Below are 57,671 nucleotides of genomic sequence, written 5' to 3' on the forward strand. Positions count from 1 at the left end.
TCGACAACATCAACGACTCCGCGCTGGCCTCGGTGAGCCGGGTCATTACGCCGGTGTTTAAACCGATCGGCGTGCATGAAGATAACTGGCAGGCCACCGTCGGCCTGTTTACCGGCGCGATGGCGAAAGAGGTGGTAGTGGGTACGCTGAACACCCTCTATACCGCCGAAGATATCCAGAATGAGGAATTCAATCCGCAGACCTTCAGTCTCGGCGAAGAACTGCTCGCCGCCGTCGATGAGACATGGCAGGGACTGAAAGACACCTTCAGCCTCAGCGTCCTGGCCAACCCCATCGAAGCCAGCAAAGGCGATGGCGAAATGGCCACCGGCGCCATGGGGGTGATGGGCAGTAAATTTGGCAGCGCGGCGGCGGCATACAGCTACCTGATCTTCGTCCTGCTCTATATTCCCTGCATCTCGGTGATGGGCGCCATCGCCCGCGAATCAAGCCGCGGCTGGATGACCTTCTCCATCCTGTGGGGGCTGAATATCGCCTATTCGCTCTCGACGCTCTATTACCAGACCGTTAGCTTTAGCGATCACCCGCGCTACAGTCTGGTGTGTATCCTGGCGGTAGTGTTGTTCAACGTGGTGCTCTTCGGCCTGTTGCGCCGGGCGCGCAGCCGGGTGGACGTCTCGCTGCTGGCCACGCGAAAAACGCCGGCCTCCTGCTGTTCCAGCCCGGCTGGCGATTGCCACTAAGGAGGGACTGTGGCGTCGTTAATGGAAGTCCGCGATATGCTGGCCCTGCAGGGCCGCATGGAGGCGAAACAGCTCAGTGCTCGCCTGCAGACACCTCAGCCGCTGATTGACGCCATGCTTGAGCGAATGGAAGCCATGGGTAAGGTGGTCCGGATCAGCGAAACGAGCGAGGGCTGCCTCTCCGGCAGCTGTAAAAGTTGCCCTGAAGGGAAAGCGGCGTGCCGGCAGGAGTGGTGGGCGCTGCGATGAAAGGAGTCAGGCCAGGTCGCGCAACGAGGTAAAACGAGTAAGACAGCTATGATAAACGGGCCAGCAGGCCCGTTTTCTTATGACTGGATTATTTATAAACGTCAGCGTTCGCGTGTACGGTTTTTTCGTTTTTCTGCCCGGCAATCACCACAAAGTATTTCCCACCCAGCTCATCGGCTTTTTTCGACAGATCGCGTCGGGCGTCCATCGGCGACGTCGTCCTGGAGGTCGTAATGCTACCGACCTTGGTCAGATTCATCTTCGCCACGTCTTCTTTTTGGATCTCTTTCGCGGCGAATGCGCCGAAAGAGAGGGTGCCTATCACCAGAGATGCAACCATTCCTGTAACAAGTTTCATAGCCTCTACTCTCCATAAGGTTGTTATTGTAGGTCACGGTGGCGGATTGAAATAATCAACCACCGTAACAACCTAAGTATTGCTAGGAATGGCCCTTTTACCATGGCGCGGCAAAAAAAATTACCCCAGCCGCGTCTTCAGCGCCAGCAGCGGCTCGCAGAAGGCCGCGGGATGGGAAACAAACGGCGCATGCGCGGCCTTATCGAAGAGGATTGACTCGCTTTCCGGCCACAGGTCATCCAGCAACGGGACGATCTTGCGCGGCACCAGTCCATCCAGCCGGCCATACAGCCGCAGAAACGGCATCGGCAGCCTGACCAGCGCCTGACGCAGATCGACGGTTCTGAGGATCTCCAGTCCGCCATTCAGCGCCTCGGCGGAAGGCATCGGCAGCGAGAGCACCGCCTGCTTTAACGCCCGCGCATCCTGACGCGCGCTCTCTGTGCCCATGGTTTGCAGGGCGAGGAATCGCTCGACGGTGCGCTGGAAATCGTCGCTCAGCTGCTGCTGAAATCCGGCCAGCACCTCGGGCTTGATGCCGGGCCAGTCGTCACGAGCCGCGAAACAGGGGGAAGAGGCAACCGTCACCAGCGCCTGCACGCGTTCCGGACGCATAATCGCGACCTGGCTGGCCACCAGCCCGCCCAGGCTCCAGCCCAGCCACACCGCCTGTGGAGGGGCCTGCTCCAGCACCCGCTGCGCCATCGCCTCCAGCGACATCGCCCCAAACCCGCCGCTGCGGCCATAGCCCGGCAGATCCACCAAGTGGAGGGTAAAATGCGAAGCCAGCTGCGGCGTGATGCAATCCCATACCTGAGCGTTCAGCCCCCAGCCGTGCAGCAGCACAAGATGACAATCTCCTTCGCCGATTGTTTGCCACCAGATGTCGTTCATCCGTTACCGTTCTCTTTTTACTGGACAGAAGGCCAAATATGCTAACAGCACACAGCTTATGCTGGCTATGCCAAATGCCGCTGGCAGTCGCCCGCTGGGGGATCTGCTCCCGCTGCAGCCGCGCCCTGCTCGCCTGTCCCCCGCTCTGCCCGCAGTGCGGCCTGCCGGCGGCGGCATCCCGTCACCCCTGCGGCCGCTGCCTGCAAAAGCCGCCTCCCTGGCATCGGCTGGTGGCGGTCAATGACTATCGCCCGCCGCTGAGCGGTCTGGTGCAGCAGCTGAAGTTTCACCATCGCCCGGAGCTGGGCCCCGCCCTCGCGCGTCTGCTGCTGCAGCGCCTTCTGCAGCGTGACGATTTGCCGCCAGTAGACGCTCTGGTCGGCGTGCCGCTATGGCATCGCCGTCGCTGGCGCCGGGGTTATAATCAGTGCGACGAACTGTGCCGACCGTTAGCCCGCTGGCGAGGATGCGTCTGGCATCGCGAAGGCCTGACTCGCCAGCGAGCCGGCGCCGTCCAACATTCGCTCAATGCCCGCCAGCGCAGGCAGAACCTGAAAAATGCCTTTCAGCTTGAATTTGCCGTGCAGGGACTCCATATCGCTCTGGTGGATGATGTCGTCACGACCGGCAGCACCGTCGCCGAGATATCCCGCCTGCTTTTGCGAAACGGCGCCGCGACGGTTCAGGTATGGTGTTTGTGCCGTACCTTGTAGACCCCCGCTGATGGGCGTATTATAACCCAGTAAAATAGTCAACTATTAGGCCAACGCTATGATCCGTATTTCCGATGCTGCACAAGCGCACTTTGCCAAACTGCTGGCAAATCAGGAAGAAGGGACGCAAATTCGCGTATTTGTGATTAATCCCGGCACCCCAAACGCTGAGTGCGGCGTATCCTACTGCCCACCGGATGCGGTGGAAGACACCGACACGGCGCTGAAATTTGAACAGCTGACCGCCTATGTCGATGAGCTCAGCGCGCCCTATCTGGAAGACGCTGAAATTGATTTCGTCACTGACCAGCTCGGCTCGCAGCTGACGCTGAAAGCGCCGAACGCCAAAATGCGCAAAGTCTCTGACGATGCCCCGCTGATGGAGCGCGTCGAGTACCTGCTGCAGTCGCAGATTAACCCGCAGCTGGCAGGCCACGGCGGCCGCGTATCGCTGATGGAGATCACCGACGACGGTCTGGCTATCCTGCAGTTCGGCGGCGGATGCAACGGCTGCTCGATGGTCGACGTGACCCTGAAAGAAGGTATTGAAAAACAGCTGCTGAACGAGTTTCCGGAGCTGAAAGGGGTTCGCGATCTGACCGAGCACCAGCGCGGCGAGCACTCCTACTACTAAACCCTTCCTCCGGCGGCAGCCTGCCGCCGGATCGCCGTGATCCATTCTGTGTTACCGCGCAACATCTCCCGCTAAACGACCGGCAAAAACCGGGGAAAGAGTATGACTTAAGTCTCATATTTAACATTTTCCCACGTCAGGTGATTCTCAACCCTCACATGTTACCCGTATCATCCATTTCAGGCGCCACCGGCAAAAAAATAGCCAGCTATCCTTTCTCTGGGTAAGGATAATGCAAGCGTTTACGGCGCCAGACTATTTTGCTCCCTGACGGAGCGGATGCTCTACAGGTTCGAACTTTGACGTTACCCATAACAAATTAAGGCCAGGTAAATCATGCCATTAGTCATCGTTGCTATCGGGGTTGCCCTGTTGTTGCTGTTAATGATCCGTTTCAAAATGAACGGCTTCATTGCGCTGGTTCTGGTGGCGCTCGCCGTCGGATTAATGCAGGGTATGCCACTGGATAAAGTGATCGTCTCCATCAAAAACGGCGTTGGCGGCACCCTTGGCAGCCTCGCGCTGATCATGGGCTTCGGCGCTATGCTCGGTAAGCTGCTGGCAGACTGCGGCGGCGCCCAGCGTATCGCCACCACGCTTATCAATAAGTTCGGTAAGAAGCATATTCAGTGGGCGGTGGTCCTGACCGGCTTCACCGTTGGCTTCGCCCTGTTCTATGAAGTGGGCTTCGTGCTGATGCTGCCGCTGGTGTTCACCATCGCCGCCTCGGCCCGTATTCCGTTGCTGTACGTCGGCGTACCGATGGCAGCCGCGCTCTCCGTCACCCACGGCTTCCTGCCGCCGCATCCGGGTCCGACCGCGATCGCCACCATCTTCCATGCCGATATGGGCAAAACGCTGCTCTACGGCACCATTCTGGCTATCCCGACGGTTATCCTGGCGGGACCGGTGTTTGCGCGCTTCCTGAAAGGGATAGATAAGCCGATCCCGGAAGGCCTGCATAACCCGAAAGTGTTCACTGAAGAAGAGATGCCAGGCTTTGGCGTCAGCGTCTGGACCTCGCTGGTTCCGGTGATCCTGATGGCGATGCGCGCCGTGGCTGAGATGATCCTGCCGAAAGGCCACGCCTTCCTGCCAATTGCCGAGTTCTTCGGCGACCCGGTGATGGCCACCCTAATTGCGGTACTGATTGCCCTGTTCACCTTCGGTTTGAACCGCGGCCGCTCCATGGAGCAGATCAACGATACCCTGACCTCTTCGATCAAAATCATCGCCATGATGCTGTTGATTATCGGCGGCGGCGGCGCCTTCAAGCAGGTGCTGGTGGATAGCGGCATGGATAAATACATCGCCTCTATCATGCACGAATCGAACATGTCTCCGCTGTTTATGGCGTGGTCTATCGCCGCGGTGCTGCGTATCGCGCTGGGTTCGGCGACCGTAGCCGCCATCACCGCGGGCGGGATTGCCGCGCCGCTGATCGCCACCACCGGCGTCAGCCCGGAGCTGATGGTTATCGCCGTTGGCTCCGGCAGCGTTATCTTCTCCCACGTCAACGATCCGGGCTTCTGGCTGTTCAAAGAGTACTTTAACCTGACCATCGGCGAGACCATCAAGTCCTGGTCGGTGCTGGAAACCATTATCTCAGTCTGCGGCCTGGTGGGCTGTCTGCTGCTGGGGATGGTGGTGTAAGGTCACTCCCGCCACAGAAAAAGGCCGGTCCGCGTGAAGCGGGCCGGCCTTTTTTATCGGACATGCTCTTCGCCGCGCAGAGGAGCGCGCGGCAGGAAGTTATCAGGAGGCGGCTTTCTTGCTCGCCGCCTTGCGCCGTTTATCCAGATCCTTAATCAGCTTATTGACCCGTTCATCGGCAAACATCTGCTCCAGGGTGACGGACAGCTTCCGGCGCCAGTTCGGGTACTCGGTGCTGGTGCCCGGAATGTTAACCGGCGTCGCCATCTCCAGCCAGTCTTCCGGCTGCAGGCCCAGCAGGGCGCTGTTGCTGGTCGGCAATATAACGCTGCATCCCCCGGTTGAGGATCCCCGTCATGCTCATCAGCGAGGCCTTATGGCCGGCGCGCTTGGGCAGACAGCCGTACTTATGCAGCGCGTCCAGCAGCCCTTGCTTCGCCAGCTCGCGGTCCTGGTACAGTCCGCGCAGCACCACCTCATCAGGATAGAGGCCCAGCGCTTTACCTAACGTCAGATCGCCGCTTTCCCAGTAGCCGCGGAGAGTGGGCAGGTCGTGCGTCGTCGCCACAGCCATTGATTGCTCCGGGTACAGCGCCGGCGCGCGGAACGTTTTCTCTGCATCACTCTCAAAATAGAGCACCTTATAAGAATAGACGCCGCTGTTGCGTAACTTGCTGACGATCTCCACCGGTACCGTGCCCAGATCTTCACCGATCACCATGCAGCGATGACGCTGGCTTTCCAGCGCCAGAAGCGACAGCAGATCGTCGACCGGATACTGAACGTAAGCGCCATGGTCGGCGGTTTCACCATACGGGATCCACCACAGACGCAGCACAGACATCACGTGATCGATGCGCAACGCGCCGCAGTTCTGCATATTAGCGCGCAGCAGGTCGATAAACGGCTCATAGGCGCGGGCGGCAATGATATGCGGATCCATCGGCGGCAGGCCCCAGTTCTGGCCCAGAGGGCCCAGAATATCCGGCGGCGCGCCTACGGATGCTTTCAGGCAGTACAGTTCACGATCGCACCAGGTTTCCGACCCTCCCTCGGCGACGCCCACCGCCAGGTCGCGGTAGAGGCCGATCGGCATGCCGTCACGCTGGCTGGTTTCCCAGCAGGCGGCAAACTGACTCCAGGCCAGCCACTGCAGCCAAAGATAGAAACTGACGTCATCCTCATGCTCAACGCAGAAGGCTTTCACCTCCGGGCTGTCGATATCCTGAAAGGCCTTCGGCCAGGCCGGCCAGCCCCAGCGCAGCGGGTCCTGTTGTACCTGCCAGGCGTGCAGCGCATCGAAAGCCGCCTGCCAGTAGAGGCTTTCCCCTTCGCGCAGAACAAACTCGCGGAACGCTGTCATCTGCTCATCTTCACGACGAGAGAATTGTTTCCATGCCATACGCAGCGCGGTCATTTTCAGCGTAGTGACGGCGGTATAATCCACATCGTCCGTTTCCCGCGCCGCCTGCAGTGCCTGCTGCGTTGCCGGAGACTGCCACCACGCCTGCGCCTCTTCGCTACGCTGGAAATCTTCAACCGCGTTGACGTCGATATAAATAACGTTCAGCCAGCGACGTGAAGACGGGCTATAGGGGCTGGCGCTCTCCGGGTTCGCCGGATAGAGGGCATGAATCGGGTTAAGGCCAATAAACGACCCGCCGCGGCGGGCGATTTCCGGCAGCATGGCCCGCAGATCGCCAAAATCGCCGATCCCCCAGTTTTTCTCTGAGCGCAGGGTATACAGCTGCACGCAGGTGCCCCACAGCTTTTTCCCCTCTTTCAGCGGCTGCGGCTCATAGCAGCGGGCTGGCGCGACGATAGTCCGGCAGTGCCAGCGCTCCCCCTCCTGGGTGAGGGTCAGGGAGTGGTACCCCTCCGGCAGTTTGGCCGGCAGCGGCAGCGTCTCGCCGCCGCGGGTTTTCCCTTGATACTGCTTACCGTCCTCAGTAGTCAGGATCCACTGATACTCACCGCGTCCTGCCACCGGCAGCGACATTTTTTTGCCGTGAGTGAAAATTTTCACGTTCGGCAGCGGGTTAACCGCCACTTTCGTGGCGGCGGTAGAGCGATGCATCGCATCCAGCAGGCGCTGTTTGGTGACAGCCGCGATAGACTGCGGCTTGCCGTGCGCGTTGATATAGCTGGGGCTGATGCCCGCCGCCAGCGCGGCATTATCGAGGCGTTTACTCTCCATAGGCCTTCCTTTAGCGTTTCGCCTGCCAGATACGTTGCTGATAATCGCGGATCGAGCGGTCGGAGCTGAACATGCCGCAGCGCGCGGTGTTGAGGATAGCCGCGCGGGTCCAGGCCTCCTCGTCGCGATACAGCTCATCTACCCGTTTTTGCGCCGCTACGTAGGCTTCGAAATCGGCCAGCACCAGGTACGGATCGCCGCCCTGCAGCAGGCTGTGCAGCATCTGATCGAAGGCATGCTTGTCGCCGTTGCTGTAGGTGCCGTTCTCCAGCTCCTTAAGCACCGCATCGAGCAGCTTGTCTTTTTTACGCCATTTCAGCGGATCGTAGCCTTTCGCTTTCAGGGCTTTCACCTCTTCAACCGTGTGGCCGAAGATAAAGATGTTCTCCTCGCCCACCTGCTCAGCGATTTCCACGTTAGCGCCATCCAGCGTCCCGACGGTCAGCGCGCCGTTCAGCGCCAGCTTCATGTTGCCGGTGCCAGAGGCTTCTTTACCCGCGGTGGAGATCTGCTCGGAGATATCCGCCGCCGGGATCAGTTTTTCTGCTGCCGATACACAATAGTCCGGCAGGAAGACCACCTTCAGCTTATCGCCGACTTTCGGGTCGTTGTTGATCGCTTCCGCTACCTTATTGATGGCAAAAATAATGTTTTTCGCCAGATAGTAGCCCGGCGCCGCTTTCGCGCCGAACAGGAAGACGCGCGGTACGCGGTCGGACTGCGGGTTTTCGCGGATCTCTTTGTACAGCGCAAGGATATGCAGCAGGTTAAGGTGCTGACGCTTATACTCGTGCAGACGTTTGATCTGGATATCGAAGATCGCCTGCGGGTTGATCTCAATCCCGGTACGCTGCTTCACAAACTCAGCCAGATGAACTTTGTTGGCCTGCTTGATATCGCGATAAGTCTGACGGAACGCCGCATCGTCAGCATATTTTTCCAGGTTGATCAGCTGGTCGAGGTCATTGGCCCACTCTTTTTTCAGCGTCTCATCCAGCAGCGAGGCCAGCGCCGGGTTGCACTGCTTGATCCAGCGGCGCGGCGTGATGCCGTTGGTCACGTTATGGAATTTGTTCGGCCACAGCTGGTTATATTCCGGGAACAGATCTTTTACCACCAGATCCGAGTGCAGCGCCGCCACGCCGTTGACAGCAAAGCCGCCCACCACGCACATGTTGGCCATCCGAACCTGTTTGTCATGCACCACCGCCAGCTTCGCCCAGACCTGCTTATCGCCCGGCCAGGTTTTGTCCACCAGCTGTTTAAAGCGGTCGTTGATCTCTTTAATGATCTGCATATGGCGCGGCAGCAGCGCTTTCACCAGCTTCTCATCCCAGCATTCCAACGCTTCCGGCATCAGGGTGTGGTTGGTGTAAGCAAAGGTTTTGCTGGTGATCGCCCAGGCGTCGTCCCAGCTCAGCTGGTGCTCGTCAATCAGCACGCGCAGCAGCTCCGGGATGGCGATGGTCGGGTGCGTATCGTTCAGCTGGATCACTTCGTAATCCGCCAGCTCGGCCAGCTTGCGGCCTGCCAGATGATGACGGCGCAGGATATCGGCCACTGAGCAGGCGCACTGGAAGTACTGCTGCATCAGGCGCAGTTTTTTACCGGCCTGATGGTTGTCGTTCGGGTACAGCACCTTGGTCAGTTTTTCCGCGTCGATGCCCTGCTGCTCGGCGCGCAGGAAATCGCCATCGTTGAATTTGGTCAGGTTGAACGGATGAGCGTGTTTGGCCTGCCACAGACGCAGCGGCTGGGCGACGTTGTTGCGATAGCCAAGCACCGGCAGGTCCCAGGCTTCGCCGGTAATGACGAACGCCGGCTGCCATTCGCCGTTTTTGCTGACTTTCCCGCCGATACCTACCTGGACATCCAGCGCTTCGTTATGACGGAACCACGGGTAGCTGCTGCGCCCCCAGTCGTCAGGGGCTTCCATCTGCTGGCCATCGTCAAATGACTGGCGGAACAGGCCATACTGGTAGTTGAGACCGTAACCGGTCGCCGACTGCCCCACCGTCGCCATGGAGTCGAGGAAGCAGGCTGCCAGACGTCCCAGGCCACCGTTACCCAGCGCCGGGTCAGTCTCTTCTTCCAGCAGATCGGTGAGGTTGACATCGTAGCCTTTCAGCGCGTCGCTGACGCCCTCGTACCAGCCCAGGTTGAGCAGGTTGTTGCCGGTCAGACGACCAATCAGAAACTCCATTGAGATGTAGTTAACGTGACGCTGTCCTTGCGCCGGCTTCGCTACCGGCTGCGCCGCCAGGAGTTCCGCCAACGCTCCGCTGACTGCGCGCCACCATTGACGCTGTGTCATCTCGGAAGCGGACTGTAAACCAAAATGCTGCCACTGACGCGTCAGTGCAGCCTGAAACTGAGCTTTGTTAAATGTAGTCTGTGACATAATGAGATCCGGGTCCTTTACTAAAACGATGGCGCTAGTGTGCCGACCTCCCGATTCATCGTCCTCATCCTGACGGGGATTAGACAGGGAGGAGTGGCGGGGATGAGCGAAAAGTGTGATCCTGAACACTATAGTGTGGGCGAGAAGGCAAAAATATGCTGTAAAAATCACCGCGATATGACAATTGAGAGGTTACCTCCGGTAGCTAAAAATTTGTTACAGGCCAATACGCGTAAAAAATCTTCCAGTTCCTCGCCACGTTATTAACAAAATAAATAGAGGCCCCTGAAGAAATAAGCACCTTTCATCGCATTGACCCGCAAAAAGATTACTTCTAAGAAATCGCTGACAATAATTTAATAAAAACAAACAACTACTCTTAGCGTAAAATAAATCCACCCACACTCCGCCAGCTACCGCCTGAAAACCGCGGCCGACCAGTCATGCCTGCGATTTTTTCCCATTCTCAGCCAATGTCGAAATTTGTGACATAGAGCAAATTCAAGAGCATAAACTTCGGACATAACTTGCAATAAATTTCATAATCACCGACCTTATTAGATATTAATTACGAAGCGCAAAAAAAATCGCAACCTCTCTCTTGCACAGCGAAATGTAGAACTATGTTGATTCCGTCCAAATTAAGTCGTCCGGTCCGCCTTGAACACACTGTGGTTCGTGAGCGCTTACTGGCGAAACTTTCCGGCGCGAACAATTATCGTCTCGTGCTGATCACCAGTCCTGCCGGGTACGGTAAAACAACGCTCATTTCTCAGTGGGCCGCGGGTAAAAACGATCTTGGGTGGTTTTCGCTGGACGAAGGCGACAACCAGCAGGAGCGTTTTGCCAGCTATCTGATCGCGGCGATTCAGCAGGCTACCGGCAACCACTGCGCGGCCAGTGAAGCGATGGTGCAAAAACGCCAGTACGCCAGTCTCTCCTCTCTTTTTGCGCAGCTGTTTATTGAACTTGCCGACTGGCAGCGCCCGCTGTATCTCGTCATTGATGATTACCATCTGATCAATAATCCGGTGATCCATGATGCGATGCGCTTTTTCCTGCGCCATCAGCCGGAGAATATGACCCTGGTGGTCCTGTCGCGTAACCTGCCGCAGCTGGGCATTGCCAATCTGCGCGTCCGCGATCAGCTTCTGGAGATTGGCAGTCAGCAGCTGGCCTTTACCCACCAGGAGGCGAAACAATTTTTCGACTGTCGTCTGACATCGCCTATCGAAGCCGACGACAGTAGCCGGCTGTGCGACGATGTAGCCGGGTGGGCCACCGCGCTACAACTCATCGCCCTCTCCGCCCGCCAGAATAACTCCTCCGCCCAACACTCCGCCCGCCGCCTCGCCGGGATTAACGCCAGCCATCTGTCGGATTATCTGGTGGATGAAGTGCTGGATAACGTTGACGCCCGCACGCGCAACTTTTTGCTGAAGAGTTCTCTGCTGCGCTCAATGAACGACGCGTTAATCGTGCGCGTCACCGGCGAAGAGAATGGCCAGATGCAGCTGGAGGAGATCGAACGCCAGGGGCTGTTCCTGCAGCGGATGGATGATTCCGGCGAATGGTTCCGCTATCACCCGCTGTTTGGCAGCTTCCTGCGCCAGCGCTGTCAGTGGGAGCTGGCGGTTGAACTACCGGAGATCCACCGCGCCGCGGCGGAAAGCTGGATGGCGCAAGGTTTCCCCAGCGAGGCCATCCACCATGCGCTGGCGGCCGGCGATGCCAAAATGCTGCGCGATATCTTGCTCAATCATGCCTGGGGCATGTTTAACCATAGCGAGCTGGGGCTACTGGAGCAGTCGCTGGCGGCGCTGCCATGGTCCAATCTGCTGGAAAATCCGCGCCTGATCCTGCTCCAGGCCTGGCTGATGCAGAGCCAGCATCGCTACAGCGAAGTCAATACCCTGCTGGCGCGCGCCGAGCAGGAGATGAGTGTGGAAATGGACACCGCGATGCATGGCGACTTCAACGCGCTGCGCGCGCAGGTGGCGATTAACGATGGCGACCAGGACGAGGCGGAACGTCTGTCAATGGTGGCCCTGGAAGAGCTGCCGCTGGCCAACTATTACAGCCGCATCGTCGCCACATCGGTGCATGGCGAAGTTCTCCATTGTAAGGGGAAGCTGACCAAATCCCTCGCCGTGATGCAGCAGACCGAACAGATGGCCCGCCGTCACGACGTATGGCATTACGCCCTGTGGAGCATCATTCAGCAAAGCGAAATCCTCTTCGCCCAGGGCTTCCTGCAGGCCGCCTGGGAGAGCCAGGAGAAAGCCTTCCAGCTGGTACGCGAACAGCATCTTGAGCAGTTGCCGATGCATGAGTTCCTGCTGCGCATCCGTTCTCAGCTGCTGTGGGCATGGGCGCGCCTCGACGAGGCTGAAGCTTGCGCCCGCCAGGGGATGGACGTGCTCTCCACCTATCAGCCGCAGCAGCAGCTGCAGTGCCTGGCGCTGATGGTCCAGTGCTCACTGGCGCGCGGCGATCTGGATAATGCCCGCAGCCACCTGAACCGGCTGGAAAACCTGCTCGGTAACGGTCACTATCACAGCGACTGGGTCTCCAACGCCGATAAGGTGCGAGTGATCTACTGGCAGATGACCGGTGATAAAACCGCGGCGGCCAACTGGCTGCGCCAGACGCCAAAGCCGGAGTTCGCCAACAACCACTTCCTGCAGAGCCAGTGGCGCAACATCGCCCGGGCGCAGATCCTGCTGGGCGATTTCGAACCGGCGGAAATGGTGCTGGAAGAGCTGAACGAAAATGCGCGTTCGCTGCGTTTGATGAGCGATCTCAACCGCAACCTGCTGCTGCTCAATCAGCTGTACTGGCAGTCGGGACGCAAGAGCGAAGCGCAGAAAGCCCTGCTGGAAGCCCTGACGCTCGCCAACCGCACCGGTTTTATCAACCACTTTGTGATTGAAGGCGAGGCGATGGCCCAGCAGCTGCGCCAGCTGATCCAGTTGAACACGTTGCCGGAGCTGGAGCAGCATCGCGCCCAGCGTATTCTGCGCGACATCAACCAGCATCATCGCCACAAATTCGCCCACTTTGACGAAGGGTTCGTCGAGCGACTGCTGAATCATCCGGAGGTGCCGGAGCTTATCCGCACCAGCCCGCTGACCCAGCGCGAGTGGCAGGTGCTTGGCTTAATCTATTCCGGTTACAGCAACGAGCAGATTGCCGGCGAGCTTGACGTGGCGGCCACCACCATCAAGACCCACATTCGCAACCTGTATCAGAAACTGGGCGTCGCCCACCGGCAGGACGCGGTACAGCATGCCCAGCAGTTACTTAAGATGATGGGATACGGCGTCTGACGACGCCGTTGCCGTTTAGCACAGCTCCAGCTGAAGGTTGTTATCAGTGATCACCTTCAGCACGCCGGCCGGCGGCAGCACGTCGGTATAGACCGCATCGACCATACTGATGCTGCCCATGTTGACCATCGCATTGCGGCCAAACTTGGTATGGTCCACCACCAGCATCACGTGGCGTGAATTCTCAATGATCGCCCGCTTGGTGCGCACTTCATGATAATCAAACTCCAGCAGCGAGCCATCGCTGTCTACGCCGCTGATGCCGAGAATGCCGAAGTCGAGGCGGAACTGCGAGATAAAGTCCAGCGTCGCTTCCCCGATGATCCCGCCGTCCCGGCTACGCAGTTCGCCGCCGGCGAGAATAATGCGGAAGTCCTCTTTCACCATCAGCGTGTTGGCGACGTTAAGGTTATTGGTCACAATCCGCAGATCGTTGTGATCGAGCAGGGCGTGCGCCACCGCTTCCGGCGTGGTGCCGATATCAATAAACAGCGTCGCCCCGTCCGGGATCTCGCTGGCCACCCGCCGGGCGATACGCTCTTTCTCCGCCGTCTGGGTCGCTTTGCGATCGTGCCAGGAGGTGTTGACCGAGCTGGAGGGCAGCGCCGCGCCGCCGTGATGGCGGAGGATCATTTTCTGTTCGGCTAAATCGTTCAGGTCGCGGCGGATGGTCTGCGGGCTTACCGCGAACTGCTCAACCAGCTCTTCCGTGCTGACGTAACCCTGTTTTTTTACCAGCTCGATAATGGCGTCATGACGTTGTGTTTGTTTCATGAAATATCCCTGGAAAAATGTCGCCTACCCGACCCCTGTCGGTAAGTCTTTATGCGCGTTTTCGCCCATGTAAGGTATCAACAAACGCCATCGCCAGGCCGGTCGCCAGACCAGCCACGTGCGCGCCGTTGGCGATCGCCATGCCGAAAACATCAAACCAGCCAGCAATTAACCATACTAAAGAGAAGAGTATCAACCCGCGCTGCAGATAAATACCGCTCTGCGGATCGCGCTCGCCCCGCAGCCAGACGTAGCCCATCAGCGCGTAGACCACGCCCGACAAGCCACCAAACCACGGGCCGCTAAACTGGTGCTGCACGAAGCCGCTCAGCAGAGCGCTGATGACGGTGATCACCACCAGCTTGCCGCTGCCGATGCGCTTTTCCACCGCGCCGCCAAGATACCACCACCATAGCAGGTTGAAGAGAATATGCATCAGCGAGAAATGCATGAAAGCATGGCTGAAATAGCGCCAGGCTTCGAACTGCAGCGAAGGATCGTAGGGCCAGGCCAGCCAAATCATCACCGGCTGATCGCCCAGCAGATTTTGCAGGATGAACACCGCGATGCAGATCAGCAGAATCGCCCAGGTGAACGGACCGGCGTTATGCCGCAGCGTGGCAAAGAAAGGAAAGCGCTGATAGCGCAACCCGCTATTGGTCTGTCCGGACTGCCAGCTCGCCGCCAGATAGCGCGGGTCCGCCGGGTTTTCGAGAAAACGCGCCAGCTCAGCCCTGACGCGCCCGGCCTGACTCTCATCAGCCAGCCAGACGTCGCTCTGGGTATGCTGCTGGATGGTCAGGATAATCCCCTGCGTCGCCATATAATCGACAAACGCCTGGGCCACCCGCGGGTTGGCAAAAGAGGTAATCATTAACATGCAGCGAATCGCTTATTCCACACAAAGGGGGATAGTATACCTGCCAGTCGTTAAAACGTCCCGCGCGCCACTTCCGCCGGGAAATGGCGATGCCAGGCGTCGAACCCGCCGTCAACGCTATAGACCTTATCAAACCCCTGCTGCAGCAGATACTGCGCGGCGCCCTTGCTGCTGTTGCCGTGATAGCACATCACCATCACCGCCGTGTCAAAGTCGTTGTCACGCATAAACGCGCCCAGCGTATCGTTGGTCAGATGAAACGCGCCCGGCGTATGACCCATCGCATAGCTTTGCGGATCGCGGATATCGACCAGTACCGCCGTCTGCTGATGCAGTTTCTGGTGCGCTTCTTCAACATTGATGCATTCAAACTGTTCCATGATTCTCTTCTCTTTCTCGTCATGACGGGCGATGGCCGGCCCAATTTTACCCTGTAGTGTACCGTCAGGCGGTAAAGAAACGCCAATATGTTACACCCATCACTTCAAAATGTTTTTTTGATGTTACCAAAAGCGCGTTTGTTTGCTATAGTGAGCGATATCGAGCATTTATGAGCTTAAACGAAAGTGTGAGAGGGTAAGAACGTGGAAACCAAAGATCTGATTGTGATAGGCGGAGGCATCAACGGTGCCGGTATCGCGGCAGATGCCGCCGGGCGTGGTTTATCCGTACTGATGCTGGAAGCGCGCGATCTCGCCTGCGCTACCTCCAGCGCCAGTTCCAAACTGATCCACGGCGGGCTACGCTACCTCGAACACTATGAGTTCCGTCTGGTCAGCGAAGCGCTGGCCGAGCGTGAAGTGCTGTTAAAAATGGCCCCGCATATCGCCTTCCCGATGCGCTTTCGCCTACCGCATCGCCCGCATCTGCGCCCGGCATGGATGATCCGTATCGGCTTGTTTATGTACGATCATCTGGGCAAACGCACCAGCCTCCCGGGATCCACCGGGTTGCGTTTTGGCGCAGAATCGGTACTTAAACCGGAAATTGTGCGCGGTTTCGAATATTCCGACTGCTGGGTCGACGATGCCCGCCTGGTGCTGGCCAACGCGCAGATGGTCGTCCGCAAAGGCGGCGAAGTGCGTACCCGCACCCGCGCTATCTCGGCGAAACGTGAGAATGGCCTGTGGGTGGTGGAAGCGGAAGATATTGATAGCGGTGAGAAGTTTACCTGGAAGGCGCGCGGCCTGGTCAATGCCACCGGCCCATGGGTCAAACAGTTCTTCGACGAAGGGATGCATCTGCGCTCGCCTTACGGCATCCGTCTGATCAAGGGCAGCCACATCGTGGTGCCGCGGGTGCATACCCAGAAACAGGCTTATATTCTGCAGAACGAAGATAAACGCATAGTGTTTGTTATTCCGTGGATGGATGAGTTCTCTATCATCGGCACGACGGACGTCGAATATAAGGGCGATCCGAAAGCGGTGGCCATTGATGATAAAGAGATCAACTATCTGCTGAACGTCTATAACGCGCACTTTAAAAAGACCCTCAGCCGGGACGATATCGTCTGGACCTACTCCGGCGTCCGTCCGCTGTGCGACGACGAGTCGGATTCGCCGCAGGCCATTACCCGCGACTATACCCTGGATATTCACGATGAGAACGGTCAGGCGCCGCTGCTGTCCGTCTTCGGCGGCAAGCTGACCACCTATCGCAAACTGGCCGAGCATGCACTGGAAAAACTGACCCCCTATTACAAAGGGATCGGCCCGGCATGGACCAAAACCGCGGTGCTCCCCGGCGGCGATATCGGCGGCGACCGCGACGACTACGCGGCAAAACTGCGCCGTCGCTTCCCGTTCATCAGTGAATCACTGGCCCGCCATTATGCCCGCACCTACGGGAGCAACAGCGAGTGGATCCTGAAGGAAGCCAGCGCCCTGAGCGATCTCGGGGAAGATTTCGGCCACGAGTTTTATGAAGCCGAGCTGAAATATCTGGTGGAGCACGAGTGGGTGCGCAGCCTGGATGACGCCATCTGGCGTCGAACCAAACAGGGTATGTGGCTGACTGCCGAGCAGCAGGCGCGCATCAGCGAATGGCTGGCGCAGCATGCGGGAAAGTCTGAACTGTCGTTAGCGTCCTGACATCGCGTGGCGCCAGGAGAGAAATACCCGGGCTATGGCTTGCGCTTGGCCCGGATACCTGTTCACAAATTAAACGAGACTTTTTTTCCAGTCGGCAATGTGACATTTATACTGAGTTCTCCCCCCAATGCCGCAATGTAGCGTTTTAGGGTCGAAAGCCGAGGGTCGTTATCAGCCTGTTCCATTTTAGCGATCGTTGGCTGCTTTACCCCCATAGCCGCAGCCATCTCTGTTTGCGACATTTGCAACTCTTCTCGAAGCAAGTTTAAAGCGACAGACTGGCGTATCTCTGCCGCTTTCGCTGCAATACGCTGCTGGCTTTCAGGACTCTGTTTCGCCATGAGTTCTTTTAGCGTGGCCATTATCGCTCCTTAGTCAGGTGTTGGCTGAATTCTCTGTCAGCCAGAGTAATCATCTCTTTGTAAAAACGTTTCTCATTCATGCCATCCTTATTGCCCGCACATAAAACGATAGCTTTCCGCAGAGGATCAAAAGCAAAAAAGGCGCGGATGGGGAGCCCATGATGCTGAACCCGGAGTTCTTTCATATTCTGAAACGTTGAATCTTTCACCGTATCAACATACGGGCGCCCAAGCTGCGGAGCAAACTCAGACAGGATGAGCATCGTGGCCAACATATCCTCTTTTAAAGCTCTACTTTGTAATTCGAACCAGGCATCAAACGTATCCGTCGTTTCTACATCCCACATAGGCTATGAACGTAAACTTATTGAGCATTTATCGTACTGCTGGCGAATTCACGTCAATAGTATATTCCCGCAATAGCCTGAATCCTCCCCGGCACTTTTCCGAATAAAACGTTCGCCACACAACACAACGGGGCCAAATGGCCCCGTTGTGTTGTGTGGTGTTGCATTGACTGGCTTACAGCCTTACCGGGTCGATATGCCAGATATATTTCGCGTACTCCTGGATCGTCCGGTCAGAAGAGAAGTAGCCCATGTTGGCAATATTCAACATCGCCTTATAGGCCCACTCTTCCGGGTTTTGATACAGCTCGTCGACGCGATCCTGGCAGTCCACATAGCTACGATAGTCCGCCAGAACCTGGTAGTGGTCGCCAAAGTTAATCAGCGAATCCAGCAGGTCGCGGTAGCGCCCCGGTTCTGCCGGGCTGAAGACGCCGGTACCGATCTGCGTCAGCGCCTGGTGGAGCTCTTCATCCTGCTCGTAATATTCGCGTGGTTTATAGCCGCTGCGACGCAGCTCCTCCACCTCTTCCGCGGTGTTGCCGAAGATAAAGATATTCTCTTCGCCCACGTGCTCCTGCATCTCCACGTTTGCCCCATCAAGGGTGCCGATAGTCAGCGCGCCGTTAAGGGCAAACTTCATATTACTGGTGCCGGAAGCTTCAGTGCCTGCGAGGGAGATCTGTTCCGACAGGTCTGCCGCCGGAATGATCAGCTGCGCCAGGCTAACGCTGTAGTTGGGGATAAAGACGACCTTCAGCTTGTCGCCAATCTGCGGATCGTTATTAATCACCGCCGCCACATCGTTGATCAGGTGAATAATGTGCTTGGCCATGTAGTAGGCCGAGGCCGCCTTACCGGCGAAAATATTTACCCGCGGCACCCACTCGGCCTGCGGATCGGCCTTGATCCGGTTATAGCGGGTGATGACGTGCAGCACATTCATTAGCTGCCGTTTGTATTCATGGATACGTTTGATCTGCACATCAAACAGCGCCTTCGGATTGACCACCACATTGAGCTGTTGAGCAATATAGCTGGCCAGCCGCTGTTTGTTCTCAAACTTGGCCTGACGCACCGCCTGATTGACCATCGGGTAGTCGATATGCTGTTTCAGCTCATCAAGCTGACTCAGATCGGTCCGCCAGGTGCGGCCGATATGCTCATCCAGCACTTTCGACAGCGGCGGGTTGGCCAGCGCCAGCCAGCGGCGCGGCGTCACACCGTTGGTCACGTTGATAAAGCGCATTGGGAAGATTTTGGCGAATTCGGCAAACAGTGACTCCACCATCAGTCGGGAATGCAGCTCGGACACCCCGTTGACCTTGTGGCTGACCACTACCGCCAGCCAGGCCATCCGCACACGGCGGCCGTTAGACTCGTCGATAATCGAGGTGCGACTGAGGAGGTCGGTATCGTTCGGATACTGCTCCTGCAAAGTCTTGAGGAAATAGTCGTTAATCTCGAAGATAATCTGCAGATGGCGCGGCAGAATTTTACCCAGCATATCCACCGGCCAGGTCTCGAGCGCTTCGCTCATCAGGGTGTGGTTGGTATAGGAGAAGACCTGACAGGTCACCTCGAACGCCTCGTCCCAGCTGAACTTATGTTCGTCGATAAGCAGACGCATCAGCTCCGGTATCGACAGCACCGGGTGGGTGTCATTCAGGTGGATGGCAATCTTGTCCGCCAGGTTGTCATAGGTCTTATGCAACATGTAATGGCGACTCAGGATATCCTGCACCGTGGCCGACACGAGGAAATACTCCTGGCGCAGGCGCAGCTCGCGGCCGGAGTAGGTCGAGTCGTCCGGATAGAGCACGCGGGAGACGTTTTCGGAGTGGTTTTTATCCTCTACTGCGGCGAAGTAGTCGCCCTGGTTGAATTTACCGAGGTTAATTTCGCTGCTGGCCTGCGCGCTCCACAGACGCAGCGTGTTGGTGGCGTCGGTGTCAAAGCCGGGGATGATCTGGTCGTAGGCTTCCGCAATGATCTCCTCCGTCTCAATCCAGCGGGTTTTCTTTCCTTCCTGCTGAATGCGGCCGCCGAAGCGCACTTTATAGCGGGTGTTGTGGCGCTCAAACTCCCACGGGTTACCGTACTCCAGCCAGTAGTCAGGAGACTCTTTTTGTCGGCCATCGACAATATTCTGTTTAAACATCCCGTAGTCGTAGCGGATGCCGTAACCGCGTCCCGGCAGACCCAGCGCCGCCAGGGAGTCAAGGAAGCAAGCCGCCAGACGGCCCAGACCGCCGTTGCCAAGCCCGGGGTCATTCTCTTCATCGATCAGCTCTTCGAGATCGAGCCCCATCTCCGCCAGCGCGCTGCTCACATCGTCATAAATGCCCAGCGACAGCAGCGCATTCGAGAGGGTGCGGCCGATCAGAAACTCCATCGACAGATAGTACACCTGGCGCACTTCCTGGGAGAGCTGCGCGCGGTTGGAGCGCAGCCAGCGCTCCACCATGCGATCGCGAACGGCAAACAGCGTGGCGTTAAGCCATTCATGCTTGTTGGCGATGGCCGGATCTTTACCGATGATAAACATCAGTTTATAGGCAATAGAATGCTTTAACGCCTCAACGCTCAGCGTCGGTGATGCATAGCTAAAGGGTACATTCATAACAATGACTCCAGTGGTTACATCAAGCGTTGATAAAGTTCGCGATAGGAGTTCGCGGCAACCTGCCAGCTAAAATCCATATTCATCGCCTGACGCTGCACGTAGCGCCAGAGCGACGGGCGCGACCAGAGGACAAAGGCGCGACGGATAGCGCGCAGCAATGACAGCGCATTGCTGTCCTCAAAGACAAACCCTGTCGCCAGACCATCGGCCAGATTCTCCAGCGAACTGTCAGCGACGGTGTCCGCCAGACCGCCGGTGCGGCGCACCAGCGGCAGCGTCCCGTATTTCAGACCATACAGCTGAGTCAGGCCGCAGGGTTCAAAGCGGCTCGGGACCAGAATGACGTCGGCGCCGCCCATAATGCGGTGGGAGAAGGCCTCATGGTAGCCAATCTGCACACCCACTTTGCCCGGGTGTTCGGCGGCGGCGGCGAGGAAACCTTCCTGCAGCACCGGATCGCCGGCGCCCAGCAGCGCCAGCTGGCCGCCCTGCTCAAGCAGACCCGGCAGCGCTTCAAGCACCAGGTCCAGCCCTTTCTGGCTGGTAAGACGGCTGACGACGGCAAACAACGGCGCTTTATCATCGACCTTCAGGCCCATGGCAATCTGCAGCTGACGCTTGTTCTCCGCCTTCTCCTCCAGCGTGTCGCGATCGTAGCGCATCGGCAGCAGCAGATCGTTTTGCGGGCTCCAGATACCGTCGTCAACGCCGTTGAGAATTCCCGACAGCCGACCTTCATGATGGCGCTGGCGCAGCAGCCCCTCCATGCCGTAGGCGTACTGCGGCTCGGTGATCTCGCGCGCGTAGGTCGGGCTCACCGCCGTAATATGGTCGGCGTAGTAGAGGCCGGCCTTGAGAAACGAGATCTGCCCGTTAAACTCGAGGCCATGCATGTTATAGAACGACCAAGGCAGCTCAATGTCATTCATATGCCAGGAGTAAAACATCCCCTGGTACGCCAGGTTGTGCACGGTAAACACCGATTTAGCCGGGCGTCCGCGCGCCGCCAGGTAGGCCGGCGTCAGGCCGGCGTGCCAGTCATGGGCATGCACCACATCCGGGCGCCAGAACGGATCCAGTCCGCTGGCCATTTCACTTCCCACCCAGCCCAGCAGCGCAAAGCGCAGGACGTTGTCGGGATAAGCGTGCTGGTTGGTATCGTGGTAAGGGCTCCCCGGACGGTCATAGAGATGCGGGGCGTCTATCAGGTAGATCCCCACGCCGTTAAAGTGGCCGTACAGCAGCGTGATCCGCCCGGCGAAGGTATCCCGGCGGGTCACCACCTGGGCATCCACCACGCCGCGACGGATATCGGGAAACGCCGGCAACAGCACGCGCGTATCGATACCCTCCGCGATTTGCGCCGCCGGCAGTGCGCCGATGACGTCCGCCAGACCGCCCGTCTTTAACAGCGGGAACATCTCAGAACATACATGTAAGACCTGCATTAGCGCTCCTGTTTGTGCCCTAATTTCCGCAGCATGTCGCGGGTCACCAGCACGATACCTTCCTCTGAGCGATAGAAGCGGCGTGCATCCTCTTCCGCATTCTCACCAATCACCATTCCTTCCGGGATAACACAGGCGCGGTCAATCACGCAGCGATGCAGGCGGCATGAGCGCCCCACCCAGACATCTGGCAACAAGACTGCCGAATCAATGTTACAGAACGAATTCACCCGCACGCGCGGGAACAGCACCGACTGCACCACCACCGACCCGGAGATAATGCACCCCCCGGAAACCAGCGAGTTCAGGGTCATGCCGTGGCTACCGGAGCGGTCCTGCACGAACTTCGCCGGCGGCAGCGATTCCATATGGGTGCGGATCGGCCAGTTCTGGTCGTACATATCCAGCTCCGGCGTGACTGACGCCAGATCGAGGTTAGCCTTCCAGTAGGCTTCCAGCGTCCCCACGTCGCGCCAGTAAGGTTCGGCGTTCGGGTCGGACTGCACGCAGGAGAGCGGGAAAGGATGTGCATAAGCCATGCCAGCTTCGGTGATCTTCGGAATGATGTCTTTGCCGAAATCGTGGCTGGAGTTCTCGTTGCGATCGTCTTCTTCCAGCAGCTCATAAAGATAGGCGGCGTCAAAGACATAAATGCCCATGCTGGCCAGCGATTTGGTCGGGTCGGTCGGCATCGCCGGCGGGTTGGCGGGTTTCTCGACAAACTCAATGATTTTTTCGTTTTCGTCGACCGCCATGACGCCGAAGGCGGATGCCTCTTCAATGGGCACCGGCATGCAGGCCACGGTGCAACGCGCCCCTTTTTCGACATGGTCGATCAGCATGCGCGAGTAGTCCTGCTTATAAATATGGTCGCCCGCGAGGATCACCACGTACTCGGCCTTGTAGCGGCTGATGATATCCAGGTTCTGCGTCACCGCATCCGCCGTGCCGCGATACCAATTTTCGCCATGCACGCGCTGCTGAGCCGGCAGCAGATCGACAAACTCGTTCATCTCTTCGCTGAAGAACGACCAGCCGCGCTGGATGTGCTGCACCAGCGTGTGCGACTGATACTGGGTAATAACGCCGATGCGGCGGATCCCTGAGTTAATGCAGTTAGATAATGCGAAATCGATAATACGGAACTTGCCGCCAAAGTGAACGGCAGGTTTCGCACGCTTAATGGTGAGATCCTTCAGCCGGGTGCCACGCCCGCCCGCGAGGATCAACGCCACGGATTTGATGGGTAATTGACGCGCCAGCATCAGCGGATCGTTTTTTTCAAGCCTAACCATGATTAACTCCTTTTTACACCCCCGCTTTCCAGCTCATCCCGCCGCGCCGCCGCCACGGGTCCAACCGAAAGCTTCAGGGCTTACGACCTTTGAAATACGCACACTCCGTGCGCGGGCCCATGCCAGACAGCCATGATGACCGGATTATCCTCTCCGGCGAATGGAGGAACGGCGCGCCATTCCCCCTCGGGTAAAACCATATCGACCACCTCTGCGGTGGCGTTCAGCGTGAGCAGCCAGCGATCCGACAACTGGATCTGCATACACGCGGCCCCCTGCTGCCACTCCGCGGCAGTCAGGGGCTGGGCGTTGCGATTAAGCCAGCGGACGTTGCCATCCCCCTCCTGCCACCAGCGGTTGCGGGTGAGCGCCGGAATACGGCGCCGCAGGTGGATCAGCGCCGCGGTAAAGGCGGTTAATCCCGGGTTCGCCTGGCGCCAGTCCAGCCACGTCAGGGCGTTGTCCTGGCAGTAAGCATTATTGTTACCGTGCTGGCTGTGGCCCTGTTCATCGCCCGCCAGCAGCATTGGCGTCCCCTGAGCCAGCAGCAGCGTCGTCAACAGCGCATGCGCGCTGGCGCGCCGCCGTTCAATCACCGCAAAATTCGCTTCTAATCCTTCTATACCATGATTGTTGCTGTAGTTATTGTTAGTCCCATCGCGATTCTCCTCCCCGTTTGCCTCATTGTGTTTCTGATTGAAACAAACGCAGTCGCGCAGCGTGAAGCCATCGTGGGCCGTCACCAGGTTGACCGTCGCCGATGGCGGCTTGCCATCGCGGGCAAAGAGATCGCTGGAGGCCGCGAAACGTTGGGCAAAATCCCCCAGGGAGACATTTTGCTGTAACCAGAAGCGTCGGGCGCTATCGCGAAAATGGTCATTCCATTCAGCGAACAGCGGTGGGAAATTACCCACCTGATAGCCGCCCGGGCCGATATCCCAGGGTTCCGCAATCAGTTTCACCTGCGACAGCACGCTGTCGCGGCGGATAGCCTCAAACAGCGGCGCATCCTGGCGGAATTCCGGCGTCCGCCCCATCACTGAGGCGAGGTCGAAGCGAAAGCCGTCGACATGGCACTCATCCACCCAAAAGCGCAAACACTGGCGCGCCCACTCCACCACGCCGGGGTGGCTAAGATTGAGCGTATTACCGCACCCGGTCCAGTTGTGATAATCGCCATCCTCCCTTACCCAATAATAGCTACGGTTGTCGATTCCGCGCAGGGAGACGGTGGGCCCTTCTAGATCGATTTCCGCACTATGGTTGAGCACGATATCCAGAATCACTTCGATACCGGCGGCGTGCAGCGCCTTAACCGCATCGCGAAACTCATCCAGGGCGCGATCCGGGTCGCTGGCGTAGCGCGGATCCAGCGCGAACCACGCCAACGGGTTGTAGCCCCAGTAGTTGCTTAACCCCATCCGCTGCAGTCGCGGCTCGCTGGCGAACTGCGCCACCGGCAACAGCTCAAGGGCGCTGATGCCCAGCGATTTGAAGTAAGCGATCATCGCCGGGTGGCCCAGCGCTTTATAGGTTCCGCGAATGGCTTCCGGTAGCTGCGGATTAAGCAAGGTGAGCCCTTTCACGTGCGCTTCATAAATCACCGTTTCCCCCCATGGGGTACGCGGCGGTTTATCGCCACGCCAGTCATAGCGCAGATCCACCACCTGCGATTTTGGCGCGACCGCGGCGCTGTCGCGGCGATCGGGCTGCCACATGCCGCCGTGCAGGCGCTCATCGTCAGGCAGATCGCCCTCGACCCGGTGGGCGCTGGGATCGATCAACAGCTTGGCCGGGTTAAAGCGGTGCCCCTGTGCCGGGTCCCAGGGACCATGCACCCGATAGCCGTAGCGCAGGCCCGGCCCGGCGGCGGCCAGCCAGCCGTGCCAGATGTCGCCGCTGCGCGCCGGGAGATCGAAGCGTTGCTCGTTGCCCTGCTCGTCGAATACGCACAGCTCCACCCGCTCCGCATGGGCGGAGAAGAGGGCGAAATTCACCCCCTTGCCGTCATAGCTGGCGCCCAATGGCGCAGGTTTGCCTGCCGCGAGTGAGGTCATTGCGCCTCCCGGACCAGCCAGATCGTCGCCAGCGGGGGCAGGGTCAGCGACAGCGAATGTTCGCGGCCATGACTGGCGATAGCGTCGCTTTCCACCACGCCGCCATTGCCCTGATTGCTGCCGTGATAGTGCATGGAGTCGGTATTTAGCGCCTCGCGCCAGCGGCCCGGCTGGTTAATGCCGAAGCGGTAGTCGTGGCGCGGCACCGGTGTGAAGTTGCTGGCGACGATAATCTCGTTGCCCGCCCGGTCACGGCGTACAAAGACAAACACCGAGCGCTCATGGTCGTCGACCACCAGCCATTCGAAGCCGTAGGGGTCAAAATCCAGCTCGTGCAGCGCTTTATGATGACGGTAGGTATGGTTCAGGTCGCGCACCAGCCGCTGGACGCCGTGGTGCCAGTTGTCGCCGCCCTCCAGCAGATGCCAGTCGAGGCTAACGTCATGGTTCCACTCGCGGCCCTGAGCGAACTCATTGCCCATAAACAGCAGCTTTTTCCCCGGGAAGGCGAACAGCCAGCCGTAGTAGGCGCGCAGGTTGGCGAACTTCTGCCAGGCATCGCCCGGCATGCGGTCGAGAATCGATTTTTTGCCGTGCACCACTTCATCGTGGGAGAGCGGCAGCACAAAGTTCTCGGTGTAGTTGTAGAGCATGCCGAAGGTCATTTTGTTATGATGGTAGCGGCGATGCACCGGATCGAGCTTCATGTAATCCAGGGTGTCGTGCATCCAGCCGAGGTTCCATTTGAACCAGAAACCGAGGCCGCCGCCGGCTGGCGGACGGGTCACCCCGGCAAAATCGGTGGACTCTTCCGCCATGGTGACCGCGCCCGGCGTCTGTTCGCCAAGGATGCGGTTGGTGTTGCGCAGAAACTCAATGGCTTCCAGATTCTCCCGCCCGCCGTATTCGTTGGGGATCCACTCTCCCGCCTTGCGGCTGTAATCGCGATAGATCATCGAGGCCACCGCGTCGACCCGCAGCGCATCGATGCCGAAGCGTTCGATCCAGTACAGCGCGTTACCCACCAGGTAGTTGCTGACTTCCCGACGTCCGTAGTTGTAGATCAGGGTATTCCAGTCCTGGTGATACCCCTCGCGCGGATCGCTGTGCTCATACAGCGAAGTGCCGTCAAACGAGGCAAGGGCAAAATCATCCGCCGGGAAGTGGCCGGGCACCCAGTCAAGAATGACGTTCAGCCCGGCGGCGTGCGCGGCATTGATAAAGTAACGGAAATCGTCGCGGGTGCCGAAGCGGCGGGTCGGCGCATAGAGCCCGGTGGGTTGATAGCCCCAGCTGCCGTCGAACGGGTGCTCGTTAACCGGCAATAGTTCGAGATGGGTGAAGCCCATCCATTTCGCATAGGGCACCAGCTGGTCGGCCAGCTCGCGGTAGCTCAGCCAGAAATTATTATCGGTATGACGGCGCCAGGAGCCGAGATGCACTTCATAGATAGAGATCGGGGCATCAAACTGGTTCGCCGCTCTGCGGTCCGCTGGCTGTTCCACTTTGGGCGGCAGGTCGCAGATAAGCGAGGCGCTTTCCGGACGCATTTGCGACTCAAAGGCGTAAGGGTCGGCTTTGACCCGCAGATTGCCGTGGGCGTCAATCAGTTCGAATTTATACAGCTGGCCATTGTGCGCGCCGGGAACGAACAGCTCCCAGATCCCGGACTCTTTGCGGAATCGCATCGGGTGGCGACGGCCATCCCAGTAGTTAAACTGCCCCACCACCGATACGCGGCGGGCGTTCGGCGCCCACACCGAGAAACGGGTACCGGTGACGCCGTCCATGGTGGCAGCGTGCGCGCCCAGCGTTTCGTAAGGGCGCAGGTGGGTCCCTTCCGACAGCAGCCAGACGTCAAGGTCCTGCAACAGCGGACCAAAGCGATAAGGGTCATCGATCAGATTCTGCTGCCCGTGCCAGGTGACGGCCAGCTGATAGCGAAAAACGTTTTTACGCCGCGGCAGGACGCCGCTGAAGAAACCACGCGAGTCGAGACATTCGAGCTTGCCGACTTTGCGTCCGGTTTTCGGTTCAATAACCCACACGTCGGTGGCATCGGGTAATAATGCGCGCACTTCCAGCCCGGCGTCAGTACGGTGCATGCCGAGCACGGAAAAGGGATCCGCGAAATGACCGGCGATTAGCGCATTAATCACGTCTCTATCAATATGATTAGACATGCTTTCATCCTGTTGTAAGTGTCGCTCATTCCTGTAACTGGCGACTTTTTTGACCTGAACGGCGCAGTGCTCTCAGCATCCTCCTGCTCCGTCCCACCTTCAGGTAAGGAATTCCTTACTTAAAGCATAGCCAAGGCTGAGTTACCTCCGTGGGGAAAAATCTAACATCCGCGTTTACTCCTTGTATTACGCAAAAAAAAAGGGGGCTTGAAGACCCCCTTTCTGTTCATCCTGGGCTTACGCCAGCTGGCGAAGCATCCGGCGCAGCGGCTCCGCGGCGCCCCACAGCAGCTGGTCGCCAACGGTAAAGGCCGATAGATACTCCGGCCCCATATTCAGTTTACGCAGGCGTCCTACCGGGGTGGTCAGGGTGCCCGTCACCGCGGCTGGGGTCAGCTCGCGCATGGTAATCTCACGATCGTTCGGTACCACTTTGGCCCACGGGTTGTGCGCGGCCAGCAGCTCCTCAACGGTCGGGATAGAAACATCTTTCTTCAGCTTGATGGTAAACGCCTGGCTGTGGCAGCGCAGCGCGCCAACGCGAACGCAGAGGCCGTCTACCGGGATAACGGACGAGGTGGCGAGGATCTTGTTGGTCTCCGCCTGGCCTTTCCACTCTTCGCGGCTCTGACCGTTATCCAGCTGTTTGTCGATCCACGGGATCAGGCTGCCCGCCAGCGGTACGCCAAAGTTATCGACCGGCAGCTCGCCGCTGCGGGTCAGCGACGTCACTTTGCGCTCAATATCCAGGATGGCGGAAGCCGGGTCCGCCAGCTCCGCGGCCACATGATTATGCAGTTGCCCCATCTGGCTCAGCAGCTCGCGCATATGACGCGCGCCGCCGCCGGAAGCCGCCTGGTACGTCGCCACGCTGACCCACTCCACCAGATCCTGAGCAAACAGGCCGCCGAGGGACATCAGCATCAGGCTGACGGTGCAGTTGCCGCCGACAAAGGTTTTCACGCCGTTGTTCAGGCCGGCGGTGATCACATCCTGGTTAACCGGGTCGAGGATAATGATCGCATCGTCCTTCATGCGCAGCGAAGAAGCCGCGTCAATCCAGTAACCCTGCCAGCCGCTTGCGCGCAGCTTCGGGTAAATCTCGTTGGTGTAATCGCCGCCCTGGCACGTGACAATAATGTCCAGCGCCTTCAGAGCGTCCAGATCGAACGCATCCTGCAGCGTGCCACCGGTGCTACCGCCGAATGACGGCGCTGGCTGTCCCAGCTGGGAGGTAGAGAAGAACACCGGGCGAATGGCGTCGAAATCGCGCTCTTCAACCATGCGTTGCATGAGGACAGAGCCGACCATTCCGCGCCAGCCGATAAAACCAACATTTTTCATAACGTATTCCTGCGAGGTGTGTGCTGTTTGTGCCTGGCCAGTTTCCAACTGGATTATCCCTCACCTTACAAAATGCAGCTAAAGTCGCAAGTGAAATTAATCAATGATTGCTGAACAATCAGAAAAGCAACTTATCCTGCACATTGTCCACCGTCGCTGGTCGTCGTCAAAAGCGCAACGATTATCGGGGAAATCCCCTGGGGAATGGAATATTTTCCGTCGCTATTTTATTGATCCTGATTATGGATTAAGCGTGAAATCTGGTGCTTTTCCGCTTGCCAAAAAAAAGCGACAAACCCAGTCACAGCAAGGGATGACGAGGGATACGAGCATCGTCGTAGCGCTAATAAGGGCCAATAGCTGGCAAGGAAAAGAGGGAAAAAGGGCGGTTTATTGCAAAGAAGCCAGGGTAAGCAGCGTTACCCTGGCTTTTTATTTCCCGCGAGCGGGAGATGAGCGGGCTTAGCTCAGCAGCTGGAAGGCGATCATACCGACAATCGCCCCGGTGGTGCCAAGGATGGTTTCCATCATGGTCCAGGTCTTCAGCGTCTGGGCTTCACTGGCGCCGGTAAATTTACCGAACAGCCAGAAGCCGGCGTCGTTCACGTGGCTTACCACAATCGAGCCGCCGGCGATACAGATAGACAATGCCGCCATCTGCGCGCCGCTGTAGTTCAGCTGCTCAATCACCGGCATCACCAGGCCGACCGCCGTCAGGCACGCCACGGTGGCAGAGCCCTGAATGATACGCACCGCCGCCGCCAGTACGAAGCAGGTAATAGCGATCGGCAGCCCCATTCCGGTCAGCGCTTCACCAAGCGCCGGGCCAACGCCGGAGTCAACCAGCACCTGCTTGAAGACGCCGCCAGCCCCGATCACCAGCAGAATAATCCCGGCCGGCTGCAGCGCGTGGCCGCAAATCTCCATCACCCGGTCTTTCGCCATTCCCTGACGTACCGCCAGACCGTAAATCGCCACCAGGCAGGCCACCAGGATCGCGGTGAACGGGTGGCCGATAAACTCGAACCATTCGTAGGCAGTGGAACCCACCGGCACAAAGCGCGCGGCGATGGTTTTCAGGCCAACCAGCACCAGCGGCAGCAGGATCAGCGCCAGGCTGAAGCCGAAGGAGGGCATTTTGCCTTCGCCGAGATGCGGTTCCGTGACGTCGTCAGGAATATGCAATTCGACGTAGCGGCTGATGAAGTTGCCCCATAGCGGACCGGCGATAATCATCCCCGGAATGGCCGCACACAGGCCAATCAGGATCATCCAGCCAAAGTCGGCGTGCATTTGCGACGCCAGCAGCATCGGCGCCGGTCCAGGCAACAGAAACGCCGCGGCGGCGGCAACGCCGGCAAACAGCGGGATCACCAGCTTCACGAGGTTAGTACCGGTATGGCGCGCCATCGAGAAGGCGACGCTAATCAGCAGTACGATCGCCACTTCGAAGAACAACGGCAGCGCGCAGATGAGTCCGGCGAGACCAATCGCATAGTGCGCGCGATTGTGGCCAAAGGATTTGAGCATCTTGACGGCAATCTGATCGACCGCCCCCGTTTCATGCAGGATCTTCCCGAACATCGCGCCGAGCGCGACGACGATCGCCAGGAAGCCCAGCGTACCGCCCATTCCTTTCTCCATCGTCGCCGCGATTTTATCCAGCGGCATGCCGGAGAAGAGACCGGCGCCAATAGAAACCACCATCAAAGCCACGAAGGCGTGCATTCGCGCCTTCATGACTAAAAACAGCAGCAGCAATACCGAGCCGACTGCTGTTAAAACAAGCGTTAAAGTACTCACTAGTGACTGCCTTTGTTGATCACCTCGATGGTGCTGGCCACCACGCCTTCCAGCGGCTGGTCGATATCGACGATAAGCACATCGCTCTCGTCGGCGCCTGGTTCCTGCAGCGTTTCAAACTGCGTCACCAACATTTGGGTTTTAAAGAAGTGCCCTTTACGCGCCTTCAGACGGCTTTCGATCACGTCGAAATCGCCTTTCAGGTAGATGAAGGAGAGGTTCGGGTTGCCCTTGCGCAGAATGTCGCGATAGCTCTTCTTCAGCGCCGAGCAGACGATCAGCGACACCTTGTTGGTACGCTGCATGGCGAACGCGGCGTCATTTAGCGCCTGCAGCCACGGCGTGCGGTCGTCATCGTTGAGCGGCTCGCCGGAGGCCATCTTGGTGATATTGCTGCGCGGATGGAGAAAGTCGCCGTCAAGAAACGCGGCATGCAGTTGATGCGCCACTTCGCTGGCGACAGCGGATTTTCCGCTGCCGGAAACGCCCATCAGGACATAGACGTGGTGATCATGGTTAGTCGTGCTCAAAGCGTCCTCCCACTGGACTGGTACGCCGCGCCGGGGCTGACTCATCCAGCGCGAAGGCGGCGTATCGGTTAATTGTTACGGGTAACTGTTATCGGTAACATTGTCATGCCGGGCCTGTGGAGAAGCAATATCCATTCGTGCCAGATGTGAATATGTGTGATCTACTTCAAACTTGTCAGTTTAAATTGATCCGCCCGGTGACAATGTGAAACCTAAATCTAACATCTTAGGGGTAATCGCTTCACCACGAATGCGCGCCAGCAGCCGTTCGGCGCCGATGCGCCCCATTCGCTCGCGCGGGGTCAGGACGCTGGCCAGCCGCGGCTCCATCACCTGGCCGATATCATGGCCGTGGAACCCGGCGATCGCCATATCATCGGGGATCTTCAGCCCCAGACGCTGGCACTCGAACGCCGCGCCGACCGCGAGGTCATCGTTGGTGCAGAAGATGCCGTCGAGCTGCGGATATTCGCGGCGCGCCTGGCGCATCAGCTCAATCCCCGAAGAATAGGACGAGGATTGTTCCACCATCACGCTGTAGGGCGTCATCCCGGCGTCAAGCATCGCCTGCTCGTACCCCTTCTGTTTGATGATAGTACGTTCATCAAGACGCGCCCCCAGATAGGCGACATGGCGGTGGCCGCGGGCGATGATCGCCGCGGTCATCTGCCGGGCGGCTTCAAAGTTATCAAACCCGACGGCAATATCGAGACACGGCGACCGGCTGTCCATCAGCTCCACCACCGGAATGCCGGCGACTTCGATCATCTTCAGGGTGCGCGGCGTATGGGTGCGTTCGGTGAGGATCAGGCCATCAATGTTCCAGGAGAGCATCGATTCGAGGCGTTTCTCTTCCATTTCCGGCTTATAGCCGTAGTGCGCCAGCATGGTTTGATAGCCGAAGGCGTCGGTGACGCTTTCGATACCGCGCAGTACTTCCGAAAAGACCTGATTGGTTAACGACGGCAGCAGCACGCCGATGGCGCGGCTGGTGGCGTTGGAAAGAATGTCAGGGGCGCGATTGGGAATATAACCCAGTTCATCGAGGGCAACGGCAATCTTGCCACGCAGCGCTTCGGAGACCTGCTCCGGGTTGCGTAAATAGCGACTGACCGTCATTTTGGTCACGCCGACAAGATCGGCTACATCCTGAAGTACGGGTCTTTTCTTTTTCATCGTCCTGACTGTGATCAACGGGGAAACATTTTCTCAGTTTATCACGGACAAAGCGCAACCTTCCCTAACATGAGGGAAGGCTGCGCAATTTATTTAACCTGGCTCAGATAACTATCAAACCGGCGGCAGATCGAACAGCAGGATCTCGCTATCGCTGTCGGCATGAACCGAAATCGCCTGCTCGTCCCAGATGGCCAAACCGTCGCTGGTGGTGGCTTTGGTACCGTTGATGGTCACTTCGCCTTTGACCACCTGGATCCACACGCGGCGTTCCGCGGCAATCTGGTGAACCGACTGCTCATCTTTCAGCAGCGCCCAGCGATAGAGTTCCATATCCTGGTACACCTTCAGCGAGCCATCTCGCGCATCCGGCGACAGCACCAGCTGTTTGCCCTGGGCGGCGTCGAAGCGGCGCTGCTCGTAGCGCGGGGTAATGCCGGTTTCTTCCGGAATAATCCAGATCTGATACAGACGCAGACGATCGGTTTTGCTCGGGTTGTACTCAGAGTGGCGCACCCCGGTACCCGCGCTCATGATCTGGAACTCGCCCGCCGGCACCTGCTCTTTGTTGCCCATGCTGTCCTGGTGCTCCACCGCCCCTTCCAGCACATAGGTCAGGATCTCCATGTCTTTGTGCGGGTGGGTACCGAAGCCCTGACCGGCGTCGATGACGTCGTCGTTAATCACCCGCAGGGCGGAGAAGCCCATAAAGTTCGGGTCATAATAGTTGGCGAAAGAGAAAGTATGCCAGGAATCCAGCCAGCCATGGTTAGCGTGGCCACGTTCGTTCGCTTTGCGTAAATAGATCATGTTGCACCCCCGTATGTTGTCGATGGAGTCAGTGTGGACCCATTTCGCCGGCGATCATAGAGGGTGAAAATTGACTCCTCTGTTCAAAAAATATGAACAAGCGCAGAGGAGCCAATTTGACTTATCGGGTAAGGGTAATGGTGGCCGGTGAAGGCTGCTCAAAGCCGCGCTGCAGGATCTCCATATTGGTGAGAACGTCAGTTTCCTTGACGTAATTCGGCTGGCCGTTGACGAGGGTGTCGTACAGCGCGTCGTACACCCGACCATAATCGCCGTTCTCCAGCGGCACCGCTTCGCGCACCATCTCCCCTGCCTCGTTGACATACACCAGCTCGCCAACGCTGTCGTCCGCGCCAAATCCCGGCTCGCCCGGCATGATATTGGCCTTCAGGCTGGTCTCCTGCTGGTCAATGCCGTACTTCACAAACGAACCTTTGTGCCCGTGAACGATAAATTTCGGGTAATCGATCTGCACCAGATGGCTGGTCTTAACGATGGCCTTCATATCGCCGTAGAACAGCTGGGCTTCAAAGGTGTCATCCGGGTTGGCTTTATTGCGCAGCGAGCGCAGATCGTAAGAGACATGGTCCGGGCGGCCGAACAACGAAATGATCTGATCCAGGGTATGCACGCCAAGGCCATAGAACTCGCCGTTTTGCGGACCGCCGGGGTTGGTCTCCGCCAGCGGGCGGTAGTTATCGAAATGGCTTTCGATCTCCACCAGTTCGCCGAGTTTCCCGCTCTCAATCACCTTTTTGGTGGTCAGGAAGCAGGAGTCGAAACGGCGGTTCTGATAGGGCGTCACCGTCAGGCCTTTGCTGTTCGCCAGGGCAAACAGAGTTTTTGCTTCCTCCAGCGTCGGGGTGAACGGCTTTTCCACCAGCACGTTTTTTCCTGCCTCCAGCGCCTTTTTCGCATATTCAAAATGGCTGTCGGCGTGAGTGCAGACCACCACCAGCTTGACCAGTGGATCGTTTAATACTTCTTCAAGGTCGCTGGTGAAATGAATATGGGAATACTGCGGCGCCTGCTCCTCGGGCTTCGCCCGGCGGCGGTAAATGTGCGCTACCTGCCAGCGGTCTTTGCGGTGCAAAACGTAAGGAAGGTGATAGCGGGTGGTGCTTTTACCAAAGCCAATAAATGCGCAGTGCAGAATCATAACGCTGTCCTTAGTTAATGAGCTACCTTCAACCATAGCGCAAGCCGGTCCCTCACTTCATCCTCTCTGCTTGCTTGCAGTGAAGATTCGTTAGGAAAATAGTTCGAGTATCACTCATACGTAATTATTAATAACTTATTGATTAATAAGTGATTAAATCAGCAGTTTTCGGCAAAAAACCTTGATCGCCATGGCAAAACTGCGGATAAGTGGAGAGCAAACCAGGAGGTTGCTGATGACTAACGGAGTAGCCAGCCGCTGCTGATGGACAAACAGTATCTCGCCATAAACGGCGCCCTTTTTTTCTGGCTTCTCGCGCTGATCGCCTGGTCTGTCGATGCAAGCGCGCTGGCGCGCCTGGCGGCCGCCTGCGCGCTTATCGCTTTCCTCCTCCATAGCCAACGGAACAAAATTAACGCGATGTTTATTAAGAAAAATAAAACGGAACCTCAGATATCAGAAGCAGCCACGCCTCCGGCAATTAACCCAGAACCCGAAGCGGTCGCCAGCAAAAAACACGAGACTACGGTCATCGCCAGCGGGGTGCATTTCGTCGGCAATATAGTCGCCAGCGGCCATGTCTATATCCACGGTCAGGTCACCGGCAACATTGAGGCCAAAGAGCATTTGATTAAGGTAATGCGTGAAGGCCAGGTGGAGGGCAACGTCAGCTGCCGGGAGCTAATAATTGACGGCAAGGTGCAGGGGCAGTGTCATGGCGACAGCATCACCATCGAGGAGCACGGCCATCTGGAGGGTACCCTCGCCTATCGCACGCTGGCGATCAAGAAAGGCGGCGTTTTTAGCGGTCGCGCTGAACTGCTGGCCGCCGCGGAGAACAAAAGTCATATTCTCGGTCTGGTAGCAGACGCACCCTCCAAAGCCGACGCGGAGCCCGTCAGGCCGCAGAGCGCCTGAGATAGCAGCAAAAAAAAAAGCCAGCACCCGGCTGGCTAAAGTAATACTGGAAGCAATGTGAGCAATGTCGTGCTTTCAGGCTTTCCGCAAGGGTCTCCCTGAATGCAGGACAATAATAATCATTCTCATTCGCACTTGTCTACTTTTTTTTGCAAATAATGCGTGTTGACTCGAACGCCGTAGTCAGTGATGTTTAAAGGGACTTTTCACCTGAATGAGGAACAAGGAATGAGTGACATCGTGATACGCCATGCTGAACCGAAAGATATTGACGCGATTCGTCAAATTCACGCCCAGCCGGAGGTGTATCACAACACGCTACAGGTCCCTCATCCATCCGAACATATGTGGCGGGAGCGGCTAACCGATACGCCCGGCGTGAAGCAACTGGTGGCCTGTATCGATGAGCAAGTCGTCGGCCATTTAAGCATTACCGTCGTCCAACGTCCCCGCCGTAGCCACGTCGCCGATTTTGGTGTCAGCGTGGATTCGCGCTGGCACAACCGCGGCGTCGCCAGCGCGCTGATGCGTACCATGATTGATATGTGCGACAACTGGCTGCGCGTCGAGCGTATTGAGCTGACGGTGTTCGCCGATAATGCCCCGGCGATTGCGGTGTATAAGAAGTACGGCTTTGAGATCGAAGGCACCGGCAGGCGTTACGCGCTGCGCAACGGTGAGTATGTGGATGCGTATTATATGGCGAGAATGAAGTAGCGTGTTGCCGGGTGGCGGCTTCGCCTTACCCGGCCTGCGTTCGCACAGTTGTAGGCCCGGTAAGCGCAACAGCGCCACCGGGCAACACATCAATACCCCGCCGTTAAATCATCCGGCGAACGCGGATCGGAGGCGCCATACAGCATGCCGTCCGGCCCCACCATGATGCTCTGGGTACTGCCCATCGCCTCTTTCAGCGCCACTTTCTGCCCCTTCGCCTCCAGCAGCTTGAGGGTATCCGGGCTAAAGCCTTTCTCCACCCGCAGCTCATCCGGCAGCCATTGATGGTGGAAACGCGGCGCGTTGGTGGCTTCCGCGACGTTCATCCCGAAATCGATGGTATTGACCACCATCTGCAGTACGGTGGTGATGATCCGACTGCCGCCCGGGCTGCCGGTTACCAGCCAGGTTTTGCCGTCTTTCACCACAATGGTCGGCGACATCGACGACAGCGGGCGTTTTTTCGGCTCCACCGCATTGGCGTCGCCGCCCACCAGACCATAGACGTTAGGCACGCCGGGCTTCGCCGAGAAATCATCCATCTGGTTATTGAGCAGAATGCCGGAATTACCGGCCACAATGCCGGTACCGAAGGTGGTATTCAGCGTATAGGTCACCGCCACCGCATTGCCGTCTTTATCGACCACCGAGAAGTGGGTGGTCTGGTTGCTTTCATAGGGCGCCAGCTTGCCCGGACGGATCTGACTGGAAGGCTTCGCCTTGTTGACATCAATCTCGGCGGCGATCGCTTTGGCGTAAGCCTTGCTGGTCAGCGCCTGCCACGGCACGTTGACGAAGTCAGGGTCGCCGAGATATTCAGAGCGGTCGGCGTAGGCGTGTTTCTCCGCCTCCGCCATCACCTGCATGGCGTCGGCGCTGCCAAAACCATATTTCTGCATATCGAAGTTTTCGAGGATATTGAGGATCTGCACGATATGGATCCCGCCGGAGGACGGCGGCGGCATAGAGTAAACCTCATACCCGCGATACTCGCCGCTAACCGGCGTACGCTCCACAGCCTTATAGCCGGCGAGATCGGCTTTGGTGATTAGCCCGCCGTGCTTTTTCATCTCGTCAGCGATCTGGTCGGCTATGGCCCCTTTATAGAAGGCGTCCGGGCCGTGCTCGGCAATCAGCTCCAGGCTCTTACCGAGGTTCTTCTGCACCAGCCGATCGCCCTTCTTCAGCGGCTCGCCGTTCTTCCAGAAGATCGCTTTACTATTTTCATGCTGCGGGATCACTTCGCTGCCGTAGGTCTTCAGATCGTCCGCCAGCGCATCGTTAACGATAAACCCCTCTTCCGCCAGCTTAATCGCCGGACGGATCACTTTGTTCAACGGCATGGTGCCATACTTTTCCAGCGCGAGGGAGAAACCGGCGACGCTGCCTGGCGTGCCGGAGGCCAGATGCGAAGTCAGTGATTTTTTACTGTCCGGGTTGCCCTGGTCGTCAAGGAACATGTCGCGGGTGGCCTGCTCTGGCGCCATTTCGCGGAAATCGATCGCCGTGGTCTTGCCGTCTTTAGTCCGCAGCATCATAAAACCGCCGCCGCCAATATTCCCGGCCTGCGGATGGGTGACCGCCAGCGCGTAGCCTACCGCTACCGCCGCATCGACAGCGTTACCGCCCTGGCGCAGGATATCCACGCCGACGCGGGTCGCCAGCGCGTCCACCGAGGCCACCATCCCCTGCCGGGCGCGTACCGGGTGGAACACATCTTCCTCTACGCCATAAGAGACCGGCGGCGGCGGTGGCGGATTGGCGGCGACGGTAAAGCTGCCCCCCGCCAGCAACGCAGCGATGACCACCTGACGCCATATTGTTGTTTTTATCATTGTCTTACTCCTGAAAGGTAGGTTTCATTCCCCGCTTAAGCCTGGTTGATAACTCCTAAAAAATCATTGTTATGGCAGATTCGAGGTACACTTAAGTGATCCCACGCACGGGAGGAGAAAACCATGAAAGCGATTCTGTTTCTGGCGGCGCTGATGCCGCTTGGCGTACTAGCCCAGCCGATCAATATTAATAACAACCCTAACCAGCCGGGTTACGTGGTCCCCAGCCAGCAGCGCATGCAAAATGAGATGAAGATCCAGCAACAGCAGCAGCAGAGCATGCTGAAGCAGGATCTGAACAATCAGACCCGCTCGCAGCAGCAGCATTTGCAAAACCAGCTGCAGACTAATCAGCAGCGTGCGGCCCAGGGCGGCAATCTGAATGCGCCGCAGCAGGTGCGGCCAAATAACAACGGTGGGATGCTGCGGCAGACTAATCCGTAAAGGTCGTCCGCCGCAAATCCGTCTTAAGGCTGGAAATTCGGCCCGATGACATCAATGGCATCGGTGCAGATGCAGTCTACGCCCCAGCGCAGCAGTTCGGCGGCGCGCTGGGGTTTATTGACCGTGTACACCAGAATGTGCAGGCCGGCCTGTTTCAGGCTCGCCACCCGCGCCGCATCCAGCAGTTTGTGATTGAGGTGAATCGACACGCAGCCCAACCGGGTGGTCAATTCGCGCCAGTCATCGCGCCACTCATCCAGCAGCAGCCCGCGCGGCAGCTCGGGCGCGGCTTCCTGCGCCGCCTCCAGGGCGTCGATTTCAAAAGAGGAGAGCAGCGGCGCGGTCATGCCTTGCCATAGATCGCGCGCGGCCAGCGCCACCACTTTCCCGGTCTGCGGCCCCAGCCCGGTGGTCGGCTTAATTTCGATATTCGCCATCATGCCGTGACGACGGCAGCGCTCCGCCACCTGGGAGAGCAGCGGCAGCGGCTCGCCCTTAAATTCACGGCTGAACCAGCTACCGGCATCGACCTTCAGCAGATCGTCCCACGCCAGCTCGCCCGCCACGCCCCAGCCATTGCTGGTGCGTTCGAGATTATCGTCATGCAGCAGAAAGATCTGCCCGTCCTTCGACAGCTTGGCGTCAAATTCAATCATCGTGTGCCCGTAGCGGGCGCCGACGTCGATAGCCGCCAGGGTGTTCTCCGGCGCCAGTTTACCGCCGCCGCGATGGGCGACGATGCGGGGATAAGGCCAGTTACTCATGCGCGTTTTCCTGTTTCACCATCAAAGAGGTGCAGATGTTCCAAAGGCAGATGCAGCCATAGCGTGCTGCCTGCCGCCGGGCGCTGCTGATGCGGCAGTCTGACCACCAGCTTCTGTTCGCCCCAGCGCCCGTGAGCGAGGTTATCGGCACCTAAAATTTCCAGGGTGTCCATCAGCAGCGGAATACCACCTTGCGCCTGCGAGCTTAAGATAAAATGCTCCGGACGGATACCGAGCGTCATTTTACGCCCAGCGTGGCGCCGGTGCTCATGATTCGTCGGCAGCTGCATGCCGCCCGCCAGCTCAAAGCGACCGCCGTCATCGCTGATGCGCCCTTCCAGCAGGTTCATGGCCGGGCTGCCGATAAAGCTCGCCACAAAGCGGCTGGCTGGCTTCTCATACACTTCCACCGGGGTGCCGATCTGCTCGGCAACGCCTTTGTTCATCACCATCACCCGCTGGGCGAGGGTCATCGCCTCCACCTGGTCATGGGTGACGTACAGCGAGGTGGTTTTCAGGCGGCGATGCAGCTGCTGCAGTTCCAGACGCATCTGCACGCGCAGCTTGGCGTCGAGGTTTGACAACGGTTCGTCGAAGAGGAATACCGCCGGGTCACGCACGATGGCGCGGCCCATCGCCACGCGCTGGCGCTGGCCGCCGGACAGTTCCCGCGGGCGGCGCTTGAGCAGACCATCCAGCTCAAGAATGCGCGCCGCCTCCTGCACCCGCTCGGCGATCAATCCCTTACCCATGCCGCGAATCTTCAGCCCCCACGCCATGTTCTCTTCCACGCTCATATGCGGATAAAGGGCATAGTTCTGGAACACCATCGCGATGCCGCGATCTTTCGGCTCCATCTCGGTCACCCGTTTACGATCGATCCAGATATCGCCGCTGGTCACCCGTTCAAGTCCGGCGACCATCCGCAGCAGCGTTGATTTCCCGCAGCCCGACGGGCCGACCATAACGATAAATTCCCCGTCCGCCACGTCCAGCGTCAGCGGTTGAATTACCTGGGTTTTGCCATCCCAGCTTTTGCTTACTGCCTGTAGTTTTAAACCAGCCATTTTATTTCTCACTATCGACCAGGCCGCGCACAAACGCGCGCTGCATGGCTAAAACGATGACGACCGGCGGGATCAGGGTCAGCAGCATCGCCGCCATCACCTGATTCCACTGGGTAGTACCTTCGCCGGTGGCGATCATGCCTTTAATACCGGCGACGGCGGTGCCAAGATTCACATCCTGAATAATCAGCAACGGCCACAGATACTGGTTCCAGCCGTAGATAAAGGTGATGACGAACAGCGCGGCGAGGTTGGTTTTCGACAGCGGCAGCACGATGTCGCGAAAGAAGCGCATCGGCGAAGCGCCATCGATACGCGCCGCTTCAATCAGCTCGTCCGGCAGGGTCATAAAGAACTGGCGGAACAGGAAGGTGGCGGTGGCCGAAGCCATCAACGGCAGCGTTAACCCGGCATAGCTGTCGAGCATGTTGAGGTTGGCGATCACCTCCACCGTCGGGAAAATACGCACCTCGACCGGCAGCATCAGGGTGATAAAGATCATCCAGAAGAACAGGTTACGCAGCGGAAAGCGGAACCAGACGATGGCGAACGCCGAAAGCATCGACACCACGATTTTGCCGACCGTAATGGCGAACGCCATGATGAAACTGTTGAGCATCATCAGCCAGAACGGCGCGCTGTTGACGCCGACGCCGTTCACCCAGATGGTCTTCATGTTCTCCAGCAGATGTCCGCCGGGAAGCAGCGTCATCGGCGTTTCAAATACCGATTTGTTATCCAGCGTCGCCGCCACGAAGGCGACGTACAGCGGGAATAAAATGACGGCGATACCCAGGATCAGCATGGTGTGGCTGAAAATCGTCAGCCCGCGACGGTTCTCAATCATTGGTAACGCACCTTACTTTCAACGTAACGGAACTGCACCACCGTCAGGATAATGACGAGGAACATCAGCACCACCGATTGCGCGGCGGAAGCGGATAGATCGAGCCCGGCGAAACCTTCGCGATAGATTTTGTAGATCAGAGTGGTGGTCGCCTGCACCGGGCCGCCAGCGGTGGCGGCATCGATCACCGGGAAGGTGTCGAAGAAGGCATAAACCAGGTTGACCACCAGCAGGAAGAAACTCACCGGCGCAATCAGCGGCAGCGCCAGCTTAAAGAAGCGACGAATCGGCCCGGCGCCGTCGATGGCGGCGGCCTCAACCAGCGAACGCGGAATCGACTGCAGCGCGGCGAAGAAGAACAGGAAGTTGTAGCTTATCTGCTTCCACACCGAGGCGAAGACCACCAGAAACATCGCCTGGCCGCTGTTCTGCGCATGGTTCCAGTCATAGCCCAGCTCGCCGAGGAAATGGGTGATCAGCCCGCGCCCGGGGTTAAAGAGGAAGATCCACAGCACCGCCGCGACGGCGGGGGCCACGGCGTACGGCAGCAGCATCAGCGTTTGATAAAAGCGGCTGCCGCGCACCACATAGTCGACCAGCGCGGCGAAAAACAGCGAAATGAGCAGGCCGCTGACGGTCACCAGGGCGCTAAATTTTATGGTGGTCCAGAACGAGTCCAGGTAGTACGGATCGTGGAACAGCGCAACGAAGTTATCCAGGCCGACGAACTGGCTGGAAAGGCCAAAGGGATCGACGCTCTGCAGCGAGTACCACAGCGCTTCGCCTGCGGGCCAGATAAAGAAAATCAACGTGATAATCAGCTGCGGCGCGACCAGCACATAGGGCAGCCAGCGCGAGCGGAATACCGGACGGGATGATGACATTGAGATTGGGTTCCTGAACAATGCCGGGTGGCGGCTACGCCTTACCCGGCCTACATAGGGCACATCGTAGGCCCGGTAAGCGCAGCGCCACCGGGCAAGTTACACATTACGATTTGGTCGCTTGCTCGAAGCGACGCAGCAGCTGGTTCCCGCGCTGCACGGCGGAATCCAGCGCCTGCTGCGGGGTTTTCTTGCCGGTCCACACGCTCTCCAGCTCTTCATCGACGATGGTGCGGATTTGCGGCATGTTGCCCAGGCGCAGACCTTTGGTGAACGGCAACGGCGGCTTGTTCAGCATCTGGCGGGTAGCGATATCGGCGCCCGGGTTCTTATCATAGAAGCCCTGCTGACGCGTCAGATCGTAGGCCGCGGTAGTGATCGGCAGGTAGCCGGTTTTCTGGTGCCACTCGGCGGCGTTTTCCGGTTTGGTCAGGAAGTCGAGGAACTTCGCTACGCCGGTGTAGGTCTCTTTGTCTTTGCCCTGCATCACCCACAGGCTGGCCCCGCCGATGATGGCGTTCTGCGGCGCGCCTTTCACGTCGGCATCGTAAGGCATCATGCCGACGCCGTAGTTAAATTTGGCGTACTGGCGGATATCGGCCAGCGATCCGGACGAGGCAGTGGTAATGGCGCAGTCGCCGTTATAGAACTTTTCGGTAGACTCGTCTTTACGCCCGAAGTAGCTGAAATCGCCCTTCTTGTTCATCTCTTCGAGCAGCGCGATATGCTTCACCTGCTCCGGCTTGTTGAACTCAAGAACCGCGTCGGTACCGTCGAAGCCGTTATTCTTCGTGGCCACCGGCAGACCGTGCCAGGCGCTGAAGTTTTCAATCTGGATCCAGCCCTGCCAGCCGCTGGCGTAGCCGCACTTCATCCCGGCGGCTTTCAGCTTCGCGGTATAGGCCGCCAGATCCTGCCAGGTCTTCGGCGGCTGATCCGGATCTAAGCCGGCTTTTTTGAAGGCGTCTTTGTTGTAGTAGAGCACCGGGGTAGAGCTGTTAAACGGCTGGGAGAGCAGATGGCCGGTTTTCGAATCGGTGTAATACCCGGCCACCGTCGGTACGAACTGCGATTCATCAAACTTGATGCCCGCCTCGCTAAACACCTGGTAGACCGGCTTAATGGCTTTTGACGCCATCATGGTGGCGGTGCCGACTTCATACACCTGCAGGATAGCCGGCGCGTTGCCGGTACGGAAGGCGGCGATACCGGCGCTCAGGCTCTGCTCGTAGTTGCCTTTGTATACCGGAACGATTTTGTAATCAGGATTGGCCGCGTTAAAGCGTTGCGCCAGAGAATCCACTTCTTTACCCAGCTCGCCTTCCATTGAGTGCCAGAATGGGATGGTGGTAACCGCCAGGGCCTGACCGGCAAAAGCCAGGCTCAGCGCCAGTCCTAAAGCTGTATGTCGTAACGATATCATCGGTTATCTCTCTTGTTGTGCCGGATGCGCGATTTCACGCGTTTTATGCTCGCGGGGTAACATGACATGTTCGAATTACAGAAAAATAACTTTTTTATTACAAAAAAAAGATAGTAACGGGTCAGAGAGATGACAAGCCGATGAAAGGACGGGGGAAGTAAAGTGGGAGCTGAGACACGGATAATATTCGTGCGGTCGGCTCCCGGGGTCGGCGCAAGCGCCTCGCCCGGGCTACAAACCGGCGAAGCCGCCGGGTTGCAACGAGTTAACCGTCATCCACGCAAACGCGCGACAATCTGTTCCAGGGTAAGTTGCCCTGCTGCTGCCTCGACGGTCATGCCGACGAAGTCTGGATTCGCTGGCAATATAATTCCATTTCGCTTTAAAAAAAGCAGGGTGATAAACAGTGCCGTACGCTTATTACCATCATTAAATATATGACCGCGAGAAATCGCCAGCAGATGCATCGCAGCGAGTCGCCACACGTCTGTCACACCTTCATATTCAATTTTGTTTAGCACCCTATACATTATCGCTTCGGCACGCCCCGGATCGGGCATACCGGCAACGCCAGGCGTGACGCGGAGCAGCCTGTCGTGAAACTGTATTATCTCTTCCGCTGAGATAATCTGCAGCGTCATTTATCCGCAAGCTCCCTGATCTCATCACCATGAACCGCCATGATAGCCGCGAACTCATCATCCATTCTGGCCGCCTGGTAGCGTTCAAACTCTTCTGCACTAATGATGACTGCAGATTTATGCCCACGACGGGTAATGGTCACAGGTACACCTGTCACTGCGCTTTCCAGCACATCGGCCAGATTTTGCCGGGCTTCGCTATAGTTAACCGTTCTCATAAAAACCTCCAAAGCTGTACTCTTTTATTGTACAACATACATGTACAAAAAAAGAGCCAACAGGCTCTTTTAAATGTATTCGTGCGATCGGCTCCCGGGGTCGGCGCAAGCGCCTCGCCCGGGCTACAAACCGGCGAAATGAACGACGCCGGGTTGCGATGAATTAACCGCCAAGATAGGCGCTGCGCACCGCCTCGTTGGCCAACAGCGCGTCGCCGGTGTCCTCCAGCACCACGTGGCCGTTCTCCAGCACATAGCCGCGGTCGGCCAGCTTCAGCGCCTGGTTGGCGTTCTGCTCAACCAGGAAGATCGTCATCCCTTGCTCGCGCAGCTGCTCGATGGTGTCGAAAATCTGCTGAATGATAATCGGCGCCAGCCCCAGCGACGGTTCATCCAGCAGCAGCAGGCGCGGTTGGCTCATCAGGGCGCGACCGATCGCCAGCATCTGCTGCTCGCCGCCGGACATGGTGCCGGCGCGCTGAATACGGCGTTCATGCAGACGCGGGAACAGCTCATACACCCATTTGATGCGGGTCTGGAACTGATCGCGGTCGGCAAAAAAACCGCCCATCGCCAGGTTCTCTTCCACCGTCATACGCGAAAAGACGCGCCGCCCTTCCGGAACGATCGCCACCGCCTCGCGCATGATCTTCGCGGTTTGCCAGTCGGTAATATCCTTACCGTCAAAGACAATGCGCCCGCTGGAGGCGCGCGGGTCGCCGCACAGCGTGCCAAGCAGGGTGGTTTTCCCCGCGCCGTTGGCGCCGATAAGCGTGACGATCTCGCCCTGTTTGATATGCAGGCTGACGTTGTGCAGCGCCTGAATCTTGCCGTAGTGGGCGCTGACGTTGTCAAAAGTTAACATCGCGTTTTCCATCTTATGCCTCACCAAGGTATGCGCGGATCACGTCCGGGTTATTACGAATCTCTTCCGGCGTCCCGTTGGCCAGCGGTGTTCCCTGGTTCACGACGTAGATGCGATCGGAAATGCCCATCACCAGCTTCATATCGTGTTCGATAAGCAGGATGGTGGTGTTGTGATGGTTACGCAGCTCGGCGATAAGCTCGTCCAGCTCTTTGGTCTCTTTCGGGTTCAGCCCCGCCGCCGGTTCATCGAGCATCAGAATTTCCGGCTGGGTCACCATGCAGCGGGCAATCTCCAGCCGACGCTGGTCGCCGTAGGCCAGGTTGCTGGCCTGACGGTTGGCATGCTCCAGCAGGCCGATACGCTCCAGCCAGGTGGCGGCCCTGTCCAGCGCTTCGCTCTGCGCCCGACGGAAGGCCGGCGTTTTCAGCAGGCCGGAGAAGAGCCCGGTTTTCAGCTGCTGATGCTGCGCCACCAGCAGGTTTTCAATCACCGTCATTTCGCGGAACAGGCGCACGTGCTGGAAGGTCCGCACCACGCCCATCCGCGCAATCTGCTGACCCGGCAGCCCTTCCAGGTGCTGGTCGCGCAGCAGAATAGTGCCGCCGGTGGGCTTGTAAAAACCGGTCAGGCAGTTAAAGACGGTGGTCTTCCCGGCGCCGTTGGGGCCGATCAGCGAGACGATCTCGCGCTCTCTGAGCTCCAGCGACACATTGTTGACGGCCAGCAGACCGCCGAAACGCATCATCAGGCCGCTAACGGATAATAATGGCTGACTCATGCCTGCTCTCCTTTCGCCTGACCGTTTTTCAGCTTCAACTGCACGCGCGTCATTGGCAGAAGCCCCTGCGGACGCCAGATCATCATCAGCACCATCAGGCCGCCGAGCATTAACATGCTGTATTCGTTGAAGTCACGCATCAACTCGCGCGAGACCACCAGCAGAATAGCCGCGAGGATCACCGCGAACTGCGAGCCCATCCCGCCCAGCACGACGATCGCCAGCACAAAGGCTGACTCGGCGAAGGTAAAGGATTCCGGGCTGACGAAGCCCTGGCGCGCGGCGAACAGCGTGCCGGCGAAGCCAGCAAACGCGGCGCTGATGGTAAAGGCGGTCAGCTTGATGCGCGTCGGGCTCAGGCCCAGCGAACGACAGGCGATCTCATCTTCACGCAGCGCTTCCCATGCCCGGCCCAGCGGCATTCGCAGCAGGCGGTTGATGACGAACAGGCTGAGCACTACCAGCAGCAACGCCACCAGGTAGAGGAAAATCACCCGGTCGGAGGGATCGTATTTGACGCCGAAGAAGTTGCTGAAGGTATCCCAGCCGCCTTCGCGGGCGCTGCGGCTAAATTCGAGGCCAAAGAAGGTCGGTTTCGGGATCTGGCTGATGCCGTTCGGCCCGCCGGTGATCTCGGTATTGTTGAGCAGCAGAATGCGCACGATCTCGCCGAAGCCTAAGGTCACAATCGCCAGGTAGTCGCCGCGCAAACGCAATACCGGGAAGCCCAGCAGGAAACCGGCCGCCGCGGAGACCAGGCCGGCCAGCGGGAGACAGGTCCAGAAGCCGAGACCATAATAGTGGTTCAGCAGCGCAAAGGTATACGCGCCGATGGCATAGAACCCGCCGTAGCCCAGCACCAGCAGGCCGGAAAGGCCGACCACCACGTTCAACCCGAGGCCGAGGATGATATAGATCATCGTCAGGGTGGCGATATCCACCGTGCCGCGCGACACCATAAACGGCCAGGCCACGGCAATCACCAGCAGGGCGATCAGGAACAGCTTCTGCTTCACCGTCGACCCGTCAATCGCCGGCATAATAAATTTCGGCCCGGAGACGTTCTTAACCGCTTTCTGGAACAGCGGCCGCAGCAGCTGGAAGAAAAAGACCACCGCGGTACCGATGAAGATCCACTGCCAGCGAATATCGGCGGCGGTATCGACCACCAGTTTGGTGCCGTTCAGCTCCAGCTGCACGCCCATAAAGACGCCCGCCAGAATGAAGAACATCACGGCAGAGAGCAGCGCCATTGCAATTTGCATCGGTTTCATACTTTTTCCACCTCCGGGCGGCCCAGAATGCCGGTCGGCATCACTAACAGCACCAGAATCAGCAGTGCGAAGGAAACGACGTCCTTATATTCGGTGCTGAGATAGGCGGAAGAGAGCGCCTCGGCAATACCCAGGATCAGGCCGCCGATCATCGCGCCAGGGATGCTGCCGATCCCGCCGAGCACGGCGGCGGTGAACGCCTTCATCCCGGCCATAAAGCCGATGTAGGGGTTAATCACGCCGTAGAACTGCCCCAGCAGTACGCCGGCCACCGCCGCCATCGCTGCGCCGATGACAAAGGTCAGGGCAATGACGCGGTCGGTGTTAATCCCGAGCAGGCTGGCCATTTTCAGATCTTCCGCGCAGGCGCGGCAGGCGCGCCCCATCCGCGAGTAGCGAATAAACAGCGTCAGGGCCAGCATGGCGATAAAGGTCACCACCCAGATCACCAGTTGCATGGTGGTGATCGTCGCGGAGAAGCTGTCGCTGTGGCCGACGACCCACTGGCCGTTAAACAAGCTCGGCAGCGCCACGTCGCGGGAGCCCTGGGTCAGGCTGACGTAGTTCTGCAGGAAGATAGACATCCCGATGGCGGAGATCAGCGCAATCAGGCGCTTGGAGTTACGCACCGGCCGATAGGCCACGCGCTCAATGCTCCAGCCGTAGGCGCTGGCAATCACAATGGCGCCCACGAATCCGGCGGCGACCAGCAGCCAGCTAGTGTCAATGCCCATCATCATCAGCGCGGCGATGATCATGAAGGAGACATAGCTGCCAATCATATAGACCTCGCCGTGGGCGAAGTTGATCATGCCGATAATGCCGTATACCATCGTATAGCCGATGGCGATCAGCGCATAGGTACTGCCCAGCGTGACGCCGTTAAACATCTGCTGCAGAAAATAGAGAAACTGCTCGGACATAAGGTAACCTTTTTCAAACCGCCCGCGGTTCGCGGGCGGAGGGATAACTCGTCTTCAGCGCTTATTTCGCCGCGCTCGAAGAGCCGTCGGCGTGCCACTGGAAGACACCAAACTCAAATCCCTTCAGATCGCCTTTTTCATCCCAGGTCAGCGGCCCAATCACGGTTTTCGCCCCGTGCGCTTTCAAATCTTTGATTAAATCCAGCGGCTGCTGGCTGCCGGTTCTGTCCATCGCCTGCGCCAGCGACTGAACGGCGGCATAGGTGATCCAGACGTACGGTCCGCTCGGATCTTTCTTCTCCGCTTTCAGCGCGTTGACGATGGCGCTGTTGGCAGGGTCCTGATCGTAGCGTTTTGGCATTGTCACCAGCATGCCTTCCGCCGCGGCGCCCGCGATATTGGACAGCGAGGCGTTGCCGACCCCTTCCGGCCCCATAAACACGGTTTTCAACCCGACGGAGCGCGCCTGGCGCAGCATCTGGCCCATTTCCGGGTAGTAGCCGCCGTAGTAGACGAAGTCGATGTTCTCTTTCTTCAGGCGCGCCAGCAGGGCGGAGAAATCTTTTTCCCCCGCGGTGATGCCATCGAAGAAGACGATGTTGGCCCCGGCTTTCTTCAGGTTGTCCTGCACCGAACGCGCCAGCCCTTCGCCGTACTGCTGCTTGTCATGAATGATGGCGATACGCTGCGGTTTCACTTTCTCGACGATATATTTCGCCGCGGTCGGCCCCTGCGAGGAGTCGAGGCCGGCGGTACGCATGATGTACTGGTATCCGCGCTGGGTCAGCTCCGGGTTGGTCGCCCCGGGGGAGATCATCAGGATGCCTTCATCCTCATAGATGTCGGAAGCCGGCTGGGTGGAAGAGGAGCACAGGTGGCCGATAACGTACTGAATGCCGTCGTTGACGATTTTGTTGGCCACCGCGACCGCTTGCTTCGGATCGCAGGCGTCGTCATATTCGACGGCCACCAGCTTGTCGCCCTTAATGCCGCCGCTGGCGTTGATGTCTTTAATCGCCTGACGCGCGCCATTGAACTCCATGTCGCCCCACTGGGCCACTGGACCCGACATCGCGCCGACCACGGCGACCTTAATATCCTTGGCCATCGCCGCGTGCGACATCGCTAATGCGACAATGCCCGCGACGATGGTTTTCGCGTTCCTTTTCATGCTGCAGAACCCCGTTCGTGATGTGGTGTAAATGTTTTGTATTTTTATGGTTAAAAAGCATTCTGTGCTTTTATTAAACAACGCCATTTTTACCATTGAGTTTAATGGTTTAGCGCAGTTTTTCACTAAAAAACAGATTAAAACCTCTATTTTTCAGTCGATTAAGCAAAGATAATATTCTGTATTTTGGTGAAGATAAACAAAAAAAGTCCATCCTGCAGCATAAAATAACGATACATAAGGCGGAATAAAACGCTGCACATTAGGTTAAAATTCTGCTTATTTTTCGATCCATGACGGATTGCGCTACCCTGACAACGCCAGGAAAACGAATCCCCTGATGTACGCGCAAAAAACAGCGCTCCGCCAGACAGCAATTTTGGGTACACTGGCGCCTCTGTTTTGCACTGGATTTGCCGCCCATGAAACTGACCATTATCCGTTTACAGCACTTCAGCGATCAGGATCGCATTGATCTGGGGAAAATCTGGCCGTCGCAGGATCTGTCGACGCTGACCCTTGATGAAAACCATCGTCTCTACGCCGCCCGCTTTAACGAGCGCCTGCTGGGCGCCGTGCGCGTTACCCTGCGCGGCGTCGAAGGTGAGCTCAGCGATCTGTGCGTGCGTGAAGTGACCCGCCGCCGCGGCGTCGGACAATACTTAGTGGAAGAGACATTGCGTGATAACCCGGCGATCAATAGCTGGCGCGTCGCCGACCATGGGGTGGAGGACCGCGGCGTGATGGCGGCCTTTATGCAGGCGCTCGGCTTTAGCGCCCAGCAGAATGGTTGGGAAAAGCATTAAGCCGTAGCCCCAATAAGCGGAGCATGACCAAGGAAGAACCCGGCGGCGCTTCGCTTAGCCGGGCTACCTGGCGACTGTAGCCCCGGTAAGCGCAGCGCGACCGGAGTCAGACAACGCATTTGCGGCGTGAAAGGCGCCCCCCATTTAACCCAGCATTTCGCGTTGCAAAAAGGCGTCAAGACCCGACATCCCCGGGAGCTTACATCAGTAAGTGACCGGGGTTGAGGGCCGCAGACAACGCATTTGCAGCGTGAAAGTCCCCCACCCATTTATCCCAGCATTTCGCGTTGCAAAAAGGCGTCAAGAGCCGAAATCCCCGGGAGCTTACATTAGTAAGTTACCGGGGTTGAGGGCCGCAGACAACGCATTTGCAGCGTGAAAGGCGCCCCCCATTTAACCCAGCATTTCGCGTTGCAAAAAGGCGTCAAGACCCGACATCCCCGGGAGCTTACATCAGTAAGTGACCGGGGTTGAGAGCCGCAGACAACGCATCGGCAGCGTGAAAGGCCCCCACCCATTTAACCCAGCATTTCGCGTTACAAAAAGGCGTCAAGACCCGAAATCCCCGGAAGATTACATCAGTAAGTGACCGGGGTTGAGGGCCGCAGACAACGCATTTGCAGCGTGAAAGGCGCCGGTTAAATTATTTGGCGTCGGTCGCCGTACCATTAGCATGCCAGGTAAAGACCCCGAACTCGAAGCCTTTCAGGTCGCCTTTCTGATCCCACGACAGCGGGCCCATCACGGTGTCTACTGTCGCGCCTTTCAGGTATTTAGCGATTTCCGCCGGATCGTCAGACTGATTCAGGCCTGCCTGCAGCGACTGCAGCGCCGCGTAGGTGGTCCACACGAAGGCGCCGCTCGGATCCTGTTTCTTCGCCTTGATCGCATCCACGATCGGTTTGTTCGCCGGCACCTGGTCGTAGTTCTTCGGCTTGGTTACCAGCAGGCCTTCCGCCGACTCGCCGGCGATGTTAGACAGGGAGACGTTCGCTACGCCTTCCGGGCCCATAAACTGGGTTTTCAGACCGGCGGCGCGCGCCTGACGCAGGATCTGGCCCATTTCCGGGTGATAGCCGCCGTAGTAGACGAAATCGATATTCTCTTTCTTCAGGCGCGCCACCAGGGTGGAGAAATCTTTCTCACCGGCGGTGATCCCGTCGAAGAAGACCACGTTCGCCCCGCCTTTTTTCAGGCCATCCTGCACCGCACGGGCCAAACCTTCGCCGTACTGCTGTTTGTCATGTACCACTGCGATACGCTGCGGCTTCACTTTGTCGAGAATGTATTTCGCCGCGGTTGGCCCCTGATCGGAGTCCAGACCGGTGGTGCGCAGGATCAGCTTATAGCCGCGCGCCGTCAGTTCCGGAGCAGTCGCTGCCGGGGTAATCATCAGAATGCCTTCGTCTTCATAGATATCAGACGCCGGCTGAGTGGAAGAGGAACACAGGTGACCAATAACGTATTTGATGCCGTCGTTGACCACTTTGTTGGCTACCGCTACCGCCTGTTTCGGGTCGCAAGCGTCATCATATTTGACGATCTGCAGCTTATTGCCCTTGATGCCGCCCTTAGCGTTGATATCCGCTACCGCCTGCTCTGCGCCGGTAAACTCCTGGTCGCCGTACTGGGCCACCGGGCCGGACATCGCCCCGACTACCGCGATTTTGATATCTTCCGCCAGCGCCGCGCTGCTCATAACTAAGGCAATACATCCTGCCAGTAACGCTTTACCCTTCATATTCATCCTGAGGCTCCCCATTATTATGGTTTTTGCATTTGTTGTGATGTTGTTTATTAGCGCATTATTTTGTTTATACCGATAGGAAAAGCATATGATAGCTAATCAACCGGGGGCTGCCCGCGCTTTTGCAGCACACTATGCTAAACATACCGTCATTCTGAGGAATTTGAAACGACTAAATTGCGGGCTATGTAACAGATAAGTGACAAATAAAAAAACCGCGCCAGCATGAACCGGACGCGGTGCAAAACAGAGCCTGATTACCAGCCTGCGGGTAGGTAGCCCACCGCGGATGCTATCGCGTAGGCGGCGCTGCAAAGATACAACAACACAATGAAGCATTGGATAAGCGGATGGGTCATCCAGGCCGGACAGGTCCAGCCCGGGGTCAGATCGCCACGCTGGCGGGCGCCCTTGAGCATCAGGATCGGCATAATCGATAAAATGACGCCGCTGAACACCCCGGCAAAATAGAGCGCGTTGACGAAGGAGACCATGCCGCTATAGGCCAGTACGAACGGCGGGATCGCCACCACCAGCAGCACCATCAGGCGCCGGGCGGGCTGTTCGTCATTCCCCAGGCGGAACTGATCGAAGATATTGGTCAGGAAGCTGCCGCCCAGTCCCCAGTAGGAGGTCAGCATCGCGCACAGCGCAAACAGATTGGCTGAGAAGAAGGCCCATTCGCCAAGCGCCCGCCCCCAGGAGATGGTGGCCACATCCGAGATATTGTCCAGACCGTTAAGCGAGATCACCGACAACGGCACCAGCGCCAGCAGGGTAAAGGTCAGCGCCATGCCGACCATGATGGCTTTAGGCAATTTTTCCGGTTTGTCGGCGAAGCCCCGCGCCATCTCCGGCACGATATACTGTGCCGAGAAGCAGAATGCCACGACGTTGAAGACCGGAACCATATACAGCCAGTTGCCGTCGAGCAGATAGCCGACGCGGGTGGTCTCTTTCAACAGCGTGGCAATCACCAGCACCGAGATCATCACCACCATGCCGATGCTGATAAATTTCTCACCGCGGCCGATCGCCTTCAGCCCCAGGTAGAGTACCCCTGCCGCCGGAACGAAAAACAGCACGCTGCCCAGCGCCGGCGAGATGCCAAACAGGGAGTGCAGCAGCTTACCGCTGCCGGTCATATACGCCGTCAATGCCCCGACGCTATTGACGCAGACGGAGAGAAACATCATCAGCGCGCCAAAGCCGCCGACGTAGCGCTTCGATAATCCACTGAGCTGCAGATGTTTACGGGTGCGCAGCGTGGATTCCGCGACATAGAGCATGGTCACCGTGGTCAGACTACCCACCAGCACCAGCCAGAACAGCAGTGGTAAAAAGCCCGCTTTGCTTGACGCATAGGCGATAGAGAGGACGCCCGCGCCAATATTGGTACCGACAATCATCGATACCCCTTCGACGAAGCTCAGAGATTTTGCAGGGACAGCCGTACGTTCCCGGCCGGTGAGGACGGGAGAAAAGGTGGAGTTTTCAGACATAATACTTAATGAGATGGTCACTCCCTCCTTCCCGGTACTATGCTGAGGATAGGCTTTCATTCGGAGAACTATCATGGAAAACATTGCGCTCATTGGTATCGATCTGGGTAAAAACTCTTTCCATATTCATTGCCAAGATCGTCGCGGCAAGGCTGTTTACCGTAAAAAATTTACACGGCCAAAGTTAATCGAATTTTTGGCGACATGCCCCGCTACAACCATCGCAATGGAAGCCTGTGGTGGCTCTCACTTTATGGCACGCAAGTTGGAAGAGTTGGGGCATTTTCCTAAGCTGATATCACCACAATTTGTCCGTCCATTCGTTAAAAGTAACAAAAACGACTTTGTCGACGCCGAAGCTATTTGTGAAGCTGCATCGCGTCCGTCTATGCGTTTTGTACAGCCCAGAACTGAATCTCAGCAGGCAATGCGTGCGCTGCATCGTGTCCGTGAATCCTTGGTTCAGGATAAGGTAAAAACAACCAATCAGATGCATGCTTTTCTGCTGGAATTTGGCATCAGCGTTCCACGAGGAGCTGCCGTTATTAGCCGACTGAGTACCCTTCTTGAGGACAATAGTTTGCCTCTATACCTCAGCCAGTTATTGCTGAAATTACAACAGCATTATCACTATCTTGTTGAGCAGATTAAAGATTTGGAATCCCAGTTGAAACGAAAGTTGGACGAAGATGAGATTGGACAGCGCTTGCTGAGCATTCCCTGCGTCGGAACACTGACAGCGAGTACTATTTCAACTGAGATTGGCGACGGGAAGCAGTACGCCAGCAGTCGTGACTTTGCGGCGGCAACAGGGCTAGTGCCTCGACAGTACAGCACGGGAGGTCGGACGACATTGCTGGGAATTAGTAAGCGAGGTAACAAAAAGATCCGAACTTTGTTGGTTCAATGTGCCAGGGTATTCATACAAAAACTGGAACACCAGTCTGGCAAATTGGCCGATTGGGTCAGGGATCTACTGTGTAGGAAAAGCAACTTTGTCGTCACTTGTGCTCTGGCAAACAAGCTGGCCAGAATAGCCTGGGCCCTAACGGCACGACAGCAAACTTATGTAGCATAACGGAAGAAATACACCGGTTTAAAGAATCACTGATCTGGTTTTGCGAATACTGATATTGATGATACTAACGGCCCACCGGCCTGTTGAGGAACCTGTAAAACGGAAAGGCTCATTGAAGCCGTATATTTTCTGGAGGTTCATCAGGCGCGGAACTCATCGAGGCGCGGGAATAAAATCCCATTCAGACGCCGGATAGATTCAAGCAAGCCAATTTATCGTCAAAATCGGTGTTGCAAAAACGGGAGTGACCATAGATTCCGTTTTACTCCGGCGGTTGTCACCGCCGGAAAAAAGGTGATATCAGGGTGATAAACCACTCACGCTGAGCATAAACAGCCGGCTGCGGCGTCCTGTTTCTGTTCGGCTTCCCTGCCGCCGCAGCCCGCCGGGGAGACGTTAGCTCTTCAGTACGCGCGCCAGAATATCCAGCGCTTTCGAGAACTGGGCATCCGGGATAGTCAACGGATACAGGAAGCGGATCACGTTGCCGTAGACGCCACAGCTCAGCAGCAGCAGGCCGTTCTCCTGCGCTTTCTGTTGCACCTGGCGGGTGAATTCCGGCGAAGGTTCGCCTGTTTGCGGATCGTTAAACTCCACCGCCACCATCGACCCCCGGCCGCGGACATCCACGATCGCCGGGCAGGTAGCGCGCGCCTGGTTGAGCACTTCCTGCAGATGGCTACCCAGCTGCTCAGCGCGCTGACACAGCTGCTCTTCGGCAATCACATCCAGCACCGCGTGCGCCGCGGCCACCGCTAGCGGGTTACCGGCATAGGTTCCGCCCAGCCCGCCAGGCGCTGGCGCATCCATCACTTCGGCGCGACCGACAACGCCCGACAGCGGGAAACCGCCGGCGAGGCTTTTCGCCATCGTCATCAGATCCGGTTTCACCTCATAGTGCTGCATGGCGAACAGCTTGCCGGTGCGGGCGAAACCGGTCTGCACTTCATCGGCGATCAGCAGAATGCCGTGGGTATCGCACAGGTCGCGCAGCGCCTGCATGAAATCGGCCGGCGCGACGTTAAAGCCGCCTTCCCCCTGGATCGGCTCGAGGATGATGGCCGCGACCTGATCCGGCGCAATATCCGCTTTGAAAATGCGCTCCAGGCTTTTCAGCGCATCCGCGGTGGTCACGCCATGCGCCGCATTCGGGTAGACACCGTGATACACCGAGCCCGGGAATGGCCCGAAGCCGATTTTGTAGGGTGCGACCTTACCGGTGAGGGCCATGGTCATAAAGGTACGGCCGTGGAAACCGCCGCCGAAGGTAATCAGCCCCGGACGACCGGTGTAAGCGCGGGCGATTTTCACCGCGTTCTCGACCGCTTCCGCGCCGGTGGTGAAGAAAGCCGTTTTTGCCGGCCCGTCAATTGGCGCCAGATCGTTGATACGCTCCGCCAGCGAAACATAGCTTTCGTACGGCACAATCTGATAGGCGGTGTGGGTGAACGCCTGCAGCTGGTCGGCAACCGCGGCGACCACTTTCGGATGGCGGTGACCGGTATTTAACACGGCGATCCCGGCGGCGAAATCGATCACCTCATTGCCTTCGATATCCCACAGCGTGGCGTTTTCCGCCTTCTCGACAAAGTAGTTACACATTACGCCTACGCCGCGCGGCGTCGCCTGCTGGCGACGTTGATTCAGTTCTGAGCTTTTCACCTGCGAATCTCCTGTCGTGTATGTCACGTTATCGCAACAAATTAGAAACGATGTCGTTTATTTACACAGGAGTTGGCCCTATAATCGAGTACCAATTTTGAATATCTGAGGGATCCAATTGCGTTCGCTGGTGGGTGACCTGGTGCTGGTCCGTCTGCAGGAAGAGCGGGATCCTCTTCTGCACAAACGCTTATATAACGCGCTGCGCCGCGCGATCCTCGACGGTTCGCTGGCGCCGCAAAGCCGTCTGCCGCCGTCGCGGGACCTGGCGGGAGAGCTCGGCGTATCAAGAAACACCATATTAACAACTTATGAACAATTGCTGGCGGAAGGATATGTGGTTTCTCGTCGGGGAAGCGGAACATTCGTTGCCCAAACCGCCCCTGAGAGCTCATTGACGGCTAAAGAAGAGCGGGAAAACAACAGTCTTGCGGTACCGACGGCGCATCTTTCACGCCGAGGCCAGCATCTGCTCGGCCAGGTCAGCGCCAGCCCGCGCCAGTGGGGAGCGTTTATACCCGGCGTGCCGGACGTTAACGCCTTTCCCCACCCGCTGTTCAGTAAGATCCAGGCCCGCATCAGCCGTCGGCCCAAACCGGAGCGGCTCAGCTATAGCTGCAACGGTGGCACCCCGGAACTGCAGCAGGCGCTGGTGGATTATCTGCGCGTGTCGCGCGGCGTCCACTGTCAGTCAGATCAAATTCTTATCACCGAGGGGATCCACCAGGCGATCGATCTGGTCACCCGCATGCTGTGTGATAACGGCGATCTGGCGTGGGTGGAAGAGCCTTCCTACTGGGGGATCCGCCACGTGCTGGCGATGAACGACGTTCGGGCAGAGCCCCTGACCGTCGATGCCAACGGCCTGTGCCCGCCGGAGACGGTTGACGATGCGCCGAGGCTGATCTTCGTTACGCCTTCCCACCAGTATCCGCTGGGCGCGGTGATGAGCCTTGAGCGCCGCCAGCGCCTGCTGGCACTCGCCCGTCAGCAGGGGAGCTGGATCGTCGAAGATGATTATGACAGCGAGTTTCGCTTTTCCGGTCAGCCGATCCCCGCCCTGCAGGGTCTGGTCGCCGACGCCCCGGTGGTCTATATCGGCACCTTCAGCAAGACGCTCTATCCCGGCCTGCGCCTGGGCTACGTGGTGATCCCGCGGCCGCTGGTCAGCGACCTGAAGCACGCCCATGCCGAGCTTTACCGCGGCGGCCATTCGCTGATCCAGATGGCGCTGGCGGAGTTTATTACCGCCGGCCACTATTCGGCCCATATCCGCCGTATGCGGCTGCTATACAGCCGTCGCCGCGCCTTTTTAACTGAGCTTATCCAGCGGCACTGTATGCCGTACGCCCTGTCTGACTTCAGCGATAATGCCGGGCTGCATTTGATCCTCAATTTGCCCGCTGAGGCTGACGATGTGGCGATCGCCAGAGAGGCCAATGCGCGGCACATTCTGGTGCGGCCGCTGTCGCGCTACTACCTGACGGCGGCGCGCAAGAAAGGATTACTGATGGGATTCGCCAGCCAGCCCGAAGAGCAGATGGCGTCGGCGTTCAGCGTCTTACTCGGCTGCCTGCAGACGCACTGCCCGCAGATGCTCCTGCTCCGGGAGGACGCAGAAAAACAAAACGCCCCAACCTGAGGCGGGGCGTTATCGGGGAGCCTGATATCAGGTATCAGGCAGGCGTGGCGTATCAGGCTTCGATAGCGGCACGCAGTTTTTTCATGGCGTTCTTTTCCAGCTGACGCACGCGCTCTGCGGAGACGCCGTAGCGGTCGGCCAGTTCCTGCAGCGTGGACTTGTTATCTTCGTCCAGCCAGCGGGCGCGGATGATGTCCTGGCTACGCTCGTCCAGGCCCTGCATCGCGTCAGTCAGCTTATTCGCCGCCTGCTCTTCCCAGTTATCGTCTTCGATGCCGTCGGCAAAGTTAGACGTTTTGTCCTGCAGATACAGGACCGGCGCCATCGGCTGGCTGTCGGACTCATCGTCGGACGACATGTCGAAGGTCATGTCCTGGGCCGCCATACGGGATTCCATCTCGCGGACGTCTTTGCTCGACACGCCCAGCTCACGGGCCACCATT

49 protein-coding genes and 2 pseudogenes (2 of these 51 running past the window's edge) are annotated in these 57,671 nt (G+C 58.0%); 14 read left to right on the forward strand and 37 right to left on the reverse strand.

Annotated features, from left to right (window positions below; genetic code table 11):
* Both feoB and feoC read left to right on the forward strand, forming a co-directional pair.
* Positions 1-704, forward strand: a pseudogene (feoB, locus tag HMPREF1024_RS30650) (Fe(2+) transporter permease subunit FeoB) (it extends 1,617 nt beyond the left edge of the window).
* Between the two features lie 9 nt (positions 705-713).
* A complete protein-coding gene (gene feoC / locus HMPREF1024_RS12270) occupies positions 714-953 on the forward strand; it encodes a [Fe-S]-dependent transcriptional repressor FeoC (protein ID WP_002920509.1) in 240 nt (79 codons plus the stop codon).
* An 88-nt stretch (positions 954-1,041) separates the two neighbouring features.
* Here feoC and HMPREF1024_RS12265 read toward each other — a convergent pair whose 3' ends face one another.
* Both HMPREF1024_RS12265 and bioH read right to left on the reverse strand, forming a co-directional pair.
* Positions 1,042-1,311: a YdgH/BhsA/McbA-like domain containing protein gene (locus tag HMPREF1024_RS12265; protein WP_002920510.1), complete on the reverse strand. Its 270-nt coding sequence runs from the start codon at positions 1,309-1,311 to the stop codon at positions 1,042-1,044.
* A gap of 120 nt (positions 1,312-1,431) precedes the next feature.
* Positions 1,432-2,205 (reverse strand): pimeloyl-ACP methyl ester esterase BioH, encoded by a 774-nt coding sequence (gene bioH, locus HMPREF1024_RS12260; RefSeq protein WP_004174021.1) that lies wholly within the window; start codon positions 2,203-2,205, stop codon positions 1,432-1,434.
* Positions 2,206-2,243: 38 nt separating this feature from the next.
* On the opposite strand from bioH, the gene gntX reads away from it, so the two are divergent.
* From gntX to gntT, 3 genes are all read left to right on the forward strand, one after another.
* Positions 2,244-2,918 (forward strand): DNA utilization protein GntX, encoded by a 675-nt coding sequence (gntX, locus tag HMPREF1024_RS12255; protein WP_004185961.1) that lies wholly within the window; start codon positions 2,244-2,246, stop codon positions 2,916-2,918.
* 58 nt (positions 2,919-2,976) lie between these two features.
* Positions 2,977-3,552 (forward strand): Fe-S biogenesis protein NfuA, encoded by a 576-nt coding sequence (gene nfuA / locus HMPREF1024_RS12250; RefSeq protein WP_002920540.1) that lies wholly within the window; start codon positions 2,977-2,979, stop codon positions 3,550-3,552.
* Between the two features lie 336 nt (positions 3,553-3,888).
* On the forward strand, positions 3,889-5,205 hold the full coding sequence (gene gntT, locus HMPREF1024_RS12245; RefSeq protein ID WP_002920542.1) for a gluconate transporter: 1,317 nt from the start codon (positions 3,889-3,891) through the stop codon (positions 5,203-5,205).
* Between the two features lie 102 nt (positions 5,206-5,307).
* Here gntT and malQ read toward each other — a convergent pair.
* Positions 5,308-7,402, reverse strand: a pseudogene (gene malQ / locus HMPREF1024_RS12240) (4-alpha-glucanotransferase).
* 10 nt (positions 7,403-7,412) lie between these two features.
* A complete protein-coding gene (gene malP / locus HMPREF1024_RS12235) occupies positions 7,413-9,803 on the reverse strand; it encodes a maltodextrin phosphorylase (RefSeq protein WP_004151407.1) in 2,391 nt (796 codons plus the stop codon).
* A 623-nt stretch (positions 9,804-10,426) separates the two neighbouring features.
* Between malP and malT the strand changes: the two genes are divergently transcribed.
* Positions 10,427-13,132 carry an HTH-type transcriptional regulator MalT gene (gene malT / locus HMPREF1024_RS12230; protein WP_002920545.1) on the forward strand — a complete coding sequence of 902 codons (2,706 nt, stop codon included), beginning with the start codon at positions 10,427-10,429 and terminating at the stop codon, positions 13,130-13,132.
* Between the two features lie 15 nt (positions 13,133-13,147).
* On the opposite strand, the gene HMPREF1024_RS12225 is transcribed toward malT, so the two are convergent.
* Genes HMPREF1024_RS12225 through glpE form a run of 3 tightly spaced genes read right to left on the reverse strand, consistent with a single transcriptional unit; the run spans position 13,148 to position 15,166 of the window.
* Positions 13,148-13,906 (reverse strand): DeoR/GlpR family transcriptional regulator, encoded by a 759-nt coding sequence (locus HMPREF1024_RS12225; protein ID WP_002920548.1) that lies wholly within the window; start codon positions 13,904-13,906, stop codon positions 13,148-13,150.
* Positions 13,907-13,955: 49 nt separating this feature from the next.
* Positions 13,956-14,786, reverse strand: coding sequence for a rhomboid family intramembrane serine protease GlpG (gene glpG / locus HMPREF1024_RS12220; RefSeq protein WP_004151408.1), 831 nt, complete (start codon positions 14,784-14,786; stop codon positions 13,956-13,958).
* A 50-nt stretch (positions 14,787-14,836) separates the two neighbouring features.
* Positions 14,837-15,166 carry a thiosulfate sulfurtransferase GlpE gene (gene glpE, locus HMPREF1024_RS12215; protein WP_002920552.1) on the reverse strand — a complete coding sequence of 110 codons (330 nt, stop codon included), beginning with the start codon at positions 15,164-15,166 and terminating at the stop codon, positions 14,837-14,839.
* A gap of 204 nt (positions 15,167-15,370) precedes the next feature.
* Here glpE and glpD point away from each other — a divergent pair, with 204 nt between their 5' ends.
* Positions 15,371-16,879 carry a glycerol-3-phosphate dehydrogenase gene (gene glpD, locus HMPREF1024_RS12210; RefSeq protein WP_002920554.1) on the forward strand — a complete coding sequence of 503 codons (1,509 nt, stop codon included), beginning with the start codon at positions 15,371-15,373 and terminating at the stop codon, positions 16,877-16,879.
* A 62-nt stretch (positions 16,880-16,941) separates the two neighbouring features.
* On the opposite strand, the gene HMPREF1024_RS12205 is transcribed toward glpD, so the two are convergent.
* The 8 genes from HMPREF1024_RS12205 to asd form a co-directional block, all read right to left on the reverse strand.
* Positions 16,942-17,241 carry a helix-turn-helix domain-containing protein gene (locus HMPREF1024_RS12205; RefSeq protein WP_008806992.1) on the reverse strand — a complete coding sequence of 100 codons (300 nt, stop codon included), beginning with the start codon at positions 17,239-17,241 and terminating at the stop codon, positions 16,942-16,944.
* A complete protein-coding gene (locus HMPREF1024_RS12200) occupies positions 17,241-17,588 on the reverse strand; it encodes a type II toxin-antitoxin system RelE/ParE family toxin (protein ID WP_004174016.1) in 348 nt (115 codons plus the stop codon). The genes HMPREF1024_RS12205 and HMPREF1024_RS12200 overlap by 1 nt, the downstream gene beginning before the upstream one ends.
* Before the next feature lie 175 nt (positions 17,589-17,763).
* Positions 17,764-20,211, reverse strand: coding sequence for a glycogen phosphorylase (gene glgP, locus HMPREF1024_RS12195; protein ID WP_002920561.1), 2,448 nt, complete (start codon positions 20,209-20,211; stop codon positions 17,764-17,766).
* 17 nt (positions 20,212-20,228) lie between these two features.
* Positions 20,229-21,662 (reverse strand): glycogen synthase GlgA, encoded by a 1,434-nt coding sequence (glgA, locus tag HMPREF1024_RS12190; protein ID WP_002920564.1) that lies wholly within the window; start codon positions 21,660-21,662, stop codon positions 20,229-20,231.
* The gene (gene glgC / locus HMPREF1024_RS12185; protein ID WP_009308733.1) at positions 21,662-22,957 is read right to left on the reverse strand and encodes a glucose-1-phosphate adenylyltransferase; all 1,296 of its coding nucleotides are present in this window, start codon (positions 22,955-22,957) and stop codon (positions 21,662-21,664) included. Before glgC ends, glgA begins: the two co-directional genes overlap by 1 nt.
* Positions 22,958-23,037: 80 nt before the next feature.
* Complete coding sequence (gene glgX, locus HMPREF1024_RS12180; protein WP_004174015.1) at positions 23,038-25,014, reverse strand: glycogen debranching protein GlgX; 1,977 nt, start codon at positions 25,012-25,014, stop codon at positions 23,038-23,040.
* Complete coding sequence (gene glgB / locus HMPREF1024_RS12175; protein WP_009308734.1) at positions 25,011-27,197, reverse strand: 1,4-alpha-glucan branching enzyme; 2,187 nt, start codon at positions 27,195-27,197, stop codon at positions 25,011-25,013. Before glgB ends, glgX begins: the two co-directional genes overlap by 4 nt.
* A 237-nt stretch (positions 27,198-27,434) precedes the next feature.
* Positions 27,435-28,541: an aspartate-semialdehyde dehydrogenase gene (gene asd / locus HMPREF1024_RS12170; RefSeq protein ID WP_002920570.1), complete on the reverse strand. Its 1,107-nt coding sequence runs from the start codon at positions 28,539-28,541 to the stop codon at positions 27,435-27,437.
* 103 nt (positions 28,542-28,644) lie between these two features.
* Here asd and HMPREF1024_RS0126605 point away from each other — a divergent pair, with 103 nt between their 5' ends.
* A complete protein-coding gene (locus tag HMPREF1024_RS0126605) occupies positions 28,645-29,007 on the forward strand; it encodes a hypothetical protein (RefSeq protein ID WP_004151411.1) in 363 nt (120 codons plus the stop codon).
* Here HMPREF1024_RS0126605 and gntU read toward each other — a convergent pair.
* From gntU to HMPREF1024_RS12145, 5 genes are all read right to left on the reverse strand, one after another.
* Entirely contained in the window at positions 29,004-30,344 is a 1,341-nt protein-coding gene (gene gntU, locus HMPREF1024_RS12165; protein ID WP_002920773.1) for a gluconate transporter, read from the reverse strand. The two genes, HMPREF1024_RS0126605 and gntU, sit on opposite strands and share 4 nt — an antisense overlap.
* Positions 30,344-30,874, reverse strand: coding sequence for a gluconokinase (gntK, locus tag HMPREF1024_RS12160; protein WP_002920775.1), 531 nt, complete (start codon positions 30,872-30,874; stop codon positions 30,344-30,346). Before gntK ends, gntU begins: the two co-directional genes overlap by 1 nt.
* Before the next feature lie 180 nt (positions 30,875-31,054).
* Positions 31,055-32,050, reverse strand: a complete 996-nt coding sequence (gene gntR, locus HMPREF1024_RS12155) for a gluconate operon transcriptional repressor GntR (protein WP_002920777.1) — start codon at positions 32,048-32,050, stop codon at positions 31,055-31,057.
* A 114-nt stretch (positions 32,051-32,164) separates the two neighbouring features.
* Positions 32,165-32,860: a pirin family protein gene (locus tag HMPREF1024_RS12150; protein ID WP_002920779.1), complete on the reverse strand. Its 696-nt coding sequence runs from the start codon at positions 32,858-32,860 to the stop codon at positions 32,165-32,167.
* Between the two features lie 121 nt (positions 32,861-32,981).
* Entirely contained in the window at positions 32,982-34,019 is a 1,038-nt protein-coding gene (locus HMPREF1024_RS12145) for an oxidoreductase (protein WP_009308735.1), read from the reverse strand.
* 264 nt (positions 34,020-34,283) lie between these two features.
* Between HMPREF1024_RS12145 and HMPREF1024_RS12140 the strand changes: the two genes are divergently transcribed.
* Positions 34,284-34,937 (forward strand): polymer-forming cytoskeletal protein, encoded by a 654-nt coding sequence (locus HMPREF1024_RS12140; RefSeq protein WP_009308736.1) that lies wholly within the window; start codon positions 34,284-34,286, stop codon positions 34,935-34,937.
* A 228-nt stretch (positions 34,938-35,165) separates the two neighbouring features.
* Positions 35,166-35,654, forward strand: a complete 489-nt coding sequence (gene yhhY / locus HMPREF1024_RS12135; protein WP_009308737.1) for an N-acetyltransferase — start codon at positions 35,166-35,168, stop codon at positions 35,652-35,654.
* An 89-nt stretch (positions 35,655-35,743) separates the two neighbouring features.
* Here the strand turns inward: yhhY and ggt are convergent, their stop codons facing one another.
* Positions 35,744-37,489, reverse strand: coding sequence for a gamma-glutamyltransferase (gene ggt, locus HMPREF1024_RS12130; protein WP_009308738.1), 1,746 nt, complete (start codon positions 37,487-37,489; stop codon positions 35,744-35,746).
* A gap of 123 nt (positions 37,490-37,612) precedes the next feature.
* Between ggt and HMPREF1024_RS12125 the strand changes: the two genes are divergently transcribed.
* On the forward strand, positions 37,613-37,933 hold the full coding sequence (locus HMPREF1024_RS12125; RefSeq protein WP_004150073.1) for a DUF2756 family protein: 321 nt from the start codon (positions 37,613-37,615) through the stop codon (positions 37,931-37,933).
* A gap of 23 nt (positions 37,934-37,956) precedes the next feature.
* Here the strand turns inward: HMPREF1024_RS12125 and ugpQ are convergent, their stop codons facing one another.
* From ugpQ to livK, 12 genes are all read right to left on the reverse strand, one after another.
* Entirely contained in the window at positions 37,957-38,697 is a 741-nt protein-coding gene (gene ugpQ, locus HMPREF1024_RS12120) for a glycerophosphodiester phosphodiesterase (protein WP_004174010.1), read from the reverse strand.
* Positions 38,694-39,764: a sn-glycerol-3-phosphate import ATP-binding protein UgpC gene (locus HMPREF1024_RS12115; RefSeq protein ID WP_002920787.1), complete on the reverse strand. Its 1,071-nt coding sequence runs from the start codon at positions 39,762-39,764 to the stop codon at positions 38,694-38,696. Before HMPREF1024_RS12115 ends, ugpQ begins: the two co-directional genes overlap by 4 nt.
* Position 39,765: 1 nt before the next feature.
* Positions 39,766-40,611 (reverse strand): sn-glycerol-3-phosphate ABC transporter permease UgpE, encoded by an 846-nt coding sequence (gene ugpE, locus HMPREF1024_RS12110; RefSeq protein WP_004185988.1) that lies wholly within the window; start codon positions 40,609-40,611, stop codon positions 39,766-39,768.
* A complete protein-coding gene (ugpA, locus tag HMPREF1024_RS12105; RefSeq protein WP_002920792.1) occupies positions 40,608-41,495 on the reverse strand; it encodes a sn-glycerol-3-phosphate ABC transporter permease UgpA in 888 nt (295 codons plus the stop codon). The genes ugpE and ugpA overlap by 4 nt, the downstream gene beginning before the upstream one ends.
* 106 nt (positions 41,496-41,601) lie before the next feature.
* Positions 41,602-42,918 carry a sn-glycerol-3-phosphate ABC transporter substrate-binding protein UgpB gene (gene ugpB, locus HMPREF1024_RS12100; RefSeq protein ID WP_002920796.1) on the reverse strand — a complete coding sequence of 439 codons (1,317 nt, stop codon included), beginning with the start codon at positions 42,916-42,918 and terminating at the stop codon, positions 41,602-41,604.
* A 272-nt stretch (positions 42,919-43,190) separates the two neighbouring features.
* A complete protein-coding gene (locus HMPREF1024_RS12095; RefSeq protein WP_002920800.1) occupies positions 43,191-43,559 on the reverse strand; it encodes a type II toxin-antitoxin system death-on-curing family toxin in 369 nt (122 codons plus the stop codon).
* Positions 43,556-43,777 (reverse strand): type II toxin-antitoxin system Phd/YefM family antitoxin, encoded by a 222-nt coding sequence (locus HMPREF1024_RS12090; RefSeq protein ID WP_004174006.1) that lies wholly within the window; start codon positions 43,775-43,777, stop codon positions 43,556-43,558. Before HMPREF1024_RS12090 ends, HMPREF1024_RS12095 begins: the two co-directional genes overlap by 4 nt.
* Before the next feature lie 163 nt (positions 43,778-43,940).
* Complete coding sequence (gene livF / locus HMPREF1024_RS12085; RefSeq protein ID WP_004145133.1) at positions 43,941-44,654, reverse strand: high-affinity branched-chain amino acid ABC transporter ATP-binding protein LivF; 714 nt, start codon at positions 44,652-44,654, stop codon at positions 43,941-43,943.
* A 1-nt stretch (position 44,655) separates the two neighbouring features.
* Positions 44,656-45,423, reverse strand: a complete 768-nt coding sequence (gene livG, locus HMPREF1024_RS12080) for a high-affinity branched-chain amino acid ABC transporter ATP-binding protein LivG (RefSeq protein ID WP_002920803.1) — start codon at positions 45,421-45,423, stop codon at positions 44,656-44,658.
* The gene (livM, locus tag HMPREF1024_RS12075; protein ID WP_004174005.1) at positions 45,420-46,697 is read right to left on the reverse strand and encodes a branched chain amino acid ABC transporter permease LivM; all 1,278 of its coding nucleotides are present in this window, start codon (positions 46,695-46,697) and stop codon (positions 45,420-45,422) included. The genes livG and livM overlap by 4 nt, the downstream gene beginning before the upstream one ends.
* A complete protein-coding gene (gene livH / locus HMPREF1024_RS12070; protein WP_002920807.1) occupies positions 46,694-47,620 on the reverse strand; it encodes a high-affinity branched-chain amino acid ABC transporter permease LivH in 927 nt (308 codons plus the stop codon). The genes livM and livH overlap by 4 nt, the downstream gene beginning before the upstream one ends.
* Positions 47,621-47,681: 61 nt before the next feature.
* Positions 47,682-48,791 carry a high-affinity branched-chain amino acid ABC transporter substrate-binding protein LivK gene (gene livK, locus HMPREF1024_RS12065; protein WP_002920808.1) on the reverse strand — a complete coding sequence of 370 codons (1,110 nt, stop codon included), beginning with the start codon at positions 48,789-48,791 and terminating at the stop codon, positions 47,682-47,684.
* 422 nt (positions 48,792-49,213) lie between these two features.
* Between livK and panM the strand changes: the two genes are divergently transcribed.
* The gene (gene panM, locus HMPREF1024_RS12060) at positions 49,214-49,597 is read left to right on the forward strand and encodes an aspartate 1-decarboxylase autocleavage activator PanM (protein ID WP_002920810.1); all 384 of its coding nucleotides are present in this window, start codon (positions 49,214-49,216) and stop codon (positions 49,595-49,597) included.
* A gap of 643 nt (positions 49,598-50,240) precedes the next feature.
* Here panM and livJ read toward each other — a convergent pair.
* Together livJ and HMPREF1024_RS12050 are read right to left on the reverse strand one after the other, a co-directional pair.
* Positions 50,241-51,344 carry a branched chain amino acid ABC transporter substrate-binding protein LivJ gene (livJ, locus tag HMPREF1024_RS12055; protein ID WP_002920812.1) on the reverse strand — a complete coding sequence of 368 codons (1,104 nt, stop codon included), beginning with the start codon at positions 51,342-51,344 and terminating at the stop codon, positions 50,241-50,243.
* 257 nt (positions 51,345-51,601) lie between these two features.
* On the reverse strand, positions 51,602-52,846 hold the full coding sequence (locus HMPREF1024_RS12050) for an aromatic amino acid transport family protein (RefSeq protein WP_004150081.1): 1,245 nt from the start codon (positions 52,844-52,846) through the stop codon (positions 51,602-51,604).
* A 73-nt stretch (positions 52,847-52,919) separates the two neighbouring features.
* Between HMPREF1024_RS12050 and HMPREF1024_RS12045 the strand changes: the two genes are divergently transcribed.
* Entirely contained in the window at positions 52,920-53,924 is a 1,005-nt protein-coding gene (locus HMPREF1024_RS12045) for an IS110-like element IS4321 family transposase (protein WP_000427620.1), read from the forward strand.
* A 396-nt stretch (positions 53,925-54,320) separates the two neighbouring features.
* On the opposite strand, the gene HMPREF1024_RS12040 is transcribed toward HMPREF1024_RS12045, so the two are convergent.
* Positions 54,321-55,586 carry a 4-aminobutyrate--2-oxoglutarate transaminase gene (locus HMPREF1024_RS12040; protein WP_004181475.1) on the reverse strand — a complete coding sequence of 422 codons (1,266 nt, stop codon included), beginning with the start codon at positions 55,584-55,586 and terminating at the stop codon, positions 54,321-54,323.
* Positions 55,587-55,704: 118 nt separating this feature from the next.
* Between HMPREF1024_RS12040 and HMPREF1024_RS12035 the strand changes: the two genes are divergently transcribed.
* Positions 55,705-57,228 (forward strand): PLP-dependent aminotransferase family protein, encoded by a 1,524-nt coding sequence (locus HMPREF1024_RS12035; RefSeq protein WP_009308740.1) that lies wholly within the window; start codon positions 55,705-55,707, stop codon positions 57,226-57,228.
* A 52-nt stretch (positions 57,229-57,280) separates the two neighbouring features.
* Here HMPREF1024_RS12035 and rpoH read toward each other — a convergent pair whose 3' ends face one another.
* On the reverse strand, positions 57,281-57,671 hold the 3' portion of the coding sequence (rpoH, locus tag HMPREF1024_RS12030) for an RNA polymerase sigma factor RpoH (RefSeq protein ID WP_002920815.1). Its footprint extends 464 nt past the window's final position; 391 of the gene's 855 nt are visible here — the last part of the coding sequence; the start codon falls outside the window, past its right edge; its stop codon occupies positions 57,281-57,283.

The organism is Klebsiella sp. 4_1_44FAA (genome assembly GCF_000238715.1).
In the GTDB taxonomy this organism is placed as follows: Bacteria; Pseudomonadota; Gammaproteobacteria; order Enterobacterales; family Enterobacteriaceae; genus Klebsiella; species Klebsiella pneumoniae.

Bases quoted from the DNA above. Each gene is read 5' to 3' on its own strand.
- HMPREF1024_RS12265 (WP_002920510.1), bottom strand. From the start codon at position 1,311: ATGAAACTTGTTACAGGAATGGTTGCATCTCTGGTGATAGGCACCCTC.
- bioH (WP_004174021.1), bottom strand. From the start codon at position 2,205: ATGAACGACATCTGGTGGCAAACAATCGGCGAAGGAGATTGTCATCTT.
- gntX (WP_004185961.1), top strand. From the start codon at position 2,244: ATGCTAACAGCACACAGCTTATGCTGGCTATGCCAAATGCCGCTGGCA.
- nfuA (WP_002920540.1), top strand. From the start codon at position 2,977: ATGATCCGTATTTCCGATGCTGCACAAGCGCACTTTGCCAAACTGCTG.
- gntT (WP_002920542.1), top strand. From the start codon at position 3,889: ATGCCATTAGTCATCGTTGCTATCGGGGTTGCCCTGTTGTTGCTGTTA.
- malP (WP_004151407.1), bottom strand. From the start codon at position 9,803: ATGTCACAGACTACATTTAACAAAGCTCAGTTTCAGGCTGCACTGACG.
- malT (WP_002920545.1), top strand. From the start codon at position 10,427: ATGTTGATTCCGTCCAAATTAAGTCGTCCGGTCCGCCTTGAACACACT.
- HMPREF1024_RS12225 (WP_002920548.1), bottom strand. From the start codon at position 13,906: ATGAAACAAACACAACGTCATGACGCCATTATCGAGCTGGTAAAAAAA.
- glpG (WP_004151408.1), bottom strand. From the start codon at position 14,786: ATGTTAATGATTACCTCTTTTGCCAACCCGCGGGTGGCCCAGGCGTTT.
- glpE (WP_002920552.1), bottom strand. From the start codon at position 15,166: ATGGAACAGTTTGAATGCATCAATGTTGAAGAAGCGCACCAGAAACTG.
- HMPREF1024_RS12205 (WP_008806992.1), bottom strand. From the start codon at position 17,241: ATGGCCACGCTAAAAGAACTCATGGCGAAACAGAGTCCTGAAAGCCAG.
- HMPREF1024_RS12200 (WP_004174016.1), bottom strand. From the start codon at position 17,588: ATGTGGGATGTAGAAACGACGGATACGTTTGATGCCTGGTTCGAATTA.
- glgP (WP_002920561.1), bottom strand. From the start codon at position 20,211: ATGAATGTACCCTTTAGCTATGCATCACCGACGCTGAGCGTTGAGGCG.
- glgA (WP_002920564.1), bottom strand. From the start codon at position 21,662: ATGCAGGTCTTACATGTATGTTCTGAGATGTTCCCGCTGTTAAAGACG.
- glgC (WP_009308733.1), bottom strand. From the start codon at position 22,957: ATGGTTAGGCTTGAAAAAAACGATCCGCTGATGCTGGCGCGTCAATTA.
- glgX (WP_004174015.1), bottom strand. From the start codon at position 25,014: ATGACCTCACTCGCGGCAGGCAAACCTGCGCCATTGGGCGCCAGCTAT.
- glgB (WP_009308734.1), bottom strand. From the start codon at position 27,197: ATGTCTAATCATATTGATAGAGACGTGATTAATGCGCTAATCGCCGGT.
- asd (WP_002920570.1), bottom strand. From the start codon at position 28,541: ATGAAAAATGTTGGTTTTATCGGCTGGCGCGGAATGGTCGGCTCTGTC.
- HMPREF1024_RS0126605 (WP_004151411.1), top strand. From the start codon at position 28,645: ATGATTGCTGAACAATCAGAAAAGCAACTTATCCTGCACATTGTCCAC.
- gntR (WP_002920777.1), bottom strand. From the start codon at position 32,050: ATGAAAAAGAAAAGACCCGTACTTCAGGATGTAGCCGATCTTGTCGGC.
- HMPREF1024_RS12150 (WP_002920779.1), bottom strand. From the start codon at position 32,860: ATGATCTATTTACGCAAAGCGAACGAACGTGGCCACGCTAACCATGGC.
- HMPREF1024_RS12145 (WP_009308735.1), bottom strand. From the start codon at position 34,019: ATGATTCTGCACTGCGCATTTATTGGCTTTGGTAAAAGCACCACCCGC.
- HMPREF1024_RS12140 (WP_009308736.1), top strand. From the start codon at position 34,284: ATGGACAAACAGTATCTCGCCATAAACGGCGCCCTTTTTTTCTGGCTT.
- yhhY (WP_009308737.1), top strand. From the start codon at position 35,166: ATGAGTGACATCGTGATACGCCATGCTGAACCGAAAGATATTGACGCG.
- ggt (WP_009308738.1), bottom strand. From the start codon at position 37,489: ATGATAAAAACAACAATATGGCGTCAGGTGGTCATCGCTGCGTTGCTG.
- HMPREF1024_RS12125 (WP_004150073.1), top strand. From the start codon at position 37,613: ATGAAAGCGATTCTGTTTCTGGCGGCGCTGATGCCGCTTGGCGTACTA.
- ugpQ (WP_004174010.1), bottom strand. From the start codon at position 38,697: ATGAGTAACTGGCCTTATCCCCGCATCGTCGCCCATCGCGGCGGCGGT.
- HMPREF1024_RS12115 (WP_002920787.1), bottom strand. From the start codon at position 39,764: ATGGCTGGTTTAAAACTACAGGCAGTAAGCAAAAGCTGGGATGGCAAA.
- ugpE (WP_004185988.1), bottom strand. From the start codon at position 40,611: ATGATTGAGAACCGTCGCGGGCTGACGATTTTCAGCCACACCATGCTG.
- ugpA (WP_002920792.1), bottom strand. From the start codon at position 41,495: ATGTCATCATCCCGTCCGGTATTCCGCTCGCGCTGGCTGCCCTATGTG.
- ugpB (WP_002920796.1), bottom strand. From the start codon at position 42,918: ATGATATCGTTACGACATACAGCTTTAGGACTGGCGCTGAGCCTGGCT.
- HMPREF1024_RS12095 (WP_002920800.1), bottom strand. From the start codon at position 43,559: ATGACGCTGCAGATTATCTCAGCGGAAGAGATAATACAGTTTCACGAC.
- HMPREF1024_RS12090 (WP_004174006.1), bottom strand. From the start codon at position 43,777: ATGAGAACGGTTAACTATAGCGAAGCCCGGCAAAATCTGGCCGATGTG.
- livF (WP_004145133.1), bottom strand. From the start codon at position 44,654: ATGGAAAACGCGATGTTAACTTTTGACAACGTCAGCGCCCACTACGGC.
- livG (WP_002920803.1), bottom strand. From the start codon at position 45,423: ATGAGTCAGCCATTATTATCCGTTAGCGGCCTGATGATGCGTTTCGGC.
- livM (WP_004174005.1), bottom strand. From the start codon at position 46,697: ATGAAACCGATGCAAATTGCAATGGCGCTGCTCTCTGCCGTGATGTTC.
- livH (WP_002920807.1), bottom strand. From the start codon at position 47,620: ATGTCCGAGCAGTTTCTCTATTTTCTGCAGCAGATGTTTAACGGCGTC.
- livK (WP_002920808.1), bottom strand. From the start codon at position 48,791: ATGAAAAGGAACGCGAAAACCATCGTCGCGGGCATTGTCGCATTAGCG.
- panM (WP_002920810.1), top strand. From the start codon at position 49,214: ATGAAACTGACCATTATCCGTTTACAGCACTTCAGCGATCAGGATCGC.
- livJ (WP_002920812.1), bottom strand. From the start codon at position 51,344: ATGAATATGAAGGGTAAAGCGTTACTGGCAGGATGTATTGCCTTAGTT.
- HMPREF1024_RS12050 (WP_004150081.1), bottom strand. From the start codon at position 52,846: ATGTCTGAAAACTCCACCTTTTCTCCCGTCCTCACCGGCCGGGAACGT.
- HMPREF1024_RS12045 (WP_000427620.1), top strand. From the start codon at position 52,920: ATGGAAAACATTGCGCTCATTGGTATCGATCTGGGTAAAAACTCTTTC.